At 53.0% G+C, this 57,671-nt stretch carries 52 protein-coding genes, 1 pseudogene and 2 riboswitches (2 of these 55 only partly in view); of the genes and pseudogenes, 15 read left to right on the forward strand and 38 right to left on the reverse strand.

Annotated features, from left to right (window positions below; all coding sequences use genetic code 11):
- From M2298_RS14665 to M2298_RS14695, 7 genes are all read right to left on the reverse strand, one after another.
- Nucleotides 1-1,177, reverse strand: the beginning of a protein-coding gene (locus M2298_RS14665; protein WP_173596347.1) for an efflux RND transporter permease subunit. Its footprint begins 1,934 nt before the window's first position; only the first 1,177 of its 3,111 coding nucleotides appear in the window; it begins with the start codon at nucleotides 1,175-1,177; the stop codon falls past the left edge of the window.
- The gene (locus M2298_RS14670) at nucleotides 1,174-2,406 is read right to left on the reverse strand and encodes an efflux RND transporter periplasmic adaptor subunit (protein ID WP_122962548.1); all 1,233 of its coding nucleotides are present in this window, start codon (nucleotides 2,404-2,406) and stop codon (nucleotides 1,174-1,176) included. The genes M2298_RS14665 and M2298_RS14670 overlap by 4 nt, the downstream gene beginning before the upstream one ends.
- Nucleotides 2,407-2,448: 42 nt before the next feature.
- The gene (locus M2298_RS14675; RefSeq protein ID WP_063228934.1) at nucleotides 2,449-3,075 is read right to left on the reverse strand and encodes a TetR/AcrR family transcriptional regulator; all 627 of its coding nucleotides are present in this window, start codon (nucleotides 3,073-3,075) and stop codon (nucleotides 2,449-2,451) included.
- 220 nt (nucleotides 3,076-3,295) lie between these two features.
- Nucleotides 3,296-4,021, reverse strand: a complete 726-nt coding sequence (locus M2298_RS14680) for a polymer-forming cytoskeletal protein (RefSeq protein ID WP_229049764.1) — start codon at nucleotides 4,019-4,021, stop codon at nucleotides 3,296-3,298.
- Nucleotides 4,022-4,041: 20 nt separating this feature from the next.
- Nucleotides 4,042-4,662, reverse strand: a complete 621-nt coding sequence (locus M2298_RS14685) for a YhbD family protein (RefSeq protein ID WP_173599046.1) — start codon at nucleotides 4,660-4,662, stop codon at nucleotides 4,042-4,044.
- Nucleotides 4,663-4,845: 183 nt separating this feature from the next.
- Nucleotides 4,846-5,781 (reverse strand): RluA family pseudouridine synthase, encoded by a 936-nt coding sequence (locus M2298_RS14690; protein WP_280648660.1) that lies wholly within the window; start codon nucleotides 5,779-5,781, stop codon nucleotides 4,846-4,848.
- A gap of 148 nt (nucleotides 5,782-5,929) precedes the next feature.
- The gene (locus M2298_RS14695; protein WP_280648661.1) at nucleotides 5,930-7,042 is read right to left on the reverse strand and encodes an aminopeptidase; all 1,113 of its coding nucleotides are present in this window, start codon (nucleotides 7,040-7,042) and stop codon (nucleotides 5,930-5,932) included.
- A 725-nt stretch (nucleotides 7,043-7,767) separates the two neighbouring features.
- Between M2298_RS14695 and M2298_RS14700 the strand changes: the two genes are divergently transcribed.
- Both M2298_RS14700 and M2298_RS14705 read left to right on the forward strand, forming a co-directional pair.
- Nucleotides 7,768-9,006, forward strand: a complete 1,239-nt coding sequence (locus tag M2298_RS14700; RefSeq protein WP_173596341.1) for an MDR family MFS transporter — start codon at nucleotides 7,768-7,770, stop codon at nucleotides 9,004-9,006.
- Nucleotides 9,007-9,072: 66 nt separating this feature from the next.
- Nucleotides 9,073-9,723 (forward strand): DUF1643 domain-containing protein, encoded by a 651-nt coding sequence (locus tag M2298_RS14705; protein ID WP_173599049.1) that lies wholly within the window; start codon nucleotides 9,073-9,075, stop codon nucleotides 9,721-9,723.
- Between the two features lie 72 nt (nucleotides 9,724-9,795).
- On the opposite strand, the gene M2298_RS14710 is transcribed toward M2298_RS14705, so the two are convergent.
- Both M2298_RS14710 and M2298_RS14715 read right to left on the reverse strand, forming a co-directional pair.
- Nucleotides 9,796-12,498 (reverse strand): DUF4855 domain-containing protein, encoded by a 2,703-nt coding sequence (locus M2298_RS14710; RefSeq protein ID WP_280648662.1) that lies wholly within the window; start codon nucleotides 12,496-12,498, stop codon nucleotides 9,796-9,798.
- A gap of 46 nt (nucleotides 12,499-12,544) precedes the next feature.
- Nucleotides 12,545-13,702, reverse strand: a complete 1,158-nt coding sequence (locus M2298_RS14715) for a THUMP domain-containing class I SAM-dependent RNA methyltransferase (RefSeq protein ID WP_173599051.1) — start codon at nucleotides 13,700-13,702, stop codon at nucleotides 12,545-12,547.
- 198 nt (nucleotides 13,703-13,900) lie between these two features.
- Between M2298_RS14715 and M2298_RS14720 the strand changes: the two genes are divergently transcribed.
- A complete protein-coding gene (locus M2298_RS14720) occupies nucleotides 13,901-14,710 on the forward strand; it encodes an Fpg/Nei family DNA glycosylase (RefSeq protein WP_173599052.1) in 810 nt (269 codons plus the stop codon).
- 33 nt (nucleotides 14,711-14,743) lie between these two features.
- Here M2298_RS14720 and M2298_RS14725 read toward each other — a convergent pair whose 3' ends face one another.
- Nucleotides 14,744-15,643: a GNAT family N-acetyltransferase gene (locus M2298_RS14725; RefSeq protein WP_173599053.1), complete on the reverse strand. Its 900-nt coding sequence runs from the start codon at nucleotides 15,641-15,643 to the stop codon at nucleotides 14,744-14,746.
- A gap of 149 nt (nucleotides 15,644-15,792) precedes the next feature.
- Here M2298_RS14725 and M2298_RS14730 point away from each other — a divergent pair, with 149 nt between their 5' ends.
- Together M2298_RS14730 and M2298_RS14735 are read left to right on the forward strand one after the other, a co-directional pair.
- Nucleotides 15,793-16,236, forward strand: coding sequence for a 2Fe-2S iron-sulfur cluster-binding protein (locus M2298_RS14730; protein WP_173596339.1), 444 nt, complete (start codon nucleotides 15,793-15,795; stop codon nucleotides 16,234-16,236).
- An 18-nt stretch (nucleotides 16,237-16,254) separates the two neighbouring features.
- Complete coding sequence (locus M2298_RS14735) at nucleotides 16,255-16,896, forward strand: thiamine diphosphokinase (RefSeq protein ID WP_242773815.1); 642 nt, start codon at nucleotides 16,255-16,257, stop codon at nucleotides 16,894-16,896.
- Nucleotides 16,897-16,958: 62 nt separating this feature from the next.
- Here M2298_RS14735 and M2298_RS14740 read toward each other — a convergent pair whose 3' ends face one another.
- On the reverse strand, nucleotides 16,959-17,648 hold the full coding sequence (locus M2298_RS14740) for a uracil-DNA glycosylase (RefSeq protein WP_122962536.1): 690 nt from the start codon (nucleotides 17,646-17,648) through the stop codon (nucleotides 16,959-16,961).
- Between the two features lie 227 nt (nucleotides 17,649-17,875).
- Between M2298_RS14740 and M2298_RS14745 the strand changes: the two genes are divergently transcribed.
- Nucleotides 17,876-18,391: a stalk domain-containing protein gene (locus M2298_RS14745; protein ID WP_122962535.1), complete on the forward strand. Its 516-nt coding sequence runs from the start codon at nucleotides 17,876-17,878 to the stop codon at nucleotides 18,389-18,391.
- A 163-nt stretch (nucleotides 18,392-18,554) separates the two neighbouring features.
- Nucleotides 18,555-18,884, forward strand: a complete 330-nt coding sequence (locus tag M2298_RS14750) for an antibiotic biosynthesis monooxygenase family protein (RefSeq protein ID WP_122962534.1) — start codon at nucleotides 18,555-18,557, stop codon at nucleotides 18,882-18,884.
- 61 nt (nucleotides 18,885-18,945) lie between these two features.
- Here the strand turns inward: M2298_RS14750 and M2298_RS14755 are convergent, their stop codons facing one another.
- The 4 genes from M2298_RS14755 to M2298_RS14770 all read right to left on the reverse strand — a co-directional run bounded on the left by M2298_RS14755 (nucleotide 18,946) and on the right by M2298_RS14770 (nucleotide 24,348).
- Nucleotides 18,946-20,400 (reverse strand): sigma-54 interaction domain-containing protein, encoded by a 1,455-nt coding sequence (locus M2298_RS14755; protein WP_122962533.1) that lies wholly within the window; start codon nucleotides 20,398-20,400, stop codon nucleotides 18,946-18,948.
- A 27-nt stretch (nucleotides 20,401-20,427) separates the two neighbouring features.
- Entirely contained in the window at nucleotides 20,428-21,639 is a 1,212-nt protein-coding gene (locus M2298_RS14760) for a trans-sulfuration enzyme family protein (RefSeq protein WP_280648663.1), read from the reverse strand.
- Nucleotides 21,640-21,868: 229 nt separating this feature from the next.
- Nucleotides 21,869-23,587: a GMC family oxidoreductase gene (locus M2298_RS14765; RefSeq protein WP_122962531.1), complete on the reverse strand. Its 1,719-nt coding sequence runs from the start codon at nucleotides 23,585-23,587 to the stop codon at nucleotides 21,869-21,871.
- Nucleotides 23,588-23,604: 17 nt separating this feature from the next.
- Nucleotides 23,605-24,348 carry a gluconate 2-dehydrogenase subunit 3 family protein gene (locus M2298_RS14770; RefSeq protein WP_122962530.1) on the reverse strand — a complete coding sequence of 248 codons (744 nt, stop codon included), beginning with the start codon at nucleotides 24,346-24,348 and terminating at the stop codon, nucleotides 23,605-23,607.
- A gap of 161 nt (nucleotides 24,349-24,509) precedes the next feature.
- On the opposite strand from M2298_RS14770, the gene M2298_RS14775 reads away from it, so the two are divergent.
- Entirely contained in the window at nucleotides 24,510-25,205 is a 696-nt protein-coding gene (locus tag M2298_RS14775; RefSeq protein ID WP_173596335.1) for a hypothetical protein, read from the forward strand.
- Between the two features lie 44 nt (nucleotides 25,206-25,249).
- Here the strand turns inward: M2298_RS14775 and M2298_RS14780 are convergent, their stop codons facing one another.
- From M2298_RS14780 to M2298_RS14815, 8 genes are all read right to left on the reverse strand, one after another.
- Nucleotides 25,250-26,092: an alpha/beta fold hydrolase gene (locus M2298_RS14780; RefSeq protein ID WP_280648664.1), complete on the reverse strand. Its 843-nt coding sequence runs from the start codon at nucleotides 26,090-26,092 to the stop codon at nucleotides 25,250-25,252.
- A gap of 14 nt (nucleotides 26,093-26,106) precedes the next feature.
- The gene (locus tag M2298_RS14785; RefSeq protein ID WP_242773793.1) at nucleotides 26,107-26,901 is read right to left on the reverse strand and encodes an energy-coupling factor transporter transmembrane component T; all 795 of its coding nucleotides are present in this window, start codon (nucleotides 26,899-26,901) and stop codon (nucleotides 26,107-26,109) included.
- Nucleotides 26,892-27,713 (reverse strand): energy-coupling factor ABC transporter ATP-binding protein, encoded by an 822-nt coding sequence (locus M2298_RS14790; RefSeq protein ID WP_217022092.1) that lies wholly within the window; start codon nucleotides 27,711-27,713, stop codon nucleotides 26,892-26,894. Before M2298_RS14790 ends, M2298_RS14785 begins: the two co-directional genes overlap by 10 nt.
- Complete coding sequence (locus tag M2298_RS14795; protein ID WP_280648665.1) at nucleotides 27,710-28,552, reverse strand: energy-coupling factor ABC transporter ATP-binding protein; 843 nt, start codon at nucleotides 28,550-28,552, stop codon at nucleotides 27,710-27,712. The genes M2298_RS14790 and M2298_RS14795 overlap by 4 nt, the downstream gene beginning before the upstream one ends.
- The gene (locus M2298_RS14800) at nucleotides 28,549-29,154 is read right to left on the reverse strand and encodes a QueT transporter family protein (RefSeq protein ID WP_122962525.1); all 606 of its coding nucleotides are present in this window, start codon (nucleotides 29,152-29,154) and stop codon (nucleotides 28,549-28,551) included. The genes M2298_RS14795 and M2298_RS14800 overlap by 4 nt, the downstream gene beginning before the upstream one ends.
- A 186-nt stretch (nucleotides 29,155-29,340) precedes the next feature.
- Nucleotides 29,341-30,675, reverse strand: a complete 1,335-nt coding sequence (locus M2298_RS14805; protein WP_280648666.1) for an APC family permease — start codon at nucleotides 30,673-30,675, stop codon at nucleotides 29,341-29,343.
- A gap of 138 nt (nucleotides 30,676-30,813) precedes the next feature.
- A complete protein-coding gene (locus tag M2298_RS14810; protein ID WP_481752854.1) occupies nucleotides 30,814-32,481 on the reverse strand; it encodes a glutamine--tRNA ligase/YqeY domain fusion protein in 1,668 nt (555 codons plus the stop codon).
- An 84-nt stretch (nucleotides 32,482-32,565) separates the two neighbouring features.
- Nucleotides 32,566-33,183, reverse strand: a complete 618-nt coding sequence (locus tag M2298_RS14815; RefSeq protein WP_122962522.1) for an SET domain-containing protein — start codon at nucleotides 33,181-33,183, stop codon at nucleotides 32,566-32,568.
- A gap of 246 nt (nucleotides 33,184-33,429) precedes the next feature.
- Nucleotides 33,430-33,518, forward strand: a riboswitch (cyclic di-GMP riboswitch).
- 184 nt (nucleotides 33,519-33,702) lie between these two features.
- Here M2298_RS14815 and ggt point away from each other — a divergent pair.
- The 3 genes and pseudogenes from ggt to M2298_RS14830 all read left to right on the forward strand — a co-directional run.
- Nucleotides 33,703-35,421: a gamma-glutamyltransferase gene (ggt, locus tag M2298_RS14820; protein ID WP_063228909.1), complete on the forward strand. Its 1,719-nt coding sequence runs from the start codon at nucleotides 33,703-33,705 to the stop codon at nucleotides 35,419-35,421.
- A gap of 112 nt (nucleotides 35,422-35,533) precedes the next feature.
- Entirely contained in the window at nucleotides 35,534-37,522 is a 1,989-nt protein-coding gene (locus tag M2298_RS14825; protein ID WP_173599064.1) for a methyl-accepting chemotaxis protein, read from the forward strand.
- Between the two features lie 292 nt (nucleotides 37,523-37,814).
- Nucleotides 37,815-38,447, forward strand: a pseudogene (locus tag M2298_RS14830) (MBL fold metallo-hydrolase); the annotation flags it as partial.
- Between the two features lie 101 nt (nucleotides 38,448-38,548).
- Here M2298_RS14830 and M2298_RS14835 read toward each other — a convergent pair.
- The 7 genes from M2298_RS14835 to M2298_RS14865 are packed head-to-tail and all read right to left on the reverse strand — an operon-like array spanning nucleotide 38,549 to nucleotide 44,784.
- Complete coding sequence (locus M2298_RS14835) at nucleotides 38,549-39,268, reverse strand: glycerophosphodiester phosphodiesterase (RefSeq protein ID WP_173596334.1); 720 nt, start codon at nucleotides 39,266-39,268, stop codon at nucleotides 38,549-38,551.
- Nucleotides 39,269-39,299: 31 nt separating this feature from the next.
- On the reverse strand, nucleotides 39,300-40,631 hold the full coding sequence (locus M2298_RS14840) for an ABC transporter substrate-binding protein (RefSeq protein WP_280648667.1): 1,332 nt from the start codon (nucleotides 40,629-40,631) through the stop codon (nucleotides 39,300-39,302).
- Between the two features lie 29 nt (nucleotides 40,632-40,660).
- A complete protein-coding gene (locus tag M2298_RS14845) occupies nucleotides 40,661-41,488 on the reverse strand; it encodes a carbohydrate ABC transporter permease (protein WP_122962517.1) in 828 nt (275 codons plus the stop codon).
- A gap of 27 nt (nucleotides 41,489-41,515) precedes the next feature.
- Complete coding sequence (locus M2298_RS14850) at nucleotides 41,516-42,472, reverse strand: carbohydrate ABC transporter permease (protein ID WP_173596333.1); 957 nt, start codon at nucleotides 42,470-42,472, stop codon at nucleotides 41,516-41,518.
- Entirely contained in the window at nucleotides 42,472-43,539 is a 1,068-nt protein-coding gene (locus M2298_RS14855) for an ABC transporter ATP-binding protein (RefSeq protein WP_173596332.1), read from the reverse strand. The genes M2298_RS14850 and M2298_RS14855 overlap by 1 nt, the downstream gene beginning before the upstream one ends.
- 5 nt (nucleotides 43,540-43,544) lie before the next feature.
- Nucleotides 43,545-44,207 (reverse strand): HAD family hydrolase, encoded by a 663-nt coding sequence (locus tag M2298_RS14860; protein WP_173596331.1) that lies wholly within the window; start codon nucleotides 44,205-44,207, stop codon nucleotides 43,545-43,547.
- Complete coding sequence (locus tag M2298_RS14865) at nucleotides 44,185-44,784, reverse strand: glycerol-3-phosphate responsive antiterminator (RefSeq protein WP_122962514.1); 600 nt, start codon at nucleotides 44,782-44,784, stop codon at nucleotides 44,185-44,187. Before M2298_RS14865 ends, M2298_RS14860 begins: the two co-directional genes overlap by 23 nt.
- Before the next feature lie 297 nt (nucleotides 44,785-45,081).
- Between M2298_RS14865 and M2298_RS14870 the strand changes: the two genes are divergently transcribed.
- A complete protein-coding gene (locus M2298_RS14870) occupies nucleotides 45,082-46,839 on the forward strand; it encodes a SulP family inorganic anion transporter (protein ID WP_173599069.1) in 1,758 nt (585 codons plus the stop codon).
- 24 nt (nucleotides 46,840-46,863) lie between these two features.
- Complete coding sequence (locus tag M2298_RS14875; RefSeq protein WP_122962512.1) at nucleotides 46,864-47,190, forward strand: ArsR/SmtB family transcription factor; 327 nt, start codon at nucleotides 46,864-46,866, stop codon at nucleotides 47,188-47,190.
- Between the two features lie 74 nt (nucleotides 47,191-47,264).
- Here M2298_RS14875 and M2298_RS14880 read toward each other — a convergent pair whose 3' ends face one another.
- The 7 genes from M2298_RS14880 to M2298_RS14910 all read right to left on the reverse strand — a co-directional run bounded on the left by M2298_RS14880 (nucleotide 47,265) and on the right by M2298_RS14910 (nucleotide 55,192).
- On the reverse strand, nucleotides 47,265-47,987 hold the full coding sequence (locus M2298_RS14880) for a nucleoside phosphorylase (RefSeq protein WP_122962511.1): 723 nt from the start codon (nucleotides 47,985-47,987) through the stop codon (nucleotides 47,265-47,267).
- 1 nt (nucleotide 47,988) lies between these two features.
- Nucleotides 47,989-48,651 (reverse strand): sulfite oxidase-like oxidoreductase, encoded by a 663-nt coding sequence (locus M2298_RS14885; protein WP_122962510.1) that lies wholly within the window; start codon nucleotides 48,649-48,651, stop codon nucleotides 47,989-47,991.
- A 36-nt stretch (nucleotides 48,652-48,687) separates the two neighbouring features.
- A complete protein-coding gene (locus M2298_RS14890; protein ID WP_280648668.1) occupies nucleotides 48,688-49,602 on the reverse strand; it encodes an ABC transporter permease in 915 nt (304 codons plus the stop codon).
- A complete protein-coding gene (locus tag M2298_RS14895) occupies nucleotides 49,589-50,659 on the reverse strand; it encodes an ABC transporter permease (protein ID WP_280648669.1) in 1,071 nt (356 codons plus the stop codon). The genes M2298_RS14890 and M2298_RS14895 overlap by 14 nt, the downstream gene beginning before the upstream one ends.
- Nucleotides 50,634-52,163, reverse strand: a complete 1,530-nt coding sequence (locus tag M2298_RS14900; protein ID WP_173596326.1) for an ABC transporter ATP-binding protein — start codon at nucleotides 52,161-52,163, stop codon at nucleotides 50,634-50,636. Before M2298_RS14900 ends, M2298_RS14895 begins: the two co-directional genes overlap by 26 nt.
- 94 nt (nucleotides 52,164-52,257) lie before the next feature.
- Nucleotides 52,258-53,301 (reverse strand): BMP family lipoprotein, encoded by a 1,044-nt coding sequence (locus M2298_RS14905; RefSeq protein ID WP_122962506.1) that lies wholly within the window; start codon nucleotides 53,299-53,301, stop codon nucleotides 52,258-52,260.
- 206 nt (nucleotides 53,302-53,507) lie between these two features.
- A riboswitch (SAM riboswitch) is annotated at nucleotides 53,508-53,629 on the reverse strand.
- An 87-nt stretch (nucleotides 53,630-53,716) separates the two neighbouring features.
- Complete coding sequence (locus M2298_RS14910; protein WP_122962505.1) at nucleotides 53,717-55,192, reverse strand: methyl-accepting chemotaxis protein; 1,476 nt, start codon at nucleotides 55,190-55,192, stop codon at nucleotides 53,717-53,719.
- A 162-nt stretch (nucleotides 55,193-55,354) separates the two neighbouring features.
- Between M2298_RS14910 and M2298_RS14915 the strand changes: the two genes are divergently transcribed.
- Both M2298_RS14915 and M2298_RS14920 read left to right on the forward strand, forming a co-directional pair.
- Nucleotides 55,355-55,978, forward strand: a complete 624-nt coding sequence (locus M2298_RS14915; protein WP_122962504.1) for a DUF3298 and DUF4163 domain-containing protein — start codon at nucleotides 55,355-55,357, stop codon at nucleotides 55,976-55,978.
- A gap of 218 nt (nucleotides 55,979-56,196) precedes the next feature.
- Nucleotides 56,197-56,613 carry a MarR family winged helix-turn-helix transcriptional regulator gene (locus tag M2298_RS14920; RefSeq protein WP_063228891.1) on the forward strand — a complete coding sequence of 139 codons (417 nt, stop codon included), beginning with the start codon at nucleotides 56,197-56,199 and terminating at the stop codon, nucleotides 56,611-56,613.
- A 53-nt stretch (nucleotides 56,614-56,666) separates the two neighbouring features.
- On the opposite strand, the gene M2298_RS14925 is transcribed toward M2298_RS14920, so the two are convergent.
- Nucleotides 56,667-57,671, reverse strand: partial view of an NAD(P)/FAD-dependent oxidoreductase gene (locus M2298_RS14925; protein WP_173599071.1) — the 3' portion only. It continues 429 nt past the right edge of the window; the window shows 1,005 of its 1,434 coding nt (coding positions 430-1,434); the start codon falls outside the window, past its right edge; the stop codon is at nucleotides 56,667-56,669.

Consider the following 57,671-nt stretch of genomic DNA (forward strand, 5'->3'; position numbering starts at 1 on the left):
TCCCGAGCACGATGATGAGTGAGACAATCGAAATCATGTTCATCGTGATTCCCAGCGACGGCAGGAACAAAAGCCCTACTGCCAGCGAGATCGGGATCGCCAATGCCACGACGAACGAAGTGATCAGATTCAGTCCCAATGTGCAGACCAGCAAGACGGCAATCACGGCGATAATCATTTCCCGGGTAAGATCGCTGAACAGCTCATCTACGCGCTCATTTTGGCTGTAGATCGAATGTCTTTCCGCCCCAGCCGGAAGTGATTTGTCCAAAGTCAGCATCATTTCGTCCACGCGCTTTTGCAGCGATGGCACGTCGCTTCCTGTCTCCGCGTTGATGCTTACGGAGATAGATGGCTTGCCGTTGTAGTAAGACGTCGTTTTGACCGTCTCTGTCGTCATTTTGGCCTGGCCGATGTCCTTCAAATAAATCGGAAAGCCTTCCGGTGTGCGGGCAATCAATACTTTGTTCAGCTCATCGACATTTGCATTTTCGGCCAGTTTCAACTGATACGTACGTTTGTCTGTGGTCAAATCGCCGAGCGGAATTTTTTCATTTTCCTGTTTGACGGCCATCATTACCTGGCCCCACGTAATTCCGAACTGGCTGAGCTTTTGCGTATCGACCTCGATGCGAACCTCTTGCTTCGGCAAGCCTTCCACCTGGACATCTGCCACGTTCGGAATGGTCCGCAGTTGTTCTTTCCACGATTTGAACATGTCACGCATGCTGTACAGCTGCTCCTGCGTATCCGCTGTAACGGCAAACGTCTGGACAAATGTGCGATTCAAGTCGTCGTTGATGATCGGCTGTTTGGCGTCCGCTGGAAGGTCCGCCTCAGCGTCCTTTACCTTTTTGCGCAGCTCATCCCATTTTTGCTTCGGGTCAACGTCGCTTTTCGCTTCCACGATGATAAAAGAAACGCCAAGCGAAGAAGTCGAGGATACGTAGTTCAAGCCTTGAAGCTCGTTGATTTTTTCTTCCAGCTTTTTGGTAACGGTCTGCTCCACCTTTTCCGGCGAAGCTCCCGGGTAAATCGTCGTCACTGTAGCAAGATTGACGATAATATCAGGTGACTCTTGCTTGGGAAGCTGGAAAAAGCTGAGGAAGCCAACCAGCACCACCATAATGAAAAACAGCAGGGTGATCTTGCGCTTCGCAACGATGTACTTGATCACGGCTGCTTCCCTCCTGTCGCCTCAATCGGGTCTCCGTCAAACAAACGGTCGACACCTTTGACGATCAGTTGGTCCCCCTCTTTCAGCCCGCTCTTGATTTCCAGTTTGTCGCTTGCAATCTGTCCGATTTCCACTTTTGTTTTCAGTGCCTTCCCAGCAGCATCGACAAACACATGGGCGTCGTCTTTTCCTCTGCTGATGACTGACTCTACCGGAACATAGATGCCGACCTGTCCTTTGATCGTCTTGGTCGCCTTCACCACTTGCCCGGCAAACCAGTCATGCGCAGGGTTGGCAATTTGCACTTCTACACCGATTGTTCCCGTGCTCTGATTCGTAGCGGGGAAAATTTTCGTGACTTTGCCATCCCGTTTCTGGTCGTACAAGTCCAGCGAAACGACCTCGCCTTCCTTCCAGGTAGCTATCTCGCGGTCTGGTACGGGCAGCACGACTTTTAACGTATCGATATTGCCCACTTTATAAACCGGGGTGCCGGAGCCGACCAGGTTTCCGGCGGAAGTGAGCTTGGCGATGATCGTTCCATTGATCGGGGAACGAAGCTGTGTTTTGGCCAGTGTGCTGGCGGCTGCTTCCTTGGCAATCACAGCCTGGTTGTATGTAGCGCGGCTCAGTTCCTTGTCTTCCGAACGAGCGCCCTGTGTGACCAGCGAGTACGCCTGCTGGGCATTTTGCAAATCTTTTTGCGCGATCGTCAGTCCGTTTTGAGCCGTCTCAAACTCGCTTTGCGAGATTGCTTTTTGCTGATAGAGCTGTTCAATCCGCTTGAAATCATCCTGCATTTTTTGCAAGGCGACCGTTGCTTTTTCCACCAGCAAGCGCGCCTGAGTCACTTCCTGCTCTCTGGCTCCGTTGTTCACTTTGCTCAAAGTGGCCGCGCTCTGTTGTACCGCTGCGTTGGAGGAAGCGACCTGGAGCGAATAATCCTGGGCATTTACGCGGGCCAACACCTCTCCGGCCTTGACCTTGTCGCCTTCGTTTCTGGCCATCTCGACAAGCCGCCCGCCTACCTCAAAAGACACGACCGCTTCTTCCAAAGGCTCCAATGTTCCGGACAGCTCGGTCACGGTTACTGCTTGCTCCTTTTTGACAGCCGCCACTACGACTTGTTTGACTTCCTTTTCCGGTGCTGCCGCAGGCTGCTGCTCACTGCATGCCGTCGTTGCGAGCAATCCAATCATCATTACAGATACAAGCCATTTTCTCATCATGACTTCCCCCGCTCCTATGTACCATCACACGATTTTGTATGTTTAGACCCTTCTGATTCCTTGCAGCAAAATTTCTGACGCATGTTCATACAATTGCTCTTCGTCGTCGATGATGGGCACATCGAGACCGACCCGATATTTAGCCATGAACGCATAAAAGAACGTCGAGATGAACATCAAGGCTGCCGTGCACGGATCAGACTTGGGCAAATGTCCCTGCTCCTGAAACTCGGTGAGCTTGTTGCCAAGCACTTCCACAGCCGTCATCGGCAGGCTGCTGAACAGCTTGACGACCTCCGGGTGATTATCCGCTTCGACGATGCAAATCATCAATATTTCTTTTCGCTCCACCAGCAAATGATAGTACGTCCTGGCATAAGTAATGAGCATCTCCTTGACGTTGGCAAACTCGCCCTGCAAGCCTTGCTCCAGTTGCTCCCGCACTTCGAGAATGTCTTTAAGAAGCTCCTCCAGTATCGCCACCTTTGTTTTGAAATGGCGAAAAATCGTCACTTCGTTGACTCCGGCCAGCTCAGAAATTTTGCGGGTCGTTGCTCCTTTATAACCTTTTTGCGCCATTAACTGGCGGGCGGCAGACAAAATCCGTTCTCGTGTCTCTTGCTCCTCACCCCTCCCTCCAGAAACGTATTCGATATGGGGCTGATCCATAACGCACCTCCAAAGCCATGCAAGCAATTGCTTTCATTTTCCTATTTTTCCACGCACATTATATCCCGATCATGTATGCATGTAAATACTTGCATGCGCTATTTGAAAAACAATTTGCTGCCGCATCATCCAAACAAAAAACAAGCTCTGCGCAAGCTTGTTTTTTTGAGAAAAAACATCCCGACGCATTCCGGGAAAGTGGGAGTGGCCGCTTCCGGCATTACCGTTTTACATGCTGTTTCACCAGAGAGCCTGGATCGAGACGAAAGTCTTCGGAGCTCTCGACCAGATCGATTTCGCAGCCCGGCCCGATCTCCACATTTTTTCCGCGAACGACCTTGGCACGCGTGTATTCCAAATAAATCTCGTCGCCCTCCACGCTATCTACAGACAAGGCCAGCGCACTGTTAAAAATGTGTTTCAACAGCTTGTTGAGCGTACTGCTTCCTGCCTTGCGAACCTCGATGTACTCCCCGCCCATTTCTTTGGCCTCACAACCGCCGTGCAAGTGAACTTCAATTCGTCCGGCATTCAGCAAGCCTCCGACTGTAAAAGCGCCTTTTGCGGAAAATACCTCCGCTTCGCAGTCACCTGTCGTCTTCAGCATCCCGCGCACTTTCACTTCTTCTCCCGTCATGCTGCCGTGGATTTTCGTGTTTCCATCGACCTTGAGTCTGGTAAAAGCCAAGTCTCCATTCACGTCGAGCTGACCGTATACTTCGATCGTGTCCAGCTCAGCTTTGCCGCTGATCGACGCGTTTCCCTCCACCTTTGCCGAAGCTCCCCGGACATTCCCTGTAATGCTGAGATGCCCTGCACAATGCAGTGTCTCGCACTCCACATCCCCTTTGATTTTGCCAAAGCCTTGGACATCCACTTTGTTATATACGCCACCCGATGCATTCACGGAACCGTGAATGACGAGATCCGGTTTGTTTTCGTTCATCGCCTTCATCCCCTATTCTGCTACATTTTTGCTTTCAACTCTTCGATACATGCAGCCAAATTCAGTCGGGACACGATTTTCACGCCGCTGTCAAAGTGTACCTCTGTAGCACCAGGCACCAGCACAAACGTCGAAATCCCCATTTTTCGCACAAAAATCAATTCGCAAGGCTTGCCCTCAAAGCTCGGATAGTGATCGCACAGCACTTGCAAAAGCCCGCCGCTCTCATCCAGACTCATTTCGCCTGTAATCAGCAGCCGATTCAGCACGTAGACGTATAACACTTGTTCAAAAGAGAACACTTCCGGCTTGCCCTGATACTTCGTATACAACTCCAATGTGTTAGCAGAAACAATGTTTCGCTCCACTAGCTCGTCATAAGTGAGCTTCGTCCCCGCCAAATGAGGGGAGAACATGTCTGCCAGCTCATCCAGAGACAGATCGTCTTTCATGTGAATGATTTTGGCGATCCTGGACATGATCTGCTCACGCGGGAAAAAAGTTTCCTGCCCCGTAAAAGTGGCGCGCCGGATGAACCAGTCCTCTGGAATCAGGTTTTTCCGTTTCCAGCGGTACAGTTGCCCGTACGATATTCCTGTCAGCTCCAGCAGCTCCTTTTTCGAGATGAGATTAGGGTCCATGTGAAGCACCTCCAAAATCAATGTAACATAACACTGTTACGTTATTCAACTGCCTATTCTTCTGTACGACAAAAAAACCGGCAGGGCGAGTCCTGCCAGCTTCGTTTTCACCTATGTTCCAACTTGCTTTTGCGCTTTGCCATTTGAATGCCGCCGACAACTGCCAGGAGATACACCCGCTCGCTAGACAAATTCCGCCTGAATCAGCCGCTTCATATCTGCGGGCACTGGCGCTTCCACAACCAGCTCTTTTTCGAGCAAAGGATGGAAAAAGCGCAGGCTTGCCGCGTGCAGAGCCTGTCTTCGCAACAGCCCTCTCGCTCCGCCGTACATCGTGTCGCCTGCCAGCGGGTGACCGAGATGGGCAAAATGAACCCGAATCTGATGTGTTCGCCCTGTCTCCAACCAGACCCGGACAAGCGTCATCCCCTCAGACGCCTGCTTGACTTCGTAATGGGTAACCGCATGGTCTCCGTCATTCGTCACGCGCCGTTTGCTCGGGTGGCGCGGATCGCGGCCAATGGGCGCGTCAATCGTCCCAGTTTTCTGCGGCAGTTGCCCGCTAACCACCGCCAAGTATTCGCGCTGCAAGCCCCCTTCGCGCAGCACCCGATCAGCCAGCTGGTGACCGTAGCTGCTTTTTGCCACCAGAATCGCTCCAGATGTGTCTTTATCCAAACGGTGCACCGGATGAATGCTCGCACTCTCCCCGTTTTTCGCAAACCGCTCAGCCAGCGAATGCAACAATGTTTCGGTATGCTCCGGCTTGGTTGGGTGCACCAGCAAACCCGCGGGTTTGTTGGCAATCAACAAATGATCGTCTTCATACAAAATTCCGACCGGAACTACGTGGCTGGCAGGTGGCAACGGCTGTGCAGAAAGCTGCGAGGACCGCTCTGCCTGCTCCTGCCGATCGACTACACGAACAGCGACCACATCCCCGACCTTCACCTGACGCTGCAAAAAGGGCTGTTTACGGTTGAGCAAAATCCCCTTGCTTCTCGTCAGCCGTTGCATCATTCGTCCCGATACGCTCAGTTTTTGCCGGACAATTTGTTCGACGTTCATTCCGCTGTCTTCTTCTTTGACGATGTATTCCATCCAGTCTTTGCGACTCACGGCTAATCCCTCTGTTCCATGCTTTTTTTCCTATTGTAACAAAAGGACGCCCGCCGCGCCCCATTCCCCTCCTCCCTGCTGACGGCGACTCCAAATCCGCGCATAAAAAAACCACCATGCGATTGCACGATGGTTTTCCCGCTCGCTGTTAGCCTTTCAAATTTTCCGGGTTGAGCCCTTGCAGCTCTGGCAGGACAAACAGGCCGTCTTTGCGGATCAGAACGTCATCAAACCAGATTTCGCCGCCGCCGTACTCAGGACGCTGGATGTTCACCATATCCCAGTGGATTTGGCTGCGGTTGCCGTTATCCGCATTTTCGTAGGCACGGCCAGGCGTGAAGTGGAAGCTGCCCGCAATCTTCTCGTCGAACAAAATGTCGTTCATCGGATTCAAAATGTACGGATGCACCCCGATCGCGAACTCGCCGATATACCGCGCGCCTTCATCGGTGTCAAAAATTTGGTTGAGCTTCTCCGTGTTGTTGGAGATCGCCTCGACGATTTTCCCGTTCTCGAATGTCAGGCTCACATTTTCAAACTTCGAGCCCATATAGCTTGTGGCAGTGTTGAATGTGATTTTGCCGTTTACAGAATCGCGCACAGGCGCCGTGAAGATTTCACCGTCCGGGATGTTGCGCAGTCCGGAGCAAATGACGTTCGGGATATCCTTGATGGAGAAACGCAAGTCCGTTCCCGGTCCGACCAGGCGTACCTTGTCTGTGCGATCCATCAATTCCTTCAGTGGGAGAAACGCTTCGTGCATCTTTTTATAGTCAAGGGAGCACACATCGAAATAAAAATCCTCGAAAGCTTCCGTCGACATATTGGCGCTTTGGGCCATCGCTGTCGTCGGGTAGTTGAGCAGCGTCCAGCGAACGTTCGTTACGAGGTAATCGTTCAACTCTTGCATGACGCTTTGATGGGCACGGCGGCGCTCAACCGGAACATCTGCCATTTCGCTGTCATTGGACGGGCCATTGATCACGATGTACGTATCGAGATCTTTGAACATCGGCTCTTCCCATTTTGCCAAATGAGCGGCACGGTCCGCACTTGCTCCCATCATCAACTCGCGCTGGATTTGCGGGTCCAATACCCGGACAAACGGATAGGCTCCCTTGGCGTACGCTTGCTTGACTAGTTCTTTGGCCAAAGCGTGCCCCTCGCCGCGCACTTCAATCAACAGCGTCTCCTTCTCCTCCAATCGCACGGAATGGCTGAGCAAGTTCTCCGCCAGCTTGACAATTCGAGTATCTAACATGCAATCTCCCCCTTATCGCGATTCCTATAAAAAATATTTTACTGAATGGGCGAAACTTTTTCAATTACGCGCCGACTTCGTTTTCAGCTTCGTGCTTATCATATCATCGGAACAGCTCAAGCGGGTCAAAAAACGACCCGTTTGGTACAATTCCAAAAAAAGCGAAAATTTCTCTTGCCTAAAATCATTTTCGTAGAGTATCCTAGTCAACAAGAGTTTACCTGTTCAAATATTTTGAAAGACGGGAGTTGAGTTCATGGTGTCTTATGTAGTTTTTCTCGCTTAGGTGGGGCCTTTTGATAAGAGGCTGCTGCCTCTTACCGACCCTACCTATCGTTAGAAACTGCAGGATGCCTGAACCGCTTCCGTCTTTTTCCCGATCAGATTGGCGGGTGCCGATATATGGTGCGAGCCTTTGGTTTTTTGTACCCTTCTTTACAGGTGCAAAGCCTATTTGGTTCCCCGGTTTTTCGGCTTACCTACCACCCTTGTATCGTTCGATCAAGCGCAAGCGGAAAAGAGCACTGGCTCTGGCTCCGTTTGCGCTTTTTGTTGTGGAAAACATCCTATCCCTCGCTGTTCGTACGCGTGTGCCAAGTCGTGAAAAAGCCGTGCATCGGGAGGTTTAGCCAAAAAGAGCAGCCGCTTTTCTTTTTCGGAAAAAAAGCGCGGTCACGGCACCTGCCTGCAATTTGAACGGAACAATGAATGGAGGAATTTGTGTCATGCAATGGCGTGCGTGGGATTTGAACTTGAAAGTCCGCCTGTTTGGCGAACTGATCACTCATACTTTTTTCTGGATGTACTTTCCGTTTATGGCTTTGTACTTCAGTGACACATTCGGCAAAGACGTAGCCGGGCTGCTGTTGATGGTGCCCCCGCTGCTCGGGATGCTGTCCAATCTGTTCGGCGGCTATTTGGCTGACCGCGTCGGGCGGCGATTTACCATGCTGCTCTCCATCTTTGCCTCGACGTCGATGTTTGCCCTGTTTGCCTTCTCGCCTTCGCCTTGGGTGGACTACATCGCTTTTATCGGCATCGGGATTGCAGGCGCGCTTTACTGGCCCGCCAGCTCTGCCATGGTTGCCGACCTGACGACAGAAGAAAACAGGCGAATTGTCTTCGCCACCTTTTACACAGCCATGAACATCGGGGTAGTAGCCGGCCCTGTCCTCGGCTCCTTCTTTTTCGTGCATTACCGTCATGAGCTGCTGCTCGCCTGTACGGTCATCGAGCTGCTGTTCGGGCTCGCGATCTTTTTCCTGATCAAAGAGACGCTGCCTGATCACATTCGCCAGGAAAAAGCCAAGGAACGCTTCTCGCTGGCCCAGCAATTCAAAAGCTACGCGGTCATTTTCCGGGATAAAGTCTTTGCCCTGTACATCGGTGCCGGGATTTTGGTCGCCATCTCCTTTATGCAGCTCGACATGTACATGGCGCTGTACATCAAAGAACACGTCTTTGACCAAACGCTGTTTGCCTGGAAAGACTGGAAGCTGACTGTCGGCGGCACGAGCGCTTTTGGCTGGCTGATGGGGTTAAACGGTCTGCTCGTCGTCCTGTTCACACTGCCAGTCACACGCTGGTTCGCGCACTGGAGCGACCGCAACAGTCTCGTTGTCTCCTCGATCCTGTACGGCTTCGGCATGTTTTTCATGGCGTTTACAACAAACATCTGGCTCTTGTTCGTCTGTATGGGCGTGCTCACCCTGGGAGAGCTGATCCGCACCCCGGTGGCACAAAGCTTCATCAGCAAATATTCGCCGGAGGACGCGCGCGGACAGTACATGGGCGCTTCTTCGCTCCAATTTTCGATCGGGCGCTTTATTGCCCCGCTTACAATCGGACTGTCACAATGGCTCTCGCCACTCAGCGTGTTCAGCGTGATCTTGGCGTTTACGTTGGTCAGTGCCTACTTGTACGTCGTCCTGTTCCGCATGATCCCGTCCAAAGAGACGAACTAGCCGTAATAGAAGCCCCTCTCTCGCATATAGTGATTAGTAGAAACGCTTTGCGAGGAGGGAGCAAGCATGAATCAGCCTAAGCCTAAAGCATTCGCCACTTTCCGGGAAGAGCGCGGCCGAAACTACCGCACTTCGACTTATATTCAATGGGGGCCCGCCTCCGTCACCCGCTCGCTGGGCAGTGCTCTGTTGCTCAATCCGGGGTCGGCGGCTCTTTTCCAGGCAAGGCCCGCCGCTGACCGAAGCATCATGGGTCAGGTCACTCTCGACCCAACCATGCAGCAGTTGGTTCGCTTTACGGAAGCGATTTACCAGAACCGCCCGCTGGAAGGGAGATTTTATATATTCAACTTGTTTTCCTTGCAAAACCCGTCCGCTTCTGACGCTATCGCCTGCTTCGAGCAGCTCGTGGAGAATGGCGAAACTACATTGGAAGCACAGCTCGCTTCCAGAGAAGAACTGCGAAAGCAGCCGTGGATCATGCTCGGATGGGGCTGCTTGCAAAGAAAATCGCGGCCTCATTTTTCCGCACTCAAAGCCATGTGGCAAAAGCAAATCGCCTCGGCCAGCGTGCCTGCTTTTGGAAAACGCTGTTCCAACGGCCAGGACTACTATCATCCGTGTCCGAGGCTGTATGCCATGAGAGAGCCGCTATTGCGCGACCTGGTTGCGCTCTACCAGCAAAATGTACACGCTTTGCCTTCCTCTTTCGTGTAGCAAGCTTTGCCTTATGGAAAAAGAGTCTGTCTCCCGTTCTCGCAGGGAAACAGACTCTTTTTTTCTGGACGGCTATGGCAACTCGTTGGCTTCAAAATACTCTTCCCGGTCAAAACGTCCGCGCATCCACTTGTACGTGTCATCATAGATGGCGCGCTTGACTGGGTCTGTGCTTTTTACGGAATCAAGCAATGTTTTGGAGCCGTAGTAATAGGCGTGGATGTTGTTTTTGTCCATCCCCAGCTTGTGGGCAGCGACGAGCTGGTTGTAGTAGGTCTGATAAAATTTCGGATCGTTGTACATTTTCCGATCCCCTTCGATCTCTACGCCCATGCCATACTTGTTGACCACATCCAGCACGCTTTCGATCCGGTCGAGCGGCACTGGTTTGTCACTGTAGAAATTCGGCTGCAAAAATGCGTAGTCGAAAGCCAGCGACTTCCACTCTGCCACGCCTGGCGCCCCGAAGTAAGGAATCCAGTAGAAGCGCAGAGCTTCGTTGTGAACCATGCTCGCCATGTCGCGAATAAGCGCGCGCTCTTTTGGAGCACTATCCTCGATCAACTCGTGGAACCAGTAGATGCCCTCCAGCTTCAAGTAAGCGTAGCCTTCCTTATTCCAGCGCTTTTGCAGCTCCTGGAAGTACCATTCCAACGCCGCTTTGCGGTTCAAATACGCCTGTTCTTCCCCGATGCCCACAGGATTGAACGAAAGCGACGGCTTGTTGTCGGCGATTTTGCCAAAGTCCTTTTGATTCGCGTTCGGATACGGCAGGGCGAGCACGACGTTTTCCTGGGTCGGCGTCGTGTACAGCGTGCCGCGCAGGCGATTGTACTCCCGCATCGCCTGGTTCAGTGCGTCGAGCTGCTTGCCTGTGCCGAACAGGTCGTTCATATAGCTGCGCCATCCGTCTTTCGTGACAGGCATGTCCTGATACGGCAGGAAAAGGATCGTGTCGAACATCTGGTCACGCATGTAGCCGTCAGCCGTACGATAACCTACCATTGGCAGAAAATCTTCCTTCGTCCACGTTCCAAGCTCTCCGTATCCCCCGGAATAAGCGAGCAGCATGTTTTCTACACGGCGTCTTGTGTTTTGTTCGCCTGTTCCTTTTGCCGGGCTTGGCGGTGGCAACAGGACCGCTCCCCCTTGCCAATCGCTTGCGCCACTCGCCCATACTTCCAGTTGGCGGGCAAAAACGAACACGGATACCGGGAACGATACCCGGACATAACGCGCGTTCACATCAGGCAAGCTCACGGACAGCGTGCGCAAGACAAGCTGAGTTTCCGCAGCAGGCACATCGTGGACAGCCCTTCCGGCGTACGACCACGCTTTGCCGTCACGGGATACTTCTACTTCCATGTATTCCGGCATCAAGATGCCAGATGTTTTTTGCTGTTTGAATGTCAAAGATACGCGTTCCAACGGCTTTGCTTCCTGAAGCGCGACCGTCACCTTGCGTCCGAACTGGCGATTGTACCCTGTCCACTCTTCGGAAGGGGCGACCAATCCGCCTACAGGCCCCGGATATTGCTTTTCCACCTGCTGAAAATACGAGTCTGGCGTTCCGAAAGTAGCTACAGATGTGAAGCTGCCCGGAGCGACATTGACGAGGTCGTCCTGCTCAGCCGGCTTGTCGGCTGCCTCCTCTTCCCCCGTTGACTGTGCTGCATCGGCACCAGTCGCTGGCGAAGTCGTCTCTGTAGATGCAGATGTTTTCGGATCGGTTGTTGCATCCTTGCCCTCTTCTGTTTTCGCGCTGTTGCTGTCTGCCGCAGAAGTCGCAGGCTCCGTTCCTTTTGGCGGCTCTTCTGTTGTGACAGGCGGCTTGCCTGCGTCCTTGATTTCCACCGGAACGGTTACGGTCTTATAGCCGACTGTTACCGTCAGATTCCCTTTTCCGGGAGTCGGCCCGGCAACGAATGTTCCATCTGCCAGTACCGTGCCCAGCTCAGGGCGGTCAAAAGCAAAGATCGGAGTAAAAGGCAGCTTGTCTCCTTTTGCCTGCTTGACCTCCAACTGCTCGCTCGTCCCCGCCAGCAAGCTCAGTTGGCTCTTGCCCACCGTGAAATCAACCTGCTCAGCCTGCTGATAGCGCGCATCGAGCACGCGCTCCGCAATGACTGCCGCCTCCGCACGCGTAACAGTGCCAGCAGGATTGAACTTGCCTTGTGCCCCTTGCATCCAGCGTTGATTGCTTACTTCCTCGACTGCCGCCTTGGCGTAGTCGGCGATCTGGGCGGCGTCGCTGTACACGATATTTTGCGACGCGGCTTTGGGGAGGCCGCTGACCTTCATCAGTCTCGCCAAAATTACGGCCAGGTCTTGCCGGGTAAGCGGGTCAGCTCCGCCAAGCGTCTGATCGCTTCTGCCGTTGATCACGCCGAGGTCAGCGAGTCCGTAAACAAATGAGGCATACGGACTTTCTTTTGGCACGTCGGCAAAAACAGCCTGCTCCATCTCCGCTGGCTGAAGGCCCACCACTTTTGTCAGCAATACGGCGATATCTTGGCGCGACATCGTATTTTGCGGATAAAAGCGCCCGTCTCCCTGCCCGTTGATCAGCTGCAGCCCTGCCAGTCGCGTGACGGCTTTTTTCGCATAGCTGTTGCCCAAATCGGTAAATTCCACAGTTTCTTGCGCTGTTTTCCCGGGTTGTGCCGCCTGCTCCGGCTCGCTTTTCGCATACAGCGGCGGAACAGCCTGCACGAGCAAGGTCGACAGCAACAAACAGGCGGAGAGCACTTTGCTCCCGAATTTTCTCTTTCTCATTACAACGTTCTCCTCCAATATGCCCCTTTTACACGGCTTGCTCTGTCTACTCTGTCGGGGAAATCATCGGCTGGCGCGGCGGCTTGGGGCCAAAGAACTGATAGTAGTCCACCTTGATGTTTCCGTTGTAGAGCTTGCGCTTTTTGCTCGCCTTGCGCCCGAAGTGCTCCTCAAACAGCTCATCGGAAGTGATGACGTAAAAAGACCATGTATCCATGGCGGCAAAAGTTTTCCCCATTTCCCCGTACATCTTGCTGACCTGTTTCCACTCTCCCAAGCGCTCCCCGTACGGCGGATTGCAAATCAGATAGCCGTATTTCCGCTTCGTCCGTACATCGCGAACATCCATGCGCTGAAAATGGATCGATTCATCCACGCCCGCCTCTGCTGCATTGCGGCGTGCCACCTTCAAGATCTCATCGTCCATGTCGGTGCCGATAATCTCCAGCTTCTGATCGTATCTGGCCAAGTCATGCGTCTCAGCCCGCGCCTCTCTCCAGGCTGTTTTCGGAATGATCGGCCACGCTTCCGAGACAAATTCCCGGTTCATTCCCGGCGCGATGTTTTGTCCGATGAGCGCTGCTTCGATCGGAATCGTCCCTGAGCCGCAAAACGGGTCCATGAAGACGCGATCCGGCTTCCAGCGAGACAGCATGATCATCGCCGCCGCCATCGTTTCCTTCAACGGGGCCGTACCGATCAATTCGCGATAGCCACGCTTGTGCAAACCCGGGCCTGATGTGTCGATAGTCAGCGTCGCCACGTCTTTGAGCAGAGCCACTTCGATTTTGTACAGCGGCCCTTTTTCCTCAAACCACTCGCACTTGTACGTCTTTTTCAGACTTTCCACGACCGCTTTTTTCACGATAGCCTGGCAGTCGGGAACACTGAACAAAGTCGATTTGACTGACTTTCCTTCTACGGGAAACGTTGCATCCTCCGTGATCCAATCCGCCCATGGCAAAGCTTTTGTTTGTTCAAACAGCTCGTCAAATGTAGTCGCCTTGAACTCCCCGATTTTTAGACGCACCCGGTCGGCGGTTCGTAACCACAAATTTGTGCGGGGAATCGCAGAAATGTCTGCGGTAAACGTCACCTTCCCGTTTTCTACCTGAACCGGGCCATAGCCGAGCGCTTTTACTTCCTCTGCTACTACCGATTCCAATCCAAAAGTCGCCGTAGCGATCAATTCTACTTTTTGCATATGTAATCTCCTGTCCGTCCATATTGCTTTGGGGCTTACCCTTATACTATATTACCCGATTTGGCAATATCGTTGGTAATCTTGTGCAAAAACAATACGAAAAGACCCGTCGCCATAAAAACAACGGGCTGGGCATGCCGGCTATCCGATCTGGAAATCATAATAGAATGCAGCTTTATAGAGAAAGGAGAAATCGTCATGCCGGAATTGCCTGAAATGGAAACGTACCGCAGGCTGCTCCATGAGCAAATCTGCGGTGCGGTCATCACCTCAACAGCCGTCCAGCGGGAAAAAACCATCAATCTGCCCCCGGCACAGTTCGGACAGCTTTTGCAAAACAATCGCCTGACGCTTATCGAGCGGCGCGGCAAGCACCTCTTGTTTCACTTGCAAAGCGGCCACGTCCTGCTGCTTCACCTGATGCTGGGCGGTTTTCTCTACTTGGGTACAGCCGAGGACAAGCTCGCTCGGACTGCCCAGGTAACTGTCTTTTTGGGAGAACGAGTGCTGTATTTTCACGGATTGCGGCTCGGTTACTTGCACCTGCTCACTCCCGATCAGATCGACGAAAAGCTGGCCCCGCTCGGCCCAGAACCGCTCAACCCGGAGTTCACGCTGACCCACTTTGAAAAGCTGCTGGAAGAAAAGCGCGGAGTTTTAAAAACAGCCATGGTCGACCAACACTGGATCGCAGGCATCGGCAACTGCTATTCCGACGAAATTTGCTTTCACGCGCGCATACTGCCTACGCGCCGCATCCCCGAACTGACTGCGCCAGAGCGAGCCACTCTCTATCATTCCATGCAGGAAGTGCTTGCAGAAGCGATTCGTTTTGGCGGTTACATGAAACAGCCGTTGTATCGCACCGACGAGTTGACAGGCGGGTTCGACGAGCGTTGCCAAGTGTACGATCGCGGCGGAGAGCCATGCCTGCGTTGCGGACAGCCTATCGTAAAAGACGAGCTATCCTCGCGAAAAGTTTTTTTCTGCACTCATTGCCAGCAATAAGCCAATCAGCGATTGCGGAATCCGATCAAGCTGTTATTCTTGCGCCGTCTCCATCTGCTTGACCATGTACACCTGCTCGGTTTCCGATGGCCCGAAGCCTGCTGACTCCAAAATTTCCAGCAGCAAGCCTTCAGAGGCGCGCAAGTTGAAGGTCGACCACTTGCAGTCCGATGCGTATGGCGCGTACACGTGGGCGAGAGCGGCGCTCAAAATGTTGCGGGCATCGCTGTGGCCCGGCTGAGCCACACATTGGCGCAAAACGACGTTGCTCACTTGTCCCGCTTCATTTACCATGCTTTTGTACAAGGCGTACCCGACCGCCTGCCCCGCTCCGTCTTCGACCATTACTGCCTGTGCGTCCCGCAAGCTTTGCCATTGATTTTGCCAGGCGACATCTCCGTCGTAGAACGGCAGCGCAGTCACTTCCTGAGTGACAATCGGCCTGATCCGATACTCTGGCTTGGTCGCCCCACCGAATGCATGCTCAGGCAGCGGGCCGATTCGTTGCCAGAACAAGAGGCGGTCAACCACCTCGTACCCTTTTTGCTCATACAGGGCTATCGCCTTGCTGTTTTGGCTCATCGCCTCCAAGGTAGCCACCTGCACGCCAGCTTCCTTGTACAGCTCAAGCGTCGCATCAATCAACTGCCGCCCCACTCCTTGACGGCGATATTCGGTAGCGACGCCTGTCCCGCCGTTCCAGGCGACTTTTTTCCCGCCGATCGTTCTCAGTCCGCTTGCCACCAGGCCAATCGGCTCTTCTCCATCAAACGCGACGACAGACAAGCCCATGACATACCCTTCGTTCCCCAAACGCTGCACCAGCATCTCTTCCGTCATCACAATCGAAACGAAATAACCTTCAAAACCTCTGTTCCAAGCTTTTGTCACCTCGGCAAACGTACAGTCGCTCATTCGCTTGATGGTAATCATGCCATCACCTTCCATGATTTTTTCGATAAAATTATTTTAATCGAAAATGCCTAAAAATTCAATCTTTTACACGCGACACAACATCTCTTTTTGTCACTCCCGCTTCGCACATGGTAAGATGGAAAAAATCACTTACCGGGGAGGTTCCTATGCGCAAACAGCTTACTGTCGGTTCTTTGATCGCCGGACGCTCTCCCGTACAGCAACCTGTCTACACTCCTGTTCACACCAACTTGCCTGAGTTGGGCAAACAAGCAGACAGCCGGGTTTTTGCCAAGCCAAACAAGCAAAACAGACCAATCCCGACGGCAAAAGCACGACACAAGCAGGTGCAGATCAAGCAAAACTCTCGAACATTCACAATCGGGCAAGCTCCCTGTCAGACGCTGCTGCAAGCCGCACAGACGCAGGGACAATCGCTCTCTTACAAATGCCAGCAAGGGTATTGCGGAAAATGCAGCGTCCTGGTCGTATCAGGCAACGACTTGCTCACCGCTCCGACCCGGCAGGAACACGAGAAGCTGGACAAAAAGCTCGCGGCAGGCTATCGGCTCGCTTGTCAAAGTGCATTTCGCTCTCCTATTTCAGAGTAAAAGGTGGCCACTGACTGCATGAACACTACACGCATCCTACTTTTCGCAGGCGGAAATCTGGGTGACTGGGCCATCCGTTACATACGCGAAGGCGACTGGCTCGTAGGCGTGGATCGCGGCGCGCTGTTTCTCGTTCGCAACGGCCTGTCGCCACGCTTGTCAATCGGCGACTTCGATTCGGTCACCGCAGAAGAGATGGCGGAAATCGAACGCCACAGTCTGGATGTCTCCGCTTGCGATCCCGTCATGAAAGATTTGACGGACACCGAAATGGCGCTGACCTGGGCCATCGGGCAAAAGCCCCGGGAAATTGTCTTGCTCGGAGTGCTCGGCTCCCGCTTCGACCACACTCTCGCCAATGTCCATCTGCTTGGCAAAAGCTTACAGACAGGAGTTTCCTGCCGCATTGTCGATGAACGCAATGAAATCCGCCTGATCAACAGCCACTGCCAGCTTTCGCAGGACCAATTTACCCACGTTTCCCTGCTGCCTTTGACGATGGAAGTCAGCGGAATTACGCTGCGCGGATTCATGTACCCGCTGGAAGACGCCACGCTGCGAATCGGCGACACGCTGGGCATCAGCAACATACTGGTAGAACAAACTGGGACGATTGATGTACGCACAGGCCAACTGCTCGTGATCAAAAGCAAAGACTGAGCCATAGCAAAAAGGATCTGCGCCGTTCGTTGCAAGCAAGCGGCACAGATCCTTTTTTCCATTTATTCTTCTTCCTCTACATGCATCGGCAATTGCCAATCGATCTCTTCCATTCCCTGCGAACGCAGAAACGCATTGGCTCGGGAAAACGGTCGGCTTCCGAAAAATCCGCGATTGGCCGAAAACGGACTTGGATGCGGCGAAGCGATGATGCAATGTTTCTTTTTGTCGATGAAGGCAGCCTTCTCTTGCGCGTGTTTTCCCCACAGGATGAACACAAGCGGCTTTTCGCGCTCATTCAGCAAATGAATGATTTGGTCGGTAAACGTCTCCCAGCCGATGCCTTTGTGCGAATTTGGATTGCTCGCCCGCACCGTCAGCACCGTGTTCAACATCATGACTCCCTGCTTGGCCCAATGGCTCAAGTAGCCATGCTCAGGAATGGCGCAATTCAAATCGCTTTGCAACTCTTTGTAAATATTCACGAGAGATGGCGGCGGTTTGATTCCCGGCTTGACCGAGAAGCTCAAGCCATGGGCTTGTCCCGGCCCGTGATAAGGGTCTTGTCCCAAAATTACTACTTTTGCCTGTTCGTAGCTGGTCAGATGAAGCGCTGTAAAAATGTGATACATATCCGGGTAAATGGTCTGTGTCTGATATTCTTCCTTCAAAGTCTGACGGAGCTTCAAGTAATACGGTTTCTCAAACTCCCCAGCCAATACGGGAGCCCAGTCATTTTGCAAAATAGCCATTTTCCTCACCTTATCCGCTAATCTTTCTATTACCTTACCACAAAGTGACCTTTCACTGAATCATCGTTTCAACCTGTTTGTCCGTCTGGGACCAGGCGCGGCTAGTCCTACCTTTTCTCCCATTCGTAGTCTATGTTTCCTATTACCCTCGTTTGATAGCTTTTCTCCCATGATCTTTGACATAATGTTTTCTGGGAAGATTTAGACAAAGGGAGAGGTTTTTCGACATGAAATGGGACTTGAAATCATTTTTTGGGGGAATTATCGTCGGCTCGGCACTCTTTTCCGGAATCGCAATCGCGGCTCCAGCTTATCCGGATGTGGCTGAAGGCACAAATACGCCTTTTACTTACTACTTCGAAGGCGTGCCAAAGTCTCCGAGCAGCGACGTCCAAGGTATCATGTACAAAAACTCTGTGTACGTACCGATTCGTTTCGTGGCAGAAAACTTGAACAAGCCAGTCATTTACGATGCCAAAACGAAATCGATTTTTATCGGTAAACTGCCAGTTGCCAAAATGTACTCGAAAATGGAAGCGGTTGAACTGGTCAAAAAGAAATATGCAGGCAGCCTTACACCTACACACGTAGTCGAATATGACCACGATGACGAAAAAGGGCACTATGTCATTCAAGTGTACCAAACTGTAGTAAACAATTTCCAGTCCGGAGACAGCTACACCAGCACGTACGGATGGTTCGTCGTGAACCCGAATACCGGAGAAGTGAAGTCGTTGCTGTAAGCATGCACTTATTCTTTTATATAAACAACGAAGGACAGCGGCCTGTAGGGGAGCCGCTGTCTTTTTGCTTTCCAGTAACTGGACAACTTTCGATTGACTTTGAAAATCACTCTCCATACGATGAGTAAAGACAGCAATCAATCAGTGGAAGGGTGTTTGGCTCATGATGGTCGAAATCAAAACATACGTGGTACAGGAAGGCTTCTCCGATGAAATCGTCAAAAGCTTCAGCGAACCAGGCGTGGTAGAAAAAGCTCCGGGCTTTGTGGACTTGAGCATTTTCGTGCAAAAGCCGCGCAAAGACGAAGAAGAAGTCGTGGTCATGATTCGCTGGGAGTCGAAAGAAGCTTGGAAACAGTGGGAATTGAGCGAGCCGCATCTCGAAGGACACCGCAAAGCGCGCGAGCAAAAGCGTCCCGAGTTCATCATCAACTCCAAGAGCGGCCATTACGAACTGAAAGCGATCAAACACCCGGAACAGCAGCAAGTCTAACTGCCTGCCCGACATAAACAAGCCTCGTTTCGCAGAAAACATCTCGAAACAGAGGCTTGTTTTATATATCAAGGTTGTACTTTTCCATCTTCCGGTACAAGGTAGAAAGACTGATTTGCAGCTCGCTGGCAATCGCCGCTTTGTCCTGACGGTACGCGCTGCTCGCCAAATATTTTTTCAGAACAGAGCGCTCATAATCAGCCAAAAGCTGTTCCAGCCCCGCCCCCGCCTCATCTGCTCGCCCCGTCGCTTCCTCCGCAAGCAAATATTCCGGCAAACTCTCATGGTCAATCAGCGATCCATCCGCCATGTTGACCATATATTCCACGGCGTTTTCCAATTGCCGGATGTTTCCCGGCCAATCGTATGCGGCAAGCCTGTGAACGAGCGAAGCGTCAAGCTCCAGCCTGCCCTTTTGCAAAAGTGTCCCGTACCGATGCAAAAAATGCTGCAAGTACAGCGGGATATCTTCCCGGCGCTCGCGCAACGGCTTCAGGCGAAGCGGGATGACATTCAGCCGATAGTATAAATCTTCGCGGAACGTCCCTTCCTTGACCATGCTCTCCAAATCTTTGTGAGTCGCCGCGATGACCCTGACGTCGATCTCCAGCGTCTTCACGCCTCCGACCCGCTCTACTGTCTTTTCCTGGAGAACACGCAAAAGCTTGGGCTGCAAAGACAGCGGGATATCCCCGACCTCATCGAGGAAGATCGTGCCTTTGTGCGCCAGCTCGAATTTTCCCGGCTTTCCTTCGCGGCGAGAGCCTGTAAACGCTCCGCCCTCATAGCCGAACAGCTCGCTCTCCAGCAGCGTTTCGGGAATCGCCGCGCAATTGATTGCGACGAACGGCTGTCTGCTGCGCGGCCCCTCGCTGTGAATCGCTTTTGCCAGCAATTCTTTGCCCGTACCGCTCTCTCCGCGCAACAAAACAGTAGAGATGCTGCCCGCCACCTTCTTCGCCTTGGCGATCACGTCCCGCAAGCCTGTATCTGCCCCGATCAGTTGGGCGAAGTACACAGGCTTGACGACTGCCTGCGGCATTTCCTCCTGGATGTTGCAGCCTTTTTCCCGTTCGGCATCCAGTTCCAGCAGCTTGTGTTCGATCAGCGAACTCGTGTGCTGCAAAAACGGCATCCACTTTTCCGAGTGGTGCAGCATCTTTTCCTTTTGCTCAGGCGAAAAGCCGATGATGCCGATGACCCCGACCGTCTTTTCCCGCTTGTGTACCGGGAAGCCGATTGTTGCAAGCTCCCTGCATTGCTGCAAAAATTTGCAGTTCATGCACTGGGAGTCGTTCTTTTTCATGTCAAAAATCATGCCTGGCTGTCCAGTCTGCAAAATCATCCGGAAAAACGATCCTTCCGGCGCAGGCAGCCCGATCAAATCCGAATAGTAGCCTGTGCCGCTCACCCGAATCCCTTGTTCATCCAGAATGGTGACATCCAGCCCCAGTACCTTGGAAATATTGTCTGCGTATGATTGGATGAATTTCTCTATCCGGGAAAATTCGGTCATGGTCGATCCTCCTGCCTGTCACGTTCCTTACCCTCTCGCAGCAGCCTCCGCCACAGGGACGCAGCGTAGCGCCTGCTCCAGATCAGCAATGATGTCCGTCGCATCCTCCAGCCCGGTTGAAAGGCGAATCAAACCGTCTGTAATGTTGAACTTCAGACGATCCTCCACCGGAATGGAAGCATGAGTCATCGACGCGGGATGCTGCACGAGTGTTTCCGGGTCTCCTAAGCTAAACGATATCATAGCGAGACGCAGCGCGTTAATGAAAGATTTGGCGGCGTCATACCCTCCCTTGACCTCGAAGGAAACGATTCCGCCCATCCCCGCCATTTGCCGCTTCGCCAGCTCATGCTGCGGATGGGATTCCAGTCCAGGGTAGTAGACGTGCGCGATCGCCGGGTGCTTTTCCAAGTATTCCGCTACAGCTTGCGCATTTTGACAATGTTGGCGGACGCGCAAACCGAGCGTCTTCAATCCGCGCAAAATCAGGAAGGCGTCCCATGCGTTCAAGTTTTGCCCCAGATCGCCCATGATGTTTTTGCGCATGAACTGTATTTGCTCTTTTTTCGCGACAATAAACCCGGCGATAACATCCCCATGCCCGTTCAAATATTTGGTGGCGCTATGGACAACCACATCGGCTCCCAGCTCCAACGGCCGCTGGAGATAAGGCGTCATGAACGTATTGTCGACAATCACGACGATACCCCGTGCGTGCGCCAAACGGGACAATGCCGCGATATCGAGGACTGTCAGGCACGGGTTGGAAGGCGTCTCGATGTAAAGCACGCGTGTGTTGGCCCGGAAAGCCCGCTCCACTGCCTGCAAATCGGTACAATCGACGAAATCGGTCGCAATGCCGTAACGCGGCGCCATTGTAGTAAGAAACTTGTAGCTGCCTCCGTATACATCCCGCGTACACACCACATGGTCGCCTTGCTGCAAAAAGGCAAGCAGCGCCCCGGAGATCGCTGCCATTCCGCTGGATACGCCCAAAGCGGCCTCCCCGTTTTCCAACGCTGCGATTTTTTGCTCCAACGTCTCGATCGTCGGATTGCCGTACCTGCCGTAATACGTTCCGCCCCGCTCCCCGGCCACGCAGGCAGCAGCGGAATCCGCATCGGGAAACGCATATGCGACCGCAGGCACGACAGCTGCCGTGACCGCCCCCGTTTTCGGGCAAGGCTCTTGAGCCGTATGAATAATAGCAGTGTCCAGCTTCCAGTTGTTCGTTTTCATCATTGTCTCTCCTTTTGGCGATCCTCTCGCTCATCACTGGCAAATCGTATTAGCAAGGAGCATGCCAACGAAAAAACCGCATGAAACCGCGATATTCTCGCTTTTACGGCTCACGCATTTTCTCATTTTCGCGAAAAGGTTTTGCTTCTATACGAAAAAAAGCCGTCATATAAACCGACGGCTTTTCGCAAATTCGCTAAATCCATTTTGCAATCGTAACAAAATACAGCTACACCAGCATGCCGCCACCGCTCTGCCGATACTTCAAAATGCCCTCGGCCGCCCGGTACGACAGCGCCCCCATCGTGCCCGTCGGATTGTAGCCGCTGTTGTGAGCAAAAGACGATGCGCCGACGACAAACACATTTTCCGCGTCCCACATTTGCAAGTAGTTGTTGACCGCCGAAGTTTCCGGCGATGCCCCCATGATCACTCCGCCTGTATTATGCGTGGATTGGTACGGGGTAATGTCGTAAGGGCCAAGCTTGCCGCGCACCTCGATTTTGTTGGCGCCCATTTCCTTGAGAATGTCCCCGCATTTGTCGGACAAAAAGGCAGCCAACTGCCTGTCCTGCTCCTCGAAGTCGAACGTAATGCGGATCAGCGGATCTCCGAACGCGTCTTTGTACGTCGGATCGAGATCGAGAAAATGGTAACGGAACGGCATGGAGGCCCCTTGCGCCCCGACATTGATCGTGCGGTTGGCGTATTTGAGCGAGGCTGCCTTAAATTCCTTGCCCCAGCTTGGCGTGCCTTCCGGAACCGTATTGTTGGCGATCGGACGTTGCCCGTACTGGGAGACGCTGATGTTGGCGCCATGAATGAAATTCAGGCTGGAGTGGTCAAAGTTGTCGCCGTTGTAGTCATCGAGCACCATGCCGAGCGAGCCGGCACCAGCGTAATTGTTGAACTCCTTTTCCTCGAAAAAGCCCGTGGCTCCGCCTTTCATAACCTGGTAGCAGTAGTTTTTTCCAATCACACCTTTGCCCGTAGTCGGATCGTACGGTCGCCCCAGCTTGGACATCAGCAGCAACCGCGAATTGTTGAACACGTAGCTCGTCAACACGACGATGTCAGCAGGCTGTTCAATTTCTTCTCCAGTCGTCACGTCCGTGTACAGCACACCTGTAGCTTTGTTGCCCGTATGTAAAATGCGGCGCACGTGGGAATGGGTGCGGATTTCGAACTTCCCTGTCTTCTTCGCCACAGGGATAACCGTGACAACCGGATCTGCTTTTGCCCCGTACTCACACCCAAAACGCTCGCAGTAGCCGCAATATTGACAGGCAGCCCGGGAAATTCCGTCTGGATTCGTGTACGCCTCCGACAAATTCGCAGATGGGAGCGGATAAGGATGCAGGTTCAGCTTTTTCGCCGCTTCCTCGAACATCTTCATGCTGGGCGTACTTTTCATCGGCGGCGTCGGATAAGGCTGGGAACGTTTGCCGCCAAGCGGATTTTCCGAACCCGATATGCCCGCCATCCGCTCGAACTTGTCAAAGTAAGGCTCCAGCTGGTCGTAAGTGATTCCCCAATCCTGAATCGTCATGCCCTCGGGAATTTTCTTTTGCCCGTAGCGCTCGACTGTCTTGCTGTGAATCTCGAAATCATACGGCAAAAACCGGAACGTGTGGCCATTCCAGTGAACGCCCGAGCCGCCAAGCCCTGTTCCCAGCAAAAAAGAACCGTATGAGCGCATCGGCAGCGCCCGCACGTTCGGATTGCTGCGGAAGGTGATCGTTTCCTTGGACAAATCCTGCATCATTTCATAGCGAAGCGCGTAGCGCAGTTCATCGTGCACCATGAAATAGTCTTCTGTTTTCCGCTCTTTGCCGCGCTCCAGTCCGACGACCGTCAGCCCTTGCCTCGTCAGCTCCGAAGCGATCACGCCCCCGCCCCAGCCCACACCGACGATTACCACATCCACTTTGGGCAGTTTTCTGGCCATATGCTTCACCCCGTCTGTCAGTGTTGATGATCCCGCAAGCTGAGCGGCTCCATCTTCACGAATTTGTCTTGTTCGATGATTTGTGTGTAGGCCATTTGATTGCCTGGGTAATTTTTCAATCGCCAGCCATCCATATTTTTATTGCCGCCGTACAGCGGGTCTGAGTAAATTCCTTCGATGGTGCTGGCTCGCAGCATTTTGAAGAAGGCGCTGGCCGAAATCGTCGTCAGTTTGACATCGTCCTTTTCAAAAGCCTTCAACACGGCATCCTGCTGCTCAGCCGTAATCTCGTAAAAGCGCTTGCCATGCGCAGCTTGGCTGTAGTTGTTCAGCTCCTGAATGCCGATGTCGAAAATCTCCCGCCGCTTCAACCTTCCCTGGTAGCCTTGGGTCACCTCTCCCGAATAAAACGGACCTTGCATGTACTCACGAGAGTTGAAGCCCCAATCGCCCGCAAGCTGGTGATCGATGAAGTAGGCTGCACCAAGTGCCTTTGCGCCCGGTCCAAGCTCGTCTTCCGGGAAAATCCGCTCACAGGCGGCATCCACCACCTTGAACTGTTCCGGGCTGAAATACATCAACGCCTGATTGTAATCGGCAGCAGGAGCCGGTGTCGCTCCCGGTTGTGGCGGTGCTTCCGGCTTGCGTAGCAGACTGCCTGCCACTCCGCCCACGACCAGACCACCGAGCACAAGCCCTGTGTTTTTCAGAAAATGTCTCCGTGACACTGGCTGCTCATGTTTGTTGTTGGATTCTGCCAAATCTACCACCTCCAGTTGTCTCTATCCCATGGTTTGCGCATTTTCGCGACAGGCTAAACGCATTTCGCGGAAATTTTCCCAGCATGCACCACACATAATTTCCAAAACACATTCAAAGGATATGGTTACCAATACAGCAAGCATAATTTGGAGGGATACTGATGAAGCGCTTTGGAACATGGGCAGGCAGAGCCGGAGTAGGCATTGCCCTGCTGCTCACCGCCTGTAACAACCAGGCCGCCCCGCAAGAGCCAGCCAGAACCCAAACTGTACACCCTGCTGGAATGGGCGAGACGGTCATTCCCAGCGTAGACCGGGACAAAAAGCTGACAACCAACTCTCATGGCACGACATTTAGCGGCATGGGCCACGGTCTGTACAGTTCGATCGGAAGCTCGCATCTGCACAGCGGCGGCCCTTCGACCAAGCTGGAGGCGCAACTCGGCGCGGCAGGCGTCCACGGTGTACAAGCGCTAATCGTCGGCGATTGGGTTTTCCTCGCCCCAACCACTGCCAACCAAGCCTCCATCAACTCCATCGACCCGATGCAAGCCCACTTGCTCGGCAGCTATACGGGCAGCAGCAGCCGAGGAAACGACACGCCGAGCGGGCTGGCTGGACAGCAGGCAAGAAACAACACGACAGGCGTGCTTGGCACCAGCGATCGCTCTGCCTTGTTTGCCCAGGCGCGCACCGTAGTAGAACGTTCGTATGGAACAGACGCGCAAGTCTGGACAGTCAGCTCGAAAAAAGGCATAGACGCATTGGAAAAAGTCAAAAAGCATTTGCGGGACAAAAAAGGGGACAACAAAATGGCGGACGAGCTGGACAAGCTGTTCCGCGAGGCAAAACGATAGACAAAAGTACAAAAAGAAAAGGGGCAAGCAGATGCTTGTCCCTTTTAGCGATGCAAAAACAGGTTGATTTCATTCACGGTTTCATCCGGATGCGTCACCATCAACAAATGCAAGGAATTGGCGATCGTCCTCACCTGCGCTTGCGGCACAGCGCTCCGGTATTTGGCGACCGCTTCCCGGAAGAAAGGCCGCTGTGCTTCATCCGGCAAGTGATTTTCATCTGCCAGAAGCAACAGCACCGGACACGTCAGCTGCCGACACAGCTCATCCAGATCATATGTCGCGTACTGATGAAAGTAGCCGTCAAACGCCTCCCGCGGCAAACGGTAACCAAAGCCGCCGTCCTCCTTGCGCACAAGCTCTGTGCTCATCCAGCCTGCCGGAAGCTTCCTCCCGCCATACCTTTTGGCAAATCGCCTTTCCGCTTCCTCTACCGTTTGAAACCGGGTTGATGACAAGCGCTCAACTGTAGGATCATGCTCAAAGCCCGGCATCGCTCCCAGGGAGTAGTAACCGCCATCGAGCAACACCAGCGAGGCAATCCGCTGCGGTTCGCGGACGGCAAGCATTTGCGCAGGCACGGCCGAAAACGAAGCCGCCACAATCGTCACTTGGCTCAGCCCTTCCTGCTCCAGCAGACAGGCCAAGTCATCGACGATCCGCTCAAAAGTAAACGGGCCGCGATCCGTAGAGTTGCCATGACCGCGCAAATCGACCGCCACCACCCGGTAATGCTTTGCCAGCTCGGGTAACAGCGAAGTAAACAGGTGCCGCGTATTGCGAATCGCATGCAGCAGCAAAAGCGCCGGAGCATCTGCATGGCCTGACACACTGTACTCTAGTCGCCCGGCTTCGACCTCTACATGTTTGACCTGCTCAACTTTCATGGCTTCCTCCCCTGTCAAATTCGTCCCGGAATGAGGACGCCAATATGCTCGGGATGCACCCGGGCGATGTAAAACAGCGAGGCAACCGCACAGACACCTGCCAACAGCATGACGACCTCCGCCTTTTTCCAGCGCTTGCTGCGGTAAAACCGATGCTGGCTGTTCCTGATCTGAAAGCCTTTGGCATCGAGCGCATTGGCGATCAGCTGCACGCGCTTCAGCGAACTGAAAATGAGCGGAACTAGCAAAAACCCGTATTTTTTGATGCGCTCAAAAACATTGCCTTCCACCGTCGACATCCCTCGCACCATCTGTGCTTCGCGGATCGTCGCCAGATCATTTTTCACCAGCGGAATAAAGCGGAAAATAAGCGACAGCAAGTAACTGACGGAAAACGGGACGCCAAGCCCGCGCAGGCCCATCGCAATCTCTCTCGGCGAAGTGGAGAGCAAATAGTACATCGACAAAAGCGCCACATTCGCCAGGCGCAGCCCCATTCCCAACGCCCAGAGCACGCCGATATCGGTTACTTGCAGCGGGTAATTGATCAATGGAACGCTGCCGCTCCAGTACGCTACGCCTACGTTCGTGAACGGCAGCCATGTAATCGCCGCGAAAACCGCGCCTACTCCGCCCACCAGCGCGTACGCTTTGACCATCGAGCGTTTCCACCCCAGCCTGGCGATCAGCACCAGATTACACAGCCAGACCACAGCCAGCGCTCTCGGGTCTTGAAACAGAAACGGCAGCAGGCCAAGCAGAAGAAACATCAGCAAAACGAAGCTCGGATGGGCATGCTTCATCGCCATTGCCCACCTCCCGCGATTTTTTGAGTCATTTGCTGCAAAGTGAGCGGAAGCGGCCCTTTCATCCCCGCCGCTTCGCCAAACCGATAAACAGCGGGTGCCTCCACCTGCGCGGATGCCAAAATGTCAGGCGCAGCAAACACGCTTTGCGGATCGCCGTCACACACCAGACTTCCCCGATGCATGACCAGTACACGCTCGGCGTATTCCGCCACCAACCGCATGTCGTGTGTAATGACGATGATCGTGTGACCAGCTGCATGCAATCGGCGGACAAGCTCCATCATTTCCAGCATCCCCCGATAATCGAGTCCCGTAGTAGGCTCGTCCAGCACGATGACCTGAGGCTTCATCGCCAAAATCGAAGCAACGGCAATCTTTTGCCGCGTGCCTTTGCTGGAAAAGTAAGGCTCTGCCTCGCCCATTCCGCCTAATCCGACGGCTTCAAGCGCCTCGTTCACCGCTTGCTCGATCTTTTCCGCAGGCCAGCCCATATTTTTCGGGCCAAAAGACACCTCTGCCGCTATCGTAGAGTGGAAAATTTGATGGTCAGGGTTTTGATAGCAATAGGCTACCGTGCGGGCCAGTTCGGCGGTCGACATCGTTTTCGTGTCGCAGCCGTTCACTTTTACGCTGCCTTTGCTCGGTTTGTACAAACCGTTGCAATGCTTGGCGAGCGTAGTTTTTCCCGAGCCGTTTCCCCCGATGATCGCGACGAACTCTCCTTGCCGAATCTGCAAGGATACTCCGTTCAATACCGGCTTTTCCCGGTCGTATCCGTACCAGACATCATCCAGTTCAATTACGCTGCTCACACGCTTCCCTCCCGAACAAGCTGTGCCTCTCTGTATCGCGCAGCCAGTTCCTCAACCGTAAGCGGCAACGGGCCAGCCGTTTCGACAAGCACGCCTTCGCGGCAAAGCAGATGGTAGAGGCGGATGACATCAGGGACAAAAATGCCGTGCTGATCGAGCACATCTGTCCGGGCAAAAAAGTCTCTTACAGGCAAGTTGAGCACAATCTGCCCTTTTGCCAGCAGCACCAGACGGTCGCAAAAAGCGGCCAGCTCCTCTGTCGCATGAGAGGATACGACGATGGTCATCTGACTTTCCTGCTTCAACCGTTGCAAGAGCGCGAATACTTCTCGCGCTCCCAATGGATCAAGCTCGGATGTCGGTTCGTCCAGAAGCAATACTTGCGGGCCATTCGTCAGGGCAGACGCGATTGCTACACGTTGCTTTTCTCCCCCTGACAATTCAAAAGGAGAGCGATCGGCAAACCCGGGAAGGCCGACCAGTTGCAGCACTTCTGTGATTCTTTGCTCGATTTGCTCATCGGAGCACCCGACATTTTCCAGCGAAAACGCAAGCTCTTCTTCAATCGTCAGCCCGATAAACTGTGTCTCCGGGTCTTGGAAGACAACGCCCTGCTGCCCTTGCGCCTGGCGTTTTCCCGCAAACTGGCCTGCGTAATTGGCCGGGATCAACCCCGCAAGCGCCAGCAAAAGCGTCGTCTTTCCCGCTGCCGCCGGGCCAACCACCCCGACTACTTCGCCCGGATACAAGCAAAGACTCACATCCGTAAGCGCCGGGGTCGGAGAATCTTCGTAGTGCCAATGTACCTCTTGCAGTTGCAACAGCGGTTCCTGAATCACTGGGCGATCCTGCTTTCAGGCCCGAGATAGCTGTATTCCTGCAACGGTCGTCCGCGATACAGACCGGAACGCTTCACAAACGGGTACAGCAGCTTCAACAGGATCGGGCCGAGAATCGCCGTCGAGATCGCCTGGTTCAAAAACACAGTAGGAATAAACAGAGAGGCAATCGCCATCGGCGTCAGACCGAGCGCCACATTGACCAAAATCGCGCACGCCACGACAGCAGAGCTGATCAGAACGACGAACACAAAATATTGCAGGAAGCTGCGTTTGGTTTTCAGCGCCGGGTGACTCACCGTGAGAAAGCCGATGAAGCCTCCCAAAAAGTTGGAGAAAAAGCCGACGGCAACCGCATGTGGCGGTGCTCCTCCGGTCAACAGGTCGCTGACCATATTGCCAAAAGCAAGGCCAATGCAACCTGGCAAGCCGAACAGCATGCCGAAAACAGGCTGCAAGGCATTCGCCGGACGAATCGGTACGGAAGGAATGAGCTTGATATTAGCCAGCATGATAATGGCAACTGCATATAATGCCGCTGTAACGACAATCAGCACGTAATCGACTGTCGTCCATTGGCGGCGAAACAATGAAGTCTGCATCAAAGTGTACCTCCTTTATGTCAATTGCTAACGTTTGGAATATTGCCTGATGCCAGTTTACTCCACACCTTTTTTGGCGTCTACCAAAAAACCCGCTCCCGCACTTGTTATAGAAAAGTTGAATAAACAAAAGCCTCCCCATGCGCACTCGCAGCACAGGAAGGCTTTCTTCAAGCAAGTATCGTCCTATTCCTCAAACTTCATCAGTTCCAGTTTGGCCCCTTTGATTTTGACCAAATAAAGCAAATACACAAGCCCGACAAACGTCCACAAAAGTCCCAATATCATCGATTTCGCATGGAGACTGCCCCACAAAAATGCGAGAAAGGCTGTCCCGATCAGCGGAGCCAGAAAATATCCCCACCAATCCGCCGCACGCTTTTCTTGTTTTTGTCTCAGGAAGTAGGCAATGACGCTCAGATTGACGAAGCTGAACGCGATCAACGCTCCAAAATTAATAAAGGACGTAGCTGTCAGCAAATCGAGATACAAGGCAGCCAGCATCAGCGTTCCGACCAGCAGCACGTTAAGCAGCGGCGTCTTCAGTCTCGGGTGTATGTAGCCAAACCACTTTTTCGGCAAATAACCATCCCGGCCCATCGCGTACAACAGCCGCGTTACACTCGTCACCGATACCAGACCGGAGGCGAGCGTCGAAGACAAAGCAGCCGCCAAAAAAATCAGCTGAAAGACGGAGCCTCCGATAAACAGGGCGATTTCTGCGGAAGCTGCTTCCGGGTCAGACAATACGGAAACATCGGGAAACAACGATTGCATGAAATACGAAGCGGTAATGAACAACGCTCCCCCAGCCAGTGCAACCAGCAAAATTCCCCGGGGAATCGTCTTTTTCGCATCTACCGTCTCCTCTGTCAGCGTAGTGACGGCATCAAAGCCTAAAAAGGAAAAGCAGAGGATCGATGCCCCCGACAGCAGAGCGACTACCGACAAATCAGCAGAAAGGAACGGACGAATGTTCAGCACCTGGCCCAGCCCATCTCCATTGATCAAGCCACGGATAGCCAGTCCGGCGAACAAAATAACGACGGCGATCTGAAAAAGCACCAGAAACGAGTTGACGGATGCCGTTACTGTCACGCGAAATACGTTTAATAAAGTAATCAGGACAATAAACCCGATAATCCACCACGTGGTCGGCACATCGGGAAATACGGACGAAAGATACACACCCGTCAGCAAAGCGTTGATCATCGGCAAGAACAAATAATCGAGCAGCGAGGCCCACCCTACCAAAAACCCGGCATACGGATGAATCGTTTGCTGCGTGTACGTATACGCTGTCCCGGCCGACGGGAAGACGCGAACCATTTTCCCGTAGCTCGCCGCGGTAAACAAGATGGCCAGCAAGGTCACTGCGTAAGCGGCAGGAACATGCCCCCCTGTTTCTTCGGCAACGATGCCAAACGTATCAAAAACGGCCATTGGAGCCATATAGCCAAGGCCAATGACGACGATATGCCACAACTTCAAGCTGCGTGTAAGCTCTGCACTCCCATTCACTGTCTGTCCTCCTTCTGTTACACGACACGAATAATTATACACGCGAATGGGAAAAGTTCCACCGTTTGCGCACCAAAAAACGCTGTTGCACACGGTTCCCCATGCCGCAACAGCGTTTGGTTTTCAGGCTTGATATGCTTACGCTTTTGGCAGTTCAAACGAGCTTTTCAGCGAAACGATCCGGTTGAAGACCAGTTTGTCCGCCGCTGTATGCTTCGGATCGACATTGAAGTATCCGTGACGGAAAAATTGGTATTTGTCCTGCGGCTGCGTTTCTTTCATGTTCGGCTCGACGAATCCGTTCAGCACTTCCAGCGAATTTGGATTGATGTTGTCCAGGAAGCTTCCTTCCGAATCTTCGTCATCCATAATCAGTGGCTCGTACAGGCGAAATTCAGCCGGAACTGCCTGAGAAGCTTCTACCCAGTGGATTGTTCCTTTTACCTTGCGGCCAGTAAAGCCGCTGCCGCTCTTGGTTTCAGGATCGTAGGTGCAGTGCAGCTCGATGACGTTTCCGTCGGCGTCTTTCACCACATCGTTGCATTTGATGAAGTACGCGTGCTTCAGGCGAACCTCATTTCCCGGGAACAGGCGGAAATACTTGCTCGGCGGGTTTTCCATGAAATCGTCCTGCTCGATGTAGATTTCGCGGGAGAACGGGATTTGGCGATTGCCCATCTCCGGGTTCTCCGGGTTGATCTCGGCTTCGAGCATTTCTACCTGGTCTTCCGGGTAGTTCGTAATGACGACTTTGAGCGGATTCAAGACAGCCATGGTGCGCGGCGCCTTGAGTTTCAAGTCTTCGCGAATGAAATGCTCCAGCATTTTCGCGTCTACCGTGCTGTTGCTGCGCGCTACCCCGATCTCGCGGGCAAACGTGCGAATCGCTTCAGGGGTAAAACCGCGGCGACGGAAGCCGGCAATGGTCGGCATGCGCGGATCGTCCCAGCCATCTACCACTTTCTCGTCCACGAGCTGTTTCAGCTTGCGTTTGCTCATGACGGTGTTGGTCAGGTTCAAACGGGCAAACTCGTACTGGCGCGGAGTATTTTCCATCTCGCACTCGCTGATGACCCAATCGTACAGTGGACGATGGTCTTCAAATTCAAGTGAACAGAGGGAGTGAGTAACGCCTTCAATCGCATCTTCCAGCGGATGGGCGTAGTCGTACATCGGGTAGATGCACCATTTGTCGCCTGTGTTGTGATGGGTCGCATGAGAAATACGATAAATCACCGGATCGCGCATGTTGATGTTCGGAGAGCTCATATCGATTTTCGCACGCAACACTTTTTCCCCGTCCTTGAACTCGCCATTGCGCATGCGAGCAAACAGGTCGAGGTTTTCCTCCACAGAGCGGTTGCGGAACGGGCTGTCTACCCCTGGTTCTGTCAAAGTTCCGCGCAGCTTGCGCATTTCTTCGGCAGGCAAATCATCCACGTAGGCTTTGCCCTTTTGGATCAGCAACACCGCACGCTTGTACATTTCTTCAAAGTAATCCGATGCAAAAAACAGCCCGTCCCATTCAAAGCCGAGCCACTGTACATCTGTTTTGATTGCTTCCACGTACTCTGTGTCTTCTTTCACCGGATTGGTATCGTCAAAACGGAGGTGGGCCTTTCCTTTGAACTCGCTTGCCAGCTCAAAGTTGAGGCAGATGGCTTTTGCATGTCCAATATGAAGATACCCGTTCGGTTCCGGCGGAAAGCGGGTAATGACTTCCTTGACCTTGCCTTCTTGCAAGTCGTCAATCACGATATTGCGGATAAAATTGGATGACGCTACCTTGTTTTCCAATGAAATCAACCTTTCACTTCACCTTTACATTCCATAATACTGATTCTCTTCCCAGAGTTCAACAAAATCGGGCCGTTGTCCGGCCCGCTGTCTCTACCATTCCTGCTCTTTTTGCCATTGGGATTGCGGCTGGCAGTACAACGAAATGATAGAGTCGAGGGAGCGACGCTGCTCGGTTATGCCGCGAATAATTTTCAAATGCTTGGGTCGAACCAGGTGGAGCAGCGGCTGTTCAACATGATTGAACCGGGCGAAAGCTTCAGCTGCGACCTCATCCCACTGCCGATAATAGCGCAGCAAGTCATCAGGCATCACCCGCGATCGATTCGTGCCCGGCTCCGGCAAGCAATCAAACGGTTCATCCAGATTCAGCGTACCGTAATCATCGGTCAGCTCTTCCCCCGGCAAAATGTCTCTGGCAGCCAGCTCCAAGTCGTACATCGTCGCCACGCAGGTCGCATGGAAGCTGTGGTTCACAAATCGGGCCTTATCCCAGCACAAGATGTATTTTCCAAACTGATTTTTGAAGGAATACTTCTGCACATCCTGCTTTCTCAATGGGTCCAGTTTTTCCACATATGCCGGGTCCAATACCTGATCCAGGTCATCCTGTGCCCAGACAATCGTGCCTTTCGGGATCAATTTTGTCGCAAAAACACCGTACCCGATTTCATCGTTGATATAGCGAAGCTCCGTATCGGGATGCATCATGGCCTTGATTCACTCCTTGGCAAATGTGCGTTTTTACCATCATAAGCAGTTCGGCCAATAGTGGTGTGTGAATGTCGGGAAAAACACACAACTCCCTGTTCCTCCCTTTTTTTCTAGATTAAAAAAATTTTTCTTATTTACCCCAATCGACAAATAGTCTATATTATTGACAAACGGATGATTAGGAAAATTTTCCTGTAACAATTGAATCAGTTTTCTATTATCAACTGGATGCGTTACCCATTGATATCGAAACGGCAAACCCGGGGAAATCCGGCGACGCAAAGCTAGAGGGGCTACCTCCGCACAAGCGGGCATGCCAGCCAGCTACCGAAGTATTGGTGTAGGACAGGACCAATGATCCTATATCATTGGTCTTTTTTTGCGCAACAATTGTCTATTTTTGTCCATTTATGTATTTATGTGTAAAAATATTCATTTTCAGTTAAGGAGGTGAGGCTGCGAAAAGCTGTCGGATTGTTGGAATCGTTCATCAAACATACAAGGAGGCTTCATACGATGTCATTCTGGAAGAAACTTTCTACTGTCGCATTGACTACTGCAATCGGCCTGGCAACCCTGTCTCCGGTTCAAGCAGCTAATCGGCCAACATCAATGTCGCCAAACGCAATGGTAACAACACCACACTATCTGGCTACAGCAGCAGCCCTGAAAACATTGGAAGACGGTGGCAACGCTGTAGATGCCGCCATCACAGCCGCTTCTACTCTCGCCGTCGTCTACCCGCATTACACAACGATCGGCGGAGATAACTTCTGGCTCATCTACAACGCCAAGACCAAGGAACTGAAAGCGTTGAACGGCAGCGGACGAGCTGGCGAAAAAGCAACGATCGACTACTACAAAGGCAAAGGCTACGAAAAAATTCCTTCCCGCGGCTACGAGTCTGCCAATACGGTGCCAGGCGTTGTTTCCGGCTGGTGGGAAGCGTACAACTACGCGCACAAAAGCATGGGCAACAGCAAGCTTCCGTGGCACAGGCTGCTCGAACCAGCGATCGGATACGCCGAAAATGGATATCCCGTCTCACCGAACCAGGTTTATTGGACAAAATACGCCATCGATCCGAACGATAACGATTTGAAAAACCTCCAGCGCTTTGAAGGGTTCCGCAAAACCTTCCTGAAGCCGAACGGAGAGCCGTATGCGCCTGGCGAAATCCTCAAGCAAAAGGACCTGGCCAAAACTTTGCAAATCATTGCGAAAAAAGGAGCAGACGGATTCTACAAAGGCGAAGTCGCCAAAAAAATCGTAGCGGATATGCAGAAAAACGGCGGACTGCTCACCTTGAAAGACTTTGAAAAGCACACCTCCACATGGGCAGAACCGATTACAGTCGACTACCGCGGCTACAAGGCTTACAACGTACCGCCCAACTCCCAGGGCATGGCTTCGCTCTCGATCTTGAACGTGTTGAACAACTTCGACCTCAAGAGCATGGGCGAAGGGACGCCGGACTACTACCACACGATTGTAGAAGCCACCAAGCAAGCTTTTGCCGACCGTGACAAATGGCTGACAGACCCTGCTTTCGTCGACATTCCGGTGGACGAGCTGTTGTCCAAGCAACACGGCAAAGATTTGGCAGCACGCATCGATATGAAGCAAGCGGCAAAAGCAGTAGAGCCGCTCGATCCAAAAGGAGACACTACTTGGTTTGGCGTCGTAGACAAGGACGGCAACGCCGTTTCGATCATCCAGAGCCACTATTTTGACTGGGGTTCCGGTATTGTAGCGAAAGACACTGGCGTCCTGTTGCAAAACCGTGGAAGCTACTTCTCTCTCGATCCGAAACACATTAACCACCTGGAGCCTGGAAAGCGCACCTTCCATACGATTAACCCTGCCATGCTCTTCAAAGGGGACAAGCCTTACCTGCTTTACGGAACACAAGGCGGCGAAGGACAGCCACAAACGCAAGCAGCTCTCGTAACGCGTATTGTCGACTTCGGTTTCAGCGTACAGGATGCGATCGAGGCTCCAAGATGGCTGCACGGACGCAACTGGGGCTCCGCCTCCAACAATTTGAAAGTCGAAAGCCGGATTCCGCAGGAAGTGTTGGACGAACTCGTGAAGCGCGGACATCCGGTTGAAAAGCTGGAAGCAGCCTATACAGATGCGATGGGACAATCCGGCGCCATTTTGATCGATCCGCAAACGAACGTGAAGTTCGGCGGCGCAGACCCTCGCGGGGAAGGCGCAGCAATGGGATATTAACCGATGGTCAGGCTGCTGAATCTTCTCAGCAGTCTGGCTGTGTCTACTCTGTGCGGGCAGCGTTCCTTGCCTCGCGAAGTTGAATCAACCACCAATTAGGAGTGGAGAGCCTATGTCTTTTTTCAACAAACTCAGAAATAAAATGATCCTGTGGTTTCTTGCCGTAGCGGTCATCCCGCTTGCTGCCGTTTCCTTTTTTATTACAAACAGCTTTTCAACCATTTTGATCGATAAGCAAAAATCGTCTTATGTGGACCTGACTTCAAGTACAGCTATGGCTATGGACCAGTATCTCGATCGGCGCATGACGGAAATTCAGGTGCTGGCCCGCACCTCTGATATTCAATCTGTCGACGCGGCAGCCAAAAATGAGTTTATCCGCAAGTTTACCGAAGAAATGAAGCTGTACGATGGCAATACGTTTATTTCAAGCGACGGAAAAGTAACCGCTGACACCTTCCCGAAAAGCGTCGGGATCGACCTCGGCGAGCGGCAATTTTTCAAAGACGGCATGCAGGGCAAGCCCAGCTACTCCGATGTCCTCGTCGCCAAAACTACGGGCAATCGCTCGATCATTGTCGCTTCCCCTGTCAAAGGAAAAAACAATGAAGCGCTCGGCGTATTGACCGGACTTGTCAACGTGGATCATTTCGCAGCCACGTTTCTCGCAAATTTGAATGTAGGCAATGACGGCTATCCGATTCTGGTGGACAACAAGCATCAGGTGCAGTACCACCCCAACCAGGAGCTGATCGGAAAGCCGCTTGAGGAATCGGCCCTGCCCCAGCCTTTGCAGGACATCCTGAAAACAGGCGCTGCGGAAAAAGGCTCATACAGCTACACGGATCAAGGCAAGGAGTATGTCGTCACTTACTCTCCGATCCCCAAAACCAACTTTGGCCTGTACTTGCATATTCCTGTTGAATCGATCACCGCTGGCGTCTCTGCTGTCAGCAACAACGTCATGCTGATCGTCTTTGCCGTAGTCGCAGCGGTCATCGCCATTGCCTATGCGATCTCCCGGCAAATCACCCGCCCGATCGTCGAGGTTGCCGCTGTAGCAAACCGGATTTCCGAGGGGGAGCTGACCGTATCCGCCTTGCAAATTCGCTCGCAGGATGAAGTCGGTCAACTGTCTCAATCGGTCAATGCCATGGTCCACAACCTGCGCACGATCATTCAGCAGGTCAATGATACGGCTACTGATCTGGCCTCTTCCGCAGAGGAGTTGTCGGTCAACGCCGAGCATACCAGCAAGGCAACGGAGCAGATCGCCATTACGATCCAGGAAGTCGCGTACGGCGCCGAGAAGCAGGTAAGAAGCGTGGAAGACAGCGTGAACGCCATGCAGGTAGTATCACAGGGCGCGGAAAAAGTCGCCACCAACGCACAGCACGCGGACGAATCCGCATTGAGCGCCTCCCGCATCGCCGTGGAAGGCAATCAAGCTTTGCAAGTCGTGATCAGCCAGATGCAATCGATCGAAAATACGGTCAGCAACATCGCAGACATCGTGAAGCGCTTGGGGAACAGCTCGCAGGAAATCGGACAAATCGTCCAGGTCATTACCGCTATTGCCGAGCAAACCAATCTGCTTGCCTTGAACGCTGCAATCGAAGCCGCCAGAGCAGGCGAGCAAGGACGCGGGTTTGCTGTCGTGGCAGACGAAGTACGCAAATTGGCCGAGCAGTCTGCCCAATCTGCCCAGCAAATCAAAGAACTGATTACGGCGATTCAGGTTGAATCGAATCAAGCCGTCTTGTCGATGGAACAAGGAACAAACGAAGTTGCGATCGGACTGACAGTAGTGAACAATGCTGGCAAGTCTTTCGAGCAAATCCAGGATGCTGTCGCACAAGTCGCCAGCCAAATCCAGGAAGTGAAGACGTATTCCGAGCAAATGTCGGCTGGAACCCAGAAGGTAGTAGAGTTGGTCAGCGGCATTGAGGAAGTCGCCGAAAATTCGGCAGACGGAACACAAAGCGTTTCTGCCGCCACAGAAGAACAGCTGGCTGCCATGGAAGAAGTGAACTCCTCCGCTGCTTCCCTGGCCCGCATCGCCGAAGAACTGCAATCTCACGTAAGCCGCTTCAAAATATAGCGAGGCAATCAAAAAACCGCCGGGCAGCAGCATCCGGCGGTTTTTCTTGCTTCAAAGCGATCAACAAAATCTATGAGCTGCCACTGGTAGCGATAGCGGAGCAAGCTGATAAAAGCACACTCGCGCTTGCGCTTCCACTTTATTCCTGCAATGCTGATAGCAGAAAGCTATTCTTATCGCGAAAGGCGGGGAAACGATGAGTTCTTCCGGTCCTATCTCTACTCCTTACTTTTCTTTGCAGCCTGTTGCAGAAGGCGTGTACGCCGCTATTGCTGTCCGTGGCACCGGAGCAATGGCTAATGCCGGAATCATTGATTTAGGCGATCAGGTAGTCGTCTTTGACTCCATGTACACGCCACAGGCGGGCCAAGCATTGCACGATGCGGCTGTCCAGCTATGCGGAAAACCCGTCACGCTTCTGATCAACTCTCATTTTCATCTGGACCACACTGGCGGCAATCAGGCATTTCCAGGTGTTCCGATTCTCTCCACCGCCAAAACGCGTTCGCTCACCTATGAGCGCACGACCCAATTTTTGACCTTTGCCAAAGCGCACCCTGATTACCCGCTGACGGTCAAACAAGCTTTGGAACAAGAAACGGACGCTAAAAAGCGGCAAGAAAAAGAATATGAGCTGGGCGAGCTGCTCGCGATGGACGCTGCCCTTCCGATACTGGTTCCCACTCTCGCTACCTTGACCTTTCACGATTCGATTACATTGCACGGCAGCAAGCGCTCTGCTGTCCTGCGCTCGCTGGGAAACGGTCACAGTCCCTGTGATTCCGCCCTTTTCCTTCCCGATGACGACATCCTGTTTGCCGGAGATTTGCTGTTCACAGGCGCACATCCAAGCATCATGACCGGGAATGTTCCGGAGTGGATCAGCATTTTGGATGCTCTCCTGCAAGACTGCCCAGCGCTGATTGTACCCGGACATGGCCCGGTAGCAGACAAGCAGGCTGTACCCCCTTTTCTCATGCCAAAAGCCGCCGGACATGTCTCCGACGGCTTTTCCTTTTGCCTGGCTTACACAAATTCCAGCATCCGGTCAGGATGGTTGGTGCAAATTTGTACATCAGGATGCCAGGACATGACCTCGCGAATGTGCGCAGGCTCATCCAGCGTCCAGGCAATCACCTTGAAGCCTTTTTCGATGGCGGCTACGGCAAGCTCTTTGTTCAGGAAAGGGTAACCCATGGACAAAATGCTGGCACCTGCCTCCTCCAGTTGCTCCAGCATGAGCACAGGACGGCCGTAGACGATCAGTCCCGTCTCGATTTGCTGATCGAGAGTGCGAACATGACGAATCAGCTCATGGTCAAACGACGTCAAGCAAACTTCCTGCTTCATCCCGTACTGTTCGAGCAGCGCAAGCACTTTTTCGGCAATGCCGGGGTACATGTCGCTCGTCGCCTTCAACTCGATATTCAGCCTGCAACGGCCCTTGACCGCAATCAGCGCTTCCTCCAGCGTCGGGATTTTTTCGCCTGCAAACTTTTCGTCGAGCCATTTGCCCGCATCGAGCTGGCGAAGCTCCTCCAATGTGTGGTCCTTGACCAGACCGCTTCCGTTCGTCGTGCGCTCCAGCGTAAAGTCGTGGATCAGCACGGGAACGCCATCGGAAGACAGCTGCACGTCAATCTCCATTGCCTGTATAGCCGGCTCTGCCAACGCCAGTCGAATTGCCGTCATCGTATTTTCCGGGGCTTTGCCTGACCATCCTCGATGCGCCATACATATATTCATGTCGCAAACTCCTCTCTTGTTTGTGCCGCCTTTATTTTTTCAGCAGCTTGCTGCCTTTGTCCGTCACATTTTGCAGCGCTTCATCAATGGTCGCCTGTCCAAGCATCGCACGTTGCAGCTCTTTTTGAATGACATCCTGCAATTCTTTGTAACCAGGTGCCATTGGGCGCGGGTAACCGTATTGCAGCTGGTCTACTGCTACTTTGAAGTTCGGATCTTTTTCATAGAATGCCTTCATCTCAGGTGAATCTACGGCAGCGGTCGTCACAGGCATGTAGCCGGATGCGATGGACCATGGTACGGTTTGCTCTGTATCGGTCATCCACTTCATAAATTCCCATGCCGCTTTCTTTTCGGCATCAGAAGACTTCGCCAGCATGACCAGGTTTGCTCCGCCCGTTGGCGTACCGAAGTTTTTGTTTGCTGGCAGGAAGGCTGCTCCCATGTCAAATTTGGCATTTTTCTTCAATTCCGTCAAGGAACCTGTCGTCGTGAAAATCATGCCCACTTTTTGATTGAGGAAATCTTGCTCGGCGACATCCCACGCATTGTAGTTTTCGCCTGGAGGGTTTTTCATCAAGCCTTCCTTGACCATTTTCGTCCAAAGTTCAAGCGGCGCTTTGCCTGACTCGTTGTTCAAGGTCAGCTCCTTGCCGTCTTCGCTCAAAATGTTGCCTCCGCTCTGGAAGACGAGCGCTTCGTAGAACCAAATATCAACAGGGGTCGAGAAGCCGTAGCGCGTGACTTTGTCGCCTTCTTTTTTCACCAGCTTTTGCGAGTAGCTGATCAGCTCATCCCAGGATTTCGGCCCGTTCGGATCGAGACCCGCTGCTTTCAGCATGTCGCGGTTGATGTACAGAAGCGGCGTGGAGCGGTTGAACGGCACGGCGTACAGTTTGTCTTTCCAGTAAGAGTTTTTCATCAGGCCGGGAATGTACTTTTTCTCATCGCCTTGCGAGTACGGAGTCAAATCTTCCAGCACTTTCGCATCAGCGAAGGCAGCGATCGAAGCGATCTCTACCATCGTTACATCAGGGTTGTTTCCGGCGGCAACCGAAGCCAGAACTTTGGAGTGGTTATCCTGATACGCGCCCTGGTACGCCGCTTTTACCTTAATATCTTTATGTGACTCGTTGAACTTTTTGACCATGTCCTCAATCGTCTTGCCGCGAACACCGCCGAGCGCATACCAGAAATCGATCTCGACAGGCCCGTTGCTTGCTGCTGTTTCCGTTGCCGGCTTCGTTGTGTTTCCTGTGCTTGCAGCCTGTTCCTTGCCTGTAGAACCGCACCCGGCAAGCACTCCTGACAAGCCTAGAGCTAGTGCACATAGAATCGTTCCTGTCTTTTTCATCGCCTTCATGATTTGGTTTCCTCCCACATGGTTATCTATTATTTGGATTGATAGACAAACGCTTTGATAATGTGGCGCTGGGCCACGAAGAAAATAACGAGAATCGGCAGGATGAGGATCATGTTCCCCGCCATCATGACGTTCCAGAGAGTGCCTCCGTCCGACATGCGCAAGCTGGAAATCCCGACAGGCAATGTGCGTACTTCGTCGCTGTTGGTCATGATCAGCGGCCAAAAGTAGTCATTCCAGTGATAAATAAAGCTGAAAAGTCCAAATGTGACCAGCACTGGCTTCGCCATCGGCACCATGATCGTCCACATGATTTTCCACTCTGACGCATTATCCAGTCGCGCTGCTTCAATGACTTCGTCCGGCACCTGCATGAACGCCTGGCGAAGCAGGAATATCCCGAATGCGCTGGCTGCGTACGGCAGAATCAGCGACCAGAGCGTATTGACCAGCCCCCAGCCGCTCAGCTGCACGTAGATCGGCAAAAAGATAATGTATCCCGGAATCATCAAGGCCACCAGCACAAGCCCAAACAGCAGGTTGCGGCCGGGAAACTGGTAGCGGGCAAAAGCGTACGCCGCAGGTACGGCGGTCAAAAACTGCAAGATCAAGATCGCCACGGCAACTACAATGCTGTTCACCGTAAACATCAGGAACGGCCCTGACTCCCAGGCTTGGACAAAATTGCCCCACTCCCACGTCTCAGGCAACAAGGTCGGCGGAAACTGTCTGACTTCCGACATGTCCTTGAACGCTGTGGAAGCCATCCACAAAAAAGGAAAGACGAACAGCAGCGCCACAACCAACAGCCCGGCCCATTCCACTGTTTTCAAAGAAATTGCACCCACTCGTTTCATGTTGCTCCTCCTTTCTTTCGGGAATCGTCATCGGTAGTGGACGCGTTTGGACATGAACAGGAAGTACAACGCAGTCAAAACTCCTACGATGAGCAAAAGAATGACAGAAGCGGCAGCAGCAAATCCCCCGTTGTAGTAGTCCATTCCTTGCTCATAAATGTAGTAGACCAGCATGTTGCTGCTGTTGATCGGCCCGCCTTGGGTCATGATGGCAATCGTATCGAAAGCATGGGACGACGAAATCATGTTGATGATGAACAAAAAGAACATGGTGGGCGACAGCATCGGTATGGTAATGCGGGTCAAAGTCCGCCACCACGGCGAACGATCGAGGGCGGCCGCTTCGTAAATATCCCCTGGAATGCTTTGCAGCCCGGCAATGAAAATCAGCGTGTTGTAGCCCACGCCTTTCCAGACGTTCACGAGGATCAGCGACAACAGCGCACTGCTCGGGTCTGTCAGCCACGTGTAGCCTGGCAGCCCGACCGCTTCGAGTACAGCGTTCAATAGCCCGAATTGCGGGTCCATCAGCCACATCCACAACATGGAGACAGAAACAAACGAAATAATGTGCGGACTGAATACGGTAGCTTGGATGATCCCGTACATTTTCGCCTTTTTGTTGAGCCAGAGAGCGAGCAAAAAGGAGATTCCCAAACTGATGCCCACGGTTGCAAAAGTGAAAACGAGCGTATTTGTCAGCACCTGCTGAAATTCCTGGTCAGCAACCAGCTCTGTGTAATTTTGCAGCCCGACCCATTCCATTGCTTCCAGATTAATCAGCGACCAGTCTTGAAAGCTCAAATAAATGATCGAACCAATCGGGTAAAAAAAGAACAAAATGAAGCAGATCATGGCAGGTGTCAAATACAAGTACGGGCGAAGACGCGTCATCATATCCGGGCGAGATGTTGGCCTGGAAGCTGCTTGTGCCCGCACCTGGCCGGTATCCGGCAGCTCGTGGGCAGTTGCCGCCTTTCGCATCAGTTCACCCCTCCTGCAAGTGCGGATACTTGACCTCGTTCAGCCAGTCGACCCACTTTTTTTCCGCTCACGCGATCAAAGATGTACACATGCGGCTTTGCAACCGTTACGGTAACGTTTGAACCATACTGTCCAATTTCCTCGGTTTCCGTTTTGACGATGACTCTGCCTTTTTCCGTCTCCACGTAGAACAGCGTGTCCGAGCCGAGTATTTCCCGTGAGACGATTTGCCCTTTTGCCGTCCACATCTCTTCCGCAGAAACCGGAGAGACGGAGGCTGGCAACAACACGGCCTTTTCCGGGCGGAATCCCCACAACTGGTCACTTCTGCCCTCTGCCGGCACAATGTTCATCGGGGGAGAACCGATAAACTGGGCGACGAACAGATTTTCCGGCTCCTGGTACAAGTCCATCGGTGCCGCGACCTGCATGATGTTGCCGTCGCTCATCACGACGATCTGATCGCCCATCGTCATCGCTTCCACCTGGTCGTGCGTCACGTAAATAAACGTGCTGCCCAGTTGCTTGTGCAAACTCGTCAGCTCCACGCGCATCTGGTTCCGCAGCTTCGCGTCCAGGTTGGAGAGCGGCTCGTCCATGAGGAACACCTTTGGCTTTTTCACCATGGCCCGCGCCAGGGCGACACGCTGGCGCTGACCGCCGGAGAGCTGGGAAGGCTTTCTTTTAAGAAAGTCCGCCAAGCCGACAATCTCGGCAATTTCCTTCACCAGCACGTCGCAGTCTTTTTTCGACGTTCCCCGGTTTCTCAAGCCGTAGGCGATGTTGTCGTAGACGTTCATCGTCGGATAGAGCGCGTAGTTTTGGAACACCATGGCAACATCGCGCTTTCCCGGAGGCAGAGCGTTCACAGACTGGCTCCCGATGAAAATTTCCCCGTCTGTAGCCGTTTCCAGACCGGCAATCATCCGCAAGGTCGTCGATTTTCCGCACCCGGACGGGCCAACCAGCACCGTAAAGGAGCCGTCGGGAATCACGAGATTAAGCCCCTTGACCACTTTCTGGTTCTGAAACGTTTTTGTTATCTGTTGCAGCACCACTCTTGCCATCTTTTTCATCTTCCTCCTTGCGCCTTGGCAGCCATCATGTCGGTGACAAACGATTCGAAATCGGCGTAGCGGTAATCAGGCGTGGCATAGAGCCACTCTTCCTGCCCGTACCACTCCAGCACCACGGACGAGACGCCACCCGCGACTGCCGCGAGCACATCGTAGCGGCTATCGCCGACCATCATCGCCTGCTCGGGACGACTGCCCATACTGGCGAGCGCTTTGCATACAGGCTCGGCTGACGGTTTTCCTTTGGCGACATCGTCCACGGCCACTACGACTTCGAACAGCTTGTCGATCCCCGCCTGCTTCAGTCCGGCCAGCGCAAATTCCCGCTGCTTGTTGGTGACCACCGCCAGCTGATAGCCTGCCTGCTTTAATTTTTCCAGCCCTTCTTTCACATAAGGAAACAGCCGAACATGTCGGGCGTGGTTCTCACGCACGTAGGCAAAATACTTTTCCAGCACCTCTTGCTTGTCGGGCACGCCTGCCGCTTGTGCGACAGCTGCCAAAAAATCGTCGAACGACTCGCCAAAACGCGCGAGCAGCTCTTCCCGGCTGAAGTGACCCGGTGCGTACTCTTCTGCTGTATAGGCGACTGCATCGATGACTGCATCCCGGCTGTCCAGCAGGGTCCCATCCAGATCAAACAGCAACGCTTGAATCATGCAAAAAACTCTCCTTCCACAAAAGGGGGTTACCGACTGACACAGCAGTCGCTCCATGCTGCAATACTTCCTCCATCTGCTCCCGCTTGCGGATCAAACCACCAGCGATGATTGGAATATCAATCACGCGCTTGTACTCTTCGATATACTCTGGCAGCAGTGCCGGCATCAGCTCGACGGCGTCAGGCTGGGTTTCAGCGAGAGACGACAGCCCGGATTTGAGCGAGTCGCTGTCTACGAGGAACAGGCGCTGGATTGTCAGCAAGCCTTGCTTTTTCGCCAGCTTGACCAGCGTGTTGCGCGTGGTCACAATCCCGTCCGGCTTCACGTAATGCGCCAAAAAGGCGATGCCTTCCCGGTCGTAGCTGATTCCCCCGATTCTTTCGAGGTGAAGGAACACCGGGATCTTTCTGTTTTTGAAAAAGTCTACATAGCCTTTGATGACCCCGATGTTGCCGATAGAGAGCACGGCGGCGCTCACATTGGCCTCTGCCGCTTTTTCCAGGTACTTCGCCTCTTTTACGGAAGCAATCAGCTTGTACTCTTCCAACCTGCCGTGAAACTGCTCCTGATTCATTCGTAAGCCTCCTTTGCGAACGACAAAAAAACCCAACGACATGACAATTGCACAAGCATACTTGAGGAAAGTGCTTGGAAAGGCTGTCGGGGGTTTCTCCATGACTCCAACCGAAGGGGAATGTTCACTTGTCATTTTGAATGGTACTCCTTCAGCGTTAAGACAACTTGAAGCAATTGTTAAAAAAGGGCAAAGATCGTGTAAGGATGCAATTGACGAGAATCATGAAACGGGAGTATGATCCATCTATATTCAAATAATCAAATATTCGAATATACGAAAAGAAGGGTTGCTACCATGAAGTGGGCCGCTAGATTTGAGGGCTACAATACGCAAGCATTCAGAAAAGACTGCGTGTCAGGATTAATCGTAGGCATTATCGCTATTCCGCTCGGCATGGCGTTCGCCATCGCTTCCGGTGTCAAGCCGGAGTACGGGATTTACACCACCATCATCGCAGGGACGCTCATCTCGCTGTTCGGCGGTTCCCGCTATCAGATTGGCGGGCCGACTGGCGCCTTTATCCCGATCCTGTTCGCCATCGTCATGCAGTACGGCTACGCGGATTTGCTGCTCGCGGGCTTGATGGCGGGGATTATGCTCGTCCTGATGGGCGTTTTGCGGCTGGGCGGACTGATCAAATTCATTCCTCGCCCGGTCACGATCGGGTTTACAGCAGGGATTGCCGTCATTATTTTTACCGGGCAGCTCGCCAATTTCCTCGGTCTATCGGACATACAACGGCACGAGGACTTTTTGTCCAACATGAAAGAAGTCGTCGTCCACCTGCATACAACCAGCTTCTACAGCCTGGCAACCGCCTGCCTCAGTCTGGCGATTATATTGATTACACCGCGTTTTGTGCGCAATGTGCCTGGCTCGCTCGTCGGTCTGGTCATCTCCAGCGTCATTGCCTTTTTCTTTTTCGAAGGAAAGGTCGCGACGATCGGCTCGACCTTCGGCGAAATTCCGAGCACACTGCCTGGCTTCCATTTTCCCGAAATCACGCTGGAGCGCGTCCAAAAATTACTGAGTCCTGCCCTAATCATTGCTATACTAGGAGCAATAGAGTCTTTACTGTCTGCTGTCGTAGCTGATGGCATGACCCGCAGTCGCCACAACAGCAACAAGGAATTGATCGGGCAAGGCATTGCCAACATCGTGACGCCGCTTTTCGGCGGGATTCCCGCTACGGGCGCGATTGCCCGGACCGCGACCAATATTCGCAGCGGCGCTGCCTCGCCCATGTCCGGCATCATCCACGGGATGGTCGTACTGCTCATCCTCGTGCTGCTGGCGCCTTACGCCTCGCACATTCCACTGGCGAGCATGGCTCCGATCTTGATGCTGGTCGCCTGGAACATGAGTGAGCGCAAGGAATTTGCCCACATCCTCAAAGCAAAAACAAGCGATTCGCTCGTGCTTGTGATCACGTTTGTTTTGACCGTCTTCACCAATCTGACTACCGCTGTCGAGGTAGGACTGGTGCTTGCTGTGCTGCTGTTTATCAAAAGGATGCGCGACAGCCTGCAAGTCGCCAAAGTGCTGCCCGACCCTTCTTTGAAGCACGAAAAAGTCATGCCGCATATGGTGTCGTCCCAGCACGATTGCCCGCAAATCAACATCTACACGATTGAAGGGCCGCTGTTTTTCGGGGACGCCGACTTGTTTGAAAGCTCGCTTGCGAACACGTTGCAGCACCGCCCCAAGGTCTTGTTGCTGCGCATGGGCAAAGTGCCATTTTTGGACATGACAGGCGAAGCCAATTTGTCCCGGACGGTAAAGCAAGCCATGAGTCAGGGAACGACCGTGCTGATCTCGGGCATTCAACCTGCTCCCAAACAAATTTTGCAGCGCACGGGTCTGTATGCAAGCATCGGGGAAACGCACTTTTTCGACCACACCGGAGAGGCAATCGAATATGCGCTTCATCGGCTGGATACGAACAAATGCCTGGGCTGCAAGCACTTTGCGTTCCGGGAATGCACGAGCCTGTCCGACACCCGCATACAACAGAGCTGCGCCCAACAACAAACATCCACTACGTCCACATGACGAAAAGATCGGAGGAACCTGCTATTGAATTTGGAGCTACAGCAATTTAAAGCGAACTTCTTCAAAGCGCTGGGTCATCCCCTGCGGATTCGGATTCTGGAGCTTTTGGCGGAGGGAGACAAAAACGTGAACGAGCTGCAAACGCTGATCGGCAGTGAAGGCTCGGCCGTTTCCCAGCAGCTGGCCATTTTACGCAACAACAATATCGTGTACGGAACAAAAGACGGCAACAAAGTCACTTATTCTTTGCGCGACCCGATGATTATCGAGCTTTTGGGCGTCGCCCGGCAAATTTTCAACAACCACCTGATCGATACGATCTCGATGCTGGATCGCTTCAACGAAGAATAGCTTTTCACTCCGGAAAAGCTCCAGAAAAAAAGCCCAGGACCATTCACAGTCCTGGGCATGTTTATGTGATTAGATTAGGAAACAGCCACCAAAGCATCCAGCGCAATCAACGCTTCCGCCTCAATCGCTTTTGCCATCGCATCGGTATGCGGGTTGTACGAAGCAAGCAAATCGGCATCCGCATAGCCGTCAATCGCCAAAATCGCTCCGGCCTTCATTCCGCGCAATGCCGCGATGACGAACAGGGCGGAATTTTCCATCTCGACCGCGAGTACCCCGGCTTTTTGGTACAGCTTGTGCGGAAACTCCAGAACGCCACTGTAGAACACATCCAGCGTCAGCGTAATTCCCTCTGCTACGGGAAGTCCGGCCTCGTTTGCTTCTGCTGCTGCCACCAGTGCATCCGCCACGCGGCGATTGGCGACTGCCGGGAAACCCGGAGGAACGAGCTGGCTGGTCAGTCCGTCCTGACGCACGACAGCCGAGCTGATGACGAGGCTGCCAGGCTCGATTTCTTTTTGGTACGATCCTGCCGTACCTACGCGAATGATGACCTGCACGCCACCTTTTGCCAACTCCTCAAAACATACGGCAGCACCCGGCGAACCGACGCCGTGGCTGACTACGGCAACCTCCGTGCCTTTCCACGTCCCGGCATAGCTGTGATACTCGCGATTTTCTCCGATGGACCGATGGTTGTCCAGCTTGGCGGCAATCAAGGCAGCCCGTTTTGGATCTCCACATACGATGACGCGCTTCGGCAACTGTTCCGGATCTACTTTCAGGTTCGTAAGCATCTCAATCAAACTCCTTTTTCTCCCATTCGTCTTCGGGAATCGGCAGCGCTTCACCGGAGAACCGCTCTTCGCGGAACGGGTCTGCGATCAGGTGAAAGCCGTTTTGCTCCCAAAATCCGGGGGTGTTTTCCGAAATAAACTCAATGCCTCGCAGCCACTTCACGCTTTTCCAGAAGTACAGGTGCGGCACAGTCAGGCGCAAAGGCCAGCCATGCTTGTCCGTCAGCGGCTCTCCGTCGAAGGAGTGGGCCAACAGCACGTCAGGGCGCATCAAGTCAGCGAGCGGTACGTTCGCCGTATAGTCGTGATCGCCGTGCAGCATGACGTACGATGCCTGCGGCACTACACCGATTGCCTGCAAAAAGTCGCGGAACCGCACGCCTGTAAACGCATTGTCAAAACGCGACCAGCGCGTCACGCAGTGAATATCGCTGGTCACGGTGACTTGCGGCATCTCCATGATTTGCTCGTAGCTCAGTGTAACTTCGCGATCTACCTCGCCAAACACGCGCAATGTCCATTCCTTCATGTCGTAAACCGGGACTTCTCCCTCATGCAAAATCGGAAAGCGCTCGGTCAAAATTTGTCCTGGCGGAAGCCTTTTTGCCAGTGCCGGGTCGACTGCGGGCACTTTCATCCGTTTGATCCGATCTGCCTTGTTCATGTTGCGTCCCCCCTTTTCTTCGCTGACTGTTCTTTGTTAACGGGTGCTCTGCTGATTGTTGCTCGCCGCCTGCATGCGCTCTTTCAGGAAGAACATCGCGGCAACCGTGAGCAAATACGGCAGCATGGAAGTGAATTGCGTTGGCAGCGAGAAGCCTTGCAGACGAATGCTCAGCGCATCCATCAAGCCAAACAAAAAGCTCGACGCCAGTATTCCGATTGGATGGGACTGCCCCATCATCATCGCCACCAAAGCGATAAAGCCGCGTCCGGCGGTCATGCCCTCGGAGAACATCGTCACCTGGCCCAACGAAAGCTGTGCTCCTGCAAGCCCGCACAAAGCGCCGCAGATGACGATAGCCAGCACCTGCAAGCCCGTTACTTTCAACCCGAGGCTGCGAGCCGCAACCGGATTCGATCCGACGGCAAGAACCCGAAAACCAGTGACAGTCTTGTAAAAGAACACATAAAGCGCAATCGCAGCCAAAAACGCGAAATAAACAAGCGGAGAATGCCCGGAAAATACCTCGCCGACACCCGGAATATCTTTGATCACAGGGATGTCCCACTTCGGCAAGCCCGCCATATCTTTATCGTAAAAAGCCCCTTTGACGCCAAAAATCGCCCGCAGCGCAAACGTCGTCAGACCGAGCGCGAGGAAATTGATCGCTACCCCGACGACGATCTCGTTTGCTTTGAGCTTGATCGTCATATAGGCAAACAACAGAGCGAACAAAACACTCGTCAACGCCGCAATCAAGATCGCCAGAAACAAATTCCCGGTAAAGTGGTTGCCAACGATCGCGGAAAAGGCTCCGGCCAGCACCATGCCTTCCAGCCCCACATTAAAAATGCCTACACGCGAGCACAGCGCTCCGCCCAAAGCAGCCAGCAATATCGGTGTCACCATGCGAATGGTAGAACTGACGAGGGACCAATCAAGCAGCTCCATGCGATTCTCCCCCTTTTGCTTTCCGCTGTTTCCACCAGTCGTAGCTGAATTTTGCCGAAATAAACAGGATCAGCACTGCCGAGATGACGCTTGCCAACTCCAACGGCACGTCTGTGTTCCGCTCCACGCCCATCGCTCCAGTCTGAAAAGCAGCCAGCAGGATCGAGGTAAAAATAATCCCGACCGGATGGGAGTTTGCCAAGAGCGTCGCCATCAGGCCCGTCCAGGCGAAGTTCGGTACAGTCAAAGCGCCATCGACAAAACGGTAGTGCGCCCCCAGCACCTCGACCGTCCCTGCCAGGCCCGCCAGACCACCGCTGGCAAACATGCCTGTCAGCATGACGCGGATGCGGTTGATCCCCCCGTATTGAGCGAACAACGGGTTTTGCCCGAGCATTTTCACTTCATAGCCGAACGGCGTAAAGCGGATGACCCAGAACAGGATCAAAGCGCCGACAATGGCAAACAAAAACCCGGCGTGCACGCTCATCCCTGCGAACAGCTTGGGAAGCCAGACGCTCTTGTCCAGCATGACCGTTTGCGCCAAAGCTGCCGAACCAGTCCTGTCCCGAAACGGCTCCGTGACCAGATAGCTGGCAAACAAGACGGCAATGTAGTTGAACAGCAAGGAAGAAATCAGCAGCGGAATCCGAAACCGCGCTTCCATGATGCCCGGCAATAGCCCCCAAAGCCCGCCAACGACCATTCCCGTCACAATCGCAGCCACCAGCTTCACGATTCCCGGCGCCGGCAAGTAAATGGCTACCAGCGTAGCACTGATAGCGCCAAGCACCATCTGTCCTTCTGCCCCCAGATTGAATACTCCCGCCCGAAAAGCAAGCGACAGCCCCAGGGCGATCAGCATGATCGGTGTTGCTCTCGCCAACGTGGAAACGAAGAAGTAAAAGCTTCCAAATGCTCCCTTCCACATTTCCTGATAGGTGCCCAAGATCGATTCCCCTACCGATGCGATGACGAGCGCCCCGATCAACAGGCCGATGACAATCGCCAAAAGCGGCTGAACCAGTGATTTACACAGCTCTTTGATTGCTGCCATGAACGCTTCCTCCCGCCATTAACACGCTGATTTTTTCCTCGGTTGCCTCTTTGCGCGAAAGCTCTCCGGCGATCCGCCCTTTGTACATCACCAAAATGCGATCCGACAGCGCCAAAATTTCCGACAGCTCGGATGACACCAGCAAAATTCCGTCTCCTGCGTTGCGCTTGTCGATCAGCGCCTGATGGATGTACTCCATCGCTCCGATATCGACACCGCGCGTCGGCTCAGCCGCGATCAAAAACGGGGTTTCATGCCCCAGCTCCCGCGCGACGATCAGCTTCTGCAAATTTCCGCCCGACAAATTCCCGGCAAGCTCCTGAAGCTGCCGCGAACCAGTCTTGATCGCGAATCGCTCCACCCAGCCAGTCACAACCTGGCGAAACGCTTCCCGCAGTACGATGCCGCGCCGATTGAATGCAGGCTTGCGCTGATAGCCCATCAACGCGTTCTCTTCGACACTTTCCAGCTTGGCGGTTCCCCACATATAACGATCCTCGGGAATATGGGCCAGACCCGCTTCCCGGATTGTCGCCACAGATTTGTTGGTGACGTCCTTGCCGCCCAACCGCACCGTTCCCTCCTGTGCCGCCCGCAAACCGCTCACGGCTTGCAGCAACTCGGACTGACCGTTGCCAGAAACTCCGGCAATTCCCACGATCTCGCCGTGATGGACGGTAAAGCTGACCCGGTCGAGCAACGTCTGCTTTTCGCGCACCGACAAATTTTCCACCTGCAAAAGCGGCCCCTGCTCCAAAGCGACGCGCTCACTCAGCTCTTGCAGCTCGCGGCCGACCATCAACCGGGCCAAATCGTCCACATTTGTCTGCTCACGCGCAACCGTACCCGTCACCTTGCCGCCGCGCAGCACCGTGATGCGATCTGCTACCTCCATTACCTCCTGGAGCTTGTGCGTAATCAAAATCACGCTTTTCCCGCTCTCCGCCAGATTGCGAATCGTTTGCAGCAAGTCGCGAACCTCCAGCGGAGTCAACACAGCGGTCGGTTCGTCCAGCACGATGATGTCTGCGCCCTGGTACAGCACTTTCAAAATCTCGACCCGCTGCTGTTCTCCCACCGAGCAATTGGACACTTTTGCCTGTGGATCAATCGGAATACGGAACTTTTCGCTTAGCTCGCGCACTTTTTGCACAGCGTCATGGCGGCGGAAAAACCCGGCCTGCTGCGGTTCGTAGCCAATCACGATGTTTTCGGCCACGCTGAACTCGCCGAACAGCATGAAGTGCTGGTGCACCATCCCGATTCCGTTGCCAATGGCGTCCTGTGGCCCGCGAAAAGCGACCGGCTTGCCGTTTAGCACGATATCGCCGGACGTAGGCTGCTCCATGCCGTACAACATCCTCATCAACGTCGTCTTGCCCGCTCCGTTCTCACCGACGATCGCGTGCACTTCTCCGGCAGCAAGCGAGAACGAGACCTTGTCGTTTGCAATAAAATCTCCGTATTTCTTGGTCATGGCGCGCATTTCCAAACGATAGGTCATCCTTGCTCCCCCTTCTTTACGCTTTCCTTTCGCATATAAGGAAGACCGACTACACAGCCGTAGTCGGTCACAATCAAGCTCTGTGCACTAGCTTTTAGAACGAATCCGGCACTTTGCGGGTACCAGCAATGATCTCTTCACTGATCGCTTTTACTTTGTCCACAACTTCCTGGCCGATGAAAGCGTTCAGCGGTGTTTTGCTTTCGTGAGTCACATACGTTACGCCTACGCCTTTTTCTTTCAATCCGTAGTTGACGACACCTGGTTTGAAAGAACCTTCCACAAACGATTTCACAGTTTCATACGCTGCTGCGTCTGTCCCTTTCAACTGGGACAATACGATGTGCTCAGGGTCAATCGTCGTGCGGTCAACGTCTTGTCCTGCTGTAAAGAAGCCTTTTTCCTTCGCGGCTTCGAATACGCCGAGATCGCCTACCGCAGCTGCTCCGTTGATGAAGTCAGCGCCTTTGGATGCTTGCAGCAGAGCCAGCTCTTTCGCTTTTGCCGGGTCTGTGAAGCTGCCCACGTAGTTTACCAGAAATTCTGCATTCGGATTGGTCGATTTCAAGCCTTCCTGGAATCCGCCTGTCCATTTTTTCAGAAGCGGAATGTCCATTGCGACAACCATGCCGACTTTGTTTGTTTTCGTGGCAAGACCTGCCGCCGCCCCCATCAGGTAAGCTGCTTCCTGCTCGCGGAAAGTAACGCTGCGCACATTTGGCAAGTCCACTACTGTATCAATAATCGCGAAGTTGCGATCAGGGTTTTCTGCGGCTACTTTTTTCAGTGCGTCTTCTGCTTCAAAAGAAGAAGTGATGATCAGGTCGTAGTTTTCCGCTACGGCTACGCGCAAGTTCTCTTCGATCGCACCATGGTCAGTCGACTCGATGCTTTTTACTTCCGCGCCAAATTCTTGTCCTGCTTTTTTCGCGCCCTCGTCCATTTGCTGGAAGAATGGGTTCACGCCGATTTTTTCCGGCAAAATCAAGGCAACGCGTTTCTTCGCTGCACCTTCTTGTCCTGCCGCTTGCTCTTTCGGCTTATCAGTCGATGCGTTCCCGGCAGGTGCATTCCCGCCTGCTGAACAACCCGCAGCCAAAACAGCAAAAGTAGTCAATGCCAACAACAACTTCTTCATGGTGTCTTTCTCCCCTATCTGAACGTTCTCCGTTTTCTCTATCCTAACCATAATGTACGGTTTTTCGACAAAAAGATCAATACTAAACACGAATATTTCACATTAAAATTATTTTATCGTTCGTTATTCCTCCTCTATCCATCCTCCCCTTCTAACGAAAAAAAAACTCTTCCCGAAGGAAGAGTTTGCGTCCGAAGCCGTCCTCTTCCTCATCTGTCAAAACCCCGGTACAGGTTTTGCAGGAATTGGCACCTTTCTGTACATGTCTCGCATGTCCAGTGGTTGCCGGGCTTCATAGGGCCAGTCCCTCCGCCGCTCTCGATAAGGTAGATCATCTATTGAGTTACAATGAACTTATTCTAGCAGAACGCTCTGAAAAAGCAATTGTTTTTTCAGATTGTTTCCGCCAGTTTGTTTATTTCGTTTGAAAGGTTTGCTGGAGTCGATGCGACAAGTTGCTAAGCTCACCCAGCTCTTCGGTAATTTCCCGCACCTTTTGATGCTGATTTTCTGCGGTGGCAAAAAGCTCTTCCAGGTTGGCAACCGATTGTTCGGTGACGGCCGTAATCGTCGACATCTCCATCGCCACTTCGCCTGAACGCATTTTGACCCGGTTCATGCTGGAACCGACATGCTCGGCCGCTTGCAGGAATGCCACCATGCCGGAGCGCACTGCCTCGATCGAAGCCACCGTTTTTACAGCCAGCTCCTGTCCTTTGGCTACAGACGCCTCTCCGTTGCTGATTTGCTGCACAGCGTTCTCGCTCTCCTGATGGAGCGATTTGAGAATTTCCGTAATCTCCTGGGTAGCGGTCGCGCTTTGCTCAGCCAGCTTGCGCACTTCGTCAGCTACTACAGCGAAACCGCGTCCATGCTCGCCAGCCCGCGCTGACTCGATGGCGGCGTTGAGCGCCAAAAGATTCGTTTGCGTGGCAATCTGGTTGATCGCTCCCACGATTTCTTCTACCCGGTTCGCCTGGCGATTGAGCTGGTGAATCGTCGCAGCAGCCACATTGACCGCAGACACGATCTGTTCCATTTGCTGCGAAAGCTCGTTCATCATGCCCACGCTGTCTTTCAGGCGCTGGTTGTTTTGATCGGACTCGCTCTTCATCGCATTCGTCTGCGTCGTTACCGCCACGATCTCCTGGTCGATCGACTGCACTTCTTCTTCGATCTTCACAGTCGAATTGGCCTGCGATTCCATGCCAGTCGCAACTTCGCGAAACGCAATCATCATCTCGTCCGTATTGCGTTTCGTTCCTTCGGCATGCTCGTGCACATGCTCTGTCGTGCGGTCAATCTGCCCCGTCATCTGTTGAATATGTACGAGCATTTCTCCCAGACGGCGTTCTTTTTCCTCTGCTTCCTGTCGGGCGATATTCGCCTTGCTGAGAGAAGCTTGTCCAGCCAGACAGAGGTACGTTACAGCCCCCATCATCATGAGGATCGCTACAATCCGCAGCACCAGATTCAGTTCCGTGAAGTCGCCGCTAAAAATTTCGTAGGAGCCTGTATAAAAGCCGACCAGAGTCACAACAATCTGCGCGATTCCCGCCGACACTACCAGCTTCCAGTCGAGGTAGGCTGCCAAAAATCCCATGACAATGAATGCGAGAAAAGTTACCTCTGGATAGGTAGTAAAGTGATCGAATGAGATCGCGTAAAACATGAGTCCAATCGCTACCAGGTAACGAATGACATGACTGTCCCTTTTGATGAAGTAAAACGGTGACACAATGAGGGTGACCAGCAATCCGAGGGACGTCACTTTCCAGAAGTTTGCATCGACCTGATAAGCAATCAGTCCCGCCATCCACAGGTGGTTCCATAGGATAAAAATCATAAAGCCTTCTTTGTCCGTCAAGGTGTTACGAACCAATTGAATCATAAGTGCCCCCCTTTTCCTGTTACTTATGTATCGGATTCTTTAACCATTATATCGCGTGCAGATTGACTAATTTGTGAAAAAAGTGAGAACAGCCAAAACGATTGGAGAATAGGCTACTATCATCTCCCCTTATTTTAAGCTATTTGGAAAGGAACTGGAACTGTGGAAGAACAACTCAATCTGTTGCCAGCCACTGTGCTGACGCGGACCATCAACCGTCCGAACACCACGATTTACTACCCGCAGCTGGCAGGGCTGGCCAACCAGCAGGCGGAAAAAGACATCAACCGGGCCATTTTGCAAACGGTGCAAGGCTTGATCCACGAGCAGCAACGAGTGCAGGTGCCGGGAAATACACAGATGCAAGGCAGCTTTGAAATCAAGACGAATGAACGCGGCATTTTCAGCGTGACACTCAGCAACTACGCGTACACCCCGCAAATGGCTCACGGAATGACTTTTCTCGGGTCTGTAACAGCCAATACCCAGACAGGCAAGCTCTACACCTTGCGCGATCTGTTCAAGCCGGGCAGCGACTACGTCACGGTCCTGTCGGAAAACATCAAGCGACAAATCAAAGAGCGCGATATTCCTACTTTAGGTAATTTTACCACAATCAAGCCAGATCAGGACTTCTATCTCGCAGACAAATCGCTTGTTATTTATTTCCAATTGTATGAAATCACGCCTTATTACGTCGGGTTTCCGATGTTCCCGATCTCCGTCTACGACTTGCAGTCGATTATAGACGAATCTGGCCCGCTCGGCATTTTGTCCGCCAGTTAAAAGTAGTGAACAACTGAACGCAAAATCGTGTGTGCACAAAGCTGAGCGACGGGGAACGACTGTCATCAGCTTTGTTTTTTGTTCGGAAAAATGCCTTTTTTACATTCGAATAAACATTTACTTATATGTCATTACCTGCTACTATTTTATTTGTACATATTTACTTAAGCAATCAAGCGCATCGTATCGAACCAGTTTTTTCTGGAGGTCTGATATTCATGCAACACTACGGTCACAAGATCGGCCAAACTGCCAGAGTTTTCAGTAAAACCTTGAATGGAATCATGTCGCCCATGGGATTATATAGCTCGCAATGGAGCATCATTCTCTGCCTGCACTATCGCAGCTCGCTGACGCAGGTGCAGTTGAGCAATTACTTGAACGTGGAGGCCCCTACCATTACGCGGACATTGACCCGGCTGGAGGAAATGGGCTGGATCATCCGCTCCGAGGGTGACGACAAGCGGGAACGGTACGTCTCGCTCTCGCCAGCCGCTATCGAGCGCTTCCCCGAGTGGCTGCAAGCTGCCCGCGATCTGGAAGACGTCGCCCTGCGCGATTTGGATGAGAGCGAGTTGGCTGTCTTTAATCGGGTGCTGAAAAAGATGACGGAAAACTTGAATACGATTGCATAAAAGGGCCTCTACCTAAACACATCGCTGTTCAGGTAGAAGCCCTTCTTCTTTTATTAGCTCATCCGTTTGACCATGCTGCGCGCCATCCAGACGCCTGCCGCTCCCGCCTGCGCCAAGCCGCGTGTGATTCCCGCGCCGTCGCCACCGCAGAACAGTCCTTTGATCTCTGTTTCAAACTCCTCTGTAAGCTTCGGACGAGCCGAGTAAAATTTCGCCTCCACCCCGTAAAACAACGTGTGCTCCGAGGCGATTCCCGGCGTAACCTTGTCGAGCGCCTCTACCATTTCGATCAAGCTTTTCATCGTGTTGTACGGCAAGACCAGTCCCAGGTCGCCCGGTACCGCTTCCTTCAAGGTCGGCTCCAGGAAGCCTTCCCTGATCCGCGCTTCAGTCGAGCGGCGCGCCCGCAAAATATCGCCGTACTTTTGCACGATGACGCCGCCGTTGGACAAATCGTTTGCCCGTTTGCATATTTCCCGCGCGTACTCGTTCGGCTTGTCAAAAGGCTCTGTAAACGTGTGGGATACGAGCAGCGCGAAGTTCGTATTCGGCGAGCCGAGAGCCGGGTCCTTGTAGGAGTGACCATTTGCCGCCATCACCCCGCTGTGGTTTTCCACGACCACGTGCCCGGACGGATTGCTGCAAAACGTGCGAACCCGTGTGCCGACAGACGTGTTGAAAATGAACTTGCCCTCGTACAGATGCTCGTTGATCTCGCGCATCACGACATCTGATGTCTCTACGCGCACCCCGACGTCCACCTGATTGTTGTACATTTTCAGGCGGCGTTTTTTCAAAATGCTGGTCAGCCAGGCGGAACCGTCCCGTCCAGGGCCGATCACGACAAAATCGCTTTCGTATTCTTCCCCGTTTTTCAGGACAACCCCTTTGACCCGATGACCTCCGTCTTCCTTGACCGTCAAAATATCCTCGACCTCTGTCTTGAACATCATGTCGATCCGTTCCTTCAAGTATTCAAAAATCGACTGCAAAATCTCCAGGTTTTGCTCTGTGCCCAAATGGCGAACCTGGGCGCGCAACAGCTTCAGCCCTGCCGC

The organism is Brevibacillus sp. 1238 (genome assembly GCF_029892995.1).
In the GTDB taxonomy this organism is placed as follows: domain Bacteria; phylum Bacillota; class Bacilli; order Brevibacillales; family Brevibacillaceae; genus Brevibacillus; species Brevibacillus parabrevis.

Coding starts and splice junctions, on each gene's coding strand:
- M2298_RS14670 (WP_122962548.1), bottom strand. CDS start 2,406: ATGATGAGAAAATGGCTTGTATCTGTAATGATGATTGGATTGCTCGCA.
- M2298_RS14675 (WP_063228934.1), bottom strand. CDS start 3,075: ATGGATCAGCCCCATATCGAATACGTTTCTGGAGGGAGGGGTGAGGAG.
- M2298_RS14680 (WP_229049764.1), bottom strand. CDS start 4,021: ATGAACGAAAACAAACCGGATCTCGTCATTCACGGTTCCGTGAATGCA.
- M2298_RS14685 (WP_173599046.1), bottom strand. CDS start 4,662: ATGGACCCTAATCTCATCTCGAAAAAGGAGCTGCTGGAGCTGACAGGA.
- M2298_RS14695 (WP_280648661.1), bottom strand. CDS start 7,042: ATGTTAGATACTCGAATTGTCAAGCTGGCGGAGAACTTGCTCAGCCAT.
- M2298_RS14700 (WP_173596341.1), top strand. CDS start 7,768: ATGCAATGGCGTGCGTGGGATTTGAACTTGAAAGTCCGCCTGTTTGGC.
- M2298_RS14705 (WP_173599049.1), top strand. CDS start 9,073: ATGAATCAGCCTAAGCCTAAAGCATTCGCCACTTTCCGGGAAGAGCGC.
- M2298_RS14710 (WP_280648662.1), bottom strand. CDS start 12,498: ATGAGAAAGAGAAAATTCGGGAGCAAAGTGCTCTCCGCCTGTTTGTTG.
- M2298_RS14715 (WP_173599051.1), bottom strand. CDS start 13,702: ATGCAAAAAGTAGAATTGATCGCTACGGCGACTTTTGGATTGGAATCG.
- M2298_RS14720 (WP_173599052.1), top strand. CDS start 13,901: ATGCCGGAATTGCCTGAAATGGAAACGTACCGCAGGCTGCTCCATGAG.
- M2298_RS14725 (WP_173599053.1), bottom strand. CDS start 15,643: ATGATTACCATCAAGCGAATGAGCGACTGTACGTTTGCCGAGGTGACA.
- M2298_RS14730 (WP_173596339.1), top strand. CDS start 15,793: ATGCGCAAACAGCTTACTGTCGGTTCTTTGATCGCCGGACGCTCTCCC.
- M2298_RS14735 (WP_242773815.1), top strand. CDS start 16,255: ATGAACACTACACGCATCCTACTTTTCGCAGGCGGAAATCTGGGTGAC.
- M2298_RS14740 (WP_122962536.1), bottom strand. CDS start 17,648: ATGGCTATTTTGCAAAATGACTGGGCTCCCGTATTGGCTGGGGAGTTT.
- M2298_RS14745 (WP_122962535.1), top strand. CDS start 17,876: ATGAAATGGGACTTGAAATCATTTTTTGGGGGAATTATCGTCGGCTCG.
- M2298_RS14750 (WP_122962534.1), top strand. CDS start 18,555: ATGATGGTCGAAATCAAAACATACGTGGTACAGGAAGGCTTCTCCGAT.
- M2298_RS14755 (WP_122962533.1), bottom strand. CDS start 20,400: ATGACCGAATTTTCCCGGATAGAGAAATTCATCCAATCATACGCAGAC.
- M2298_RS14760 (WP_280648663.1), bottom strand. CDS start 21,639: ATGAAAACGAACAACTGGAAGCTGGACACTGCTATTATTCATACGGCT.
- M2298_RS14765 (WP_122962531.1), bottom strand. CDS start 23,587: ATGGCCAGAAAACTGCCCAAAGTGGATGTGGTAATCGTCGGTGTGGGC.
- M2298_RS14775 (WP_173596335.1), top strand. CDS start 24,510: ATGAAGCGCTTTGGAACATGGGCAGGCAGAGCCGGAGTAGGCATTGCC.
- M2298_RS14780 (WP_280648664.1), bottom strand. CDS start 26,092: ATGAAAGTTGAGCAGGTCAAACATGTAGAGGTCGAAGCCGGGCGACTA.
- M2298_RS14785 (WP_242773793.1), bottom strand. CDS start 26,901: ATGGCGATGAAGCATGCCCATCCGAGCTTCGTTTTGCTGATGTTTCTT.
- M2298_RS14800 (WP_122962525.1), bottom strand. CDS start 29,154: ATGCAGACTTCATTGTTTCGCCGCCAATGGACGACAGTCGATTACGTG.
- M2298_RS14815 (WP_122962522.1), bottom strand. CDS start 33,183: ATGATGCATCCCGATACGGAGCTTCGCTATATCAACGATGAAATCGGG.
- ggt (WP_063228909.1), top strand. CDS start 33,703: ATGTCATTCTGGAAGAAACTTTCTACTGTCGCATTGACTACTGCAATC.
- M2298_RS14825 (WP_173599064.1), top strand. CDS start 35,534: ATGTCTTTTTTCAACAAACTCAGAAATAAAATGATCCTGTGGTTTCTT.
- M2298_RS14835 (WP_173596334.1), bottom strand. CDS start 39,268: ATGAATATATGTATGGCGCATCGAGGATGGTCAGGCAAAGCCCCGGAA.
- M2298_RS14840 (WP_280648667.1), bottom strand. CDS start 40,631: ATGAAGGCGATGAAAAAGACAGGAACGATTCTATGTGCACTAGCTCTA.
- M2298_RS14845 (WP_122962517.1), bottom strand. CDS start 41,488: ATGAAACGAGTGGGTGCAATTTCTTTGAAAACAGTGGAATGGGCCGGG.
- M2298_RS14850 (WP_173596333.1), bottom strand. CDS start 42,472: ATGCGAAAGGCGGCAACTGCCCACGAGCTGCCGGATACCGGCCAGGTG.
- M2298_RS14855 (WP_173596332.1), bottom strand. CDS start 43,539: ATGGCAAGAGTGGTGCTGCAACAGATAACAAAAACGTTTCAGAACCAG.
- M2298_RS14860 (WP_173596331.1), bottom strand. CDS start 44,207: ATGATTCAAGCGTTGCTGTTTGATCTGGATGGGACCCTGCTGGACAGC.
- M2298_RS14865 (WP_122962514.1), bottom strand. CDS start 44,784: ATGAATCAGGAGCAGTTTCACGGCAGGTTGGAAGAGTACAAGCTGATT.
- M2298_RS14870 (WP_173599069.1), top strand. CDS start 45,082: ATGAAGTGGGCCGCTAGATTTGAGGGCTACAATACGCAAGCATTCAGA.
- M2298_RS14880 (WP_122962511.1), bottom strand. CDS start 47,987: ATGCTTACGAACCTGAAAGTAGATCCGGAACAGTTGCCGAAGCGCGTC.
- M2298_RS14885 (WP_122962510.1), bottom strand. CDS start 48,651: ATGAACAAGGCAGATCGGATCAAACGGATGAAAGTGCCCGCAGTCGAC.
- M2298_RS14890 (WP_280648668.1), bottom strand. CDS start 49,602: ATGGAGCTGCTTGATTGGTCCCTCGTCAGTTCTACCATTCGCATGGTG.
- M2298_RS14895 (WP_280648669.1), bottom strand. CDS start 50,659: ATGGCAGCAATCAAAGAGCTGTGTAAATCACTGGTTCAGCCGCTTTTG.
- M2298_RS14900 (WP_173596326.1), bottom strand. CDS start 52,163: ATGACCTATCGTTTGGAAATGCGCGCCATGACCAAGAAATACGGAGAT.
- M2298_RS14905 (WP_122962506.1), bottom strand. CDS start 53,301: ATGAAGAAGTTGTTGTTGGCATTGACTACTTTTGCTGTTTTGGCTGCG.
- M2298_RS14910 (WP_122962505.1), bottom strand. CDS start 55,192: ATGATTCAATTGGTTCGTAACACCTTGACGGACAAAGAAGGCTTTATG.
- M2298_RS14920 (WP_063228891.1), top strand. CDS start 56,197: ATGCAACACTACGGTCACAAGATCGGCCAAACTGCCAGAGTTTTCAGT.